The sequence below is a fragment of the Duganella sp. S19_KUP01_CR8 genome, assembly GCF_036688705.1.
In the GTDB taxonomy this organism is placed as follows: Bacteria; Pseudomonadota; Gammaproteobacteria; order Burkholderiales; family Burkholderiaceae_D; genus Rugamonas.
Window position 1 is genome coordinate 1 of sequence record NZ_JAQQPR010000020.1, and the last position, 56402, is coordinate 56402.

Consider the following 56402-nt stretch of genomic DNA (forward strand, 5'->3'; position numbering starts at 1 on the left):
AGCGGGATCGAACCGCTGACCTCTTGCATGCCATGCAAGCGCTCTCCCAGCTGAGCTATACCCCCCGGGCGCAGAAATAATAAAAGCCGCTTGCGCGACTTTTGTTTTCACTACTTGTATCTATCCAGCGTAAAGCCAAACATCAAACAAATCAGTACAAACAACGTCAACTACAACATCTACAACCTTGGCGTCCCCAGGGGGATTCGAACCCCCGTACTCACCGTGAAAGGGTGATGTCCTAGGCCTCTAGACGATGGGGACTGCGAACAACCAATTCTGCAACGTGGTGGAGGTAAGCGGGATCGAACCGCTGACCTCTTGCATGCCATGCAAGCGCTCTCCCAGCTGAGCTATACCCCCGTTTGCTGCAGAAACAAGAGTATAGCAAAGAAGCTGCGCTATGCAAATACCCTTTTGCAACTTTGCTCAGGATTCAAGTCAGAATCAGAGAAATTTCGCCAGGCGCGCCACAATCGCCTCGCGGCCGAAGATCTGCAGCACGGCGTCGATGGCCGGGGTTTGCAGCTGGCCGGTGACGATCAAACGCAGCGGCATGGCCATCTGCGGCATCTTCAGCGTGTTGGCGGCCAATACTTCCTTGATCATCGCGGCCAGCGCTTCCTTGGTCCACTCCACCGTCGCGCAACGCTCGGCAAACTGCGCCAGCGCCGGCTTGACGGCGTCGGTCAGGTGCTGAGCCATCAGCGCGGCGTCCGGCTGCGGCGCGCGGTAGAACAGCATGGCGGCGTCGGCCAGTTCGTTGACGGTGTTGACGCGCTCCTTCATCAGCGCCAGCACGGCCGGCAGCGCAGGCGCGCCGTCGAACACGGCGCCGGCGGCCAGCATGCGCGGCTGGGCCAGCGCGGCCAGGCGTTCGTTGTCGGCCTGCTTGATATAGTGGTTGTTGAGCCAGTTCAGTTTTTCGATGTTGAACTGCGCCGCCGAGTTGGACAGGTGGGTGCCGTCGAACCAGCCGCACACCTGCTCCATCGAGAACACTTCATCGTCGCCGTGGCTCCAGCCCAGGCGCGCCAGGTAGTTCAGGATCGCTTCCGGCAGATAGCCTTGCGCCGGGTAATCCATGACGTTGACGGCGTCCTTACGCTTGGACATCTTCTGGCCATCGGCGCCCAAGATCATCGGCAGGTGGCCGTACAGCGGCAGCGGCGCACCGATGGCGCGCAGGATGTTGATCTGGCGCGGCGTGTTGTTGACGTGGTCGTCGCCACGCAGCACGTGGCTGATTTCCATGTCCCAGTCGTCGACCGCCACGCAGAAGTTATAGGTCGGCGTGCCGTCCGGACGGGCGATGACCAGATCGTCCAGTTCCTTGTTGCCGATAGTGATGGTGCCTTTGACGAAATCGTCCCAGCTCACTTCGCCGTCCAGCGGGTTCTTGAAGCGCACCACCGGCTTGCGGTCGGCCGGGATGGCCGGTAGGGTCTTGCCCGGCTCCGGACGCCAGGTGCCATCGTAGCGCGGCTTCTCGCCGGCTTCGCGCATGCGCTCGCGCATCGCTTCGACTTCTTCCTGCGACGAGTAGCAGTGGTAAGCGGTGCCCGCTTCCAGCATCTGCGCCACGACTTCGCGGTAGCGGTCCATGCGCTGCATCTGGTAGAACGGGCCTTCGTCGTGGCTCAGGCCCAGCCACTCCATGCCTTCGATGATGGCTTGCACCGCTTCCGGGGTCGAACGCTCGAGGTCGGTATCTTCGATGCGCAGCACGAAGGTGCCGCCGAAGTGACGGGCGTAGGCCCAGGAATACAGCGCCGTGCGGGCGCCGCCCAGGTGGAGGTAGCCGGTCGGGCTCGGTGCGAAACGGGTGCGGACTGGCTTGGCTGGTGCAGTAGTCATCGATGTAGGAGTGCTTATATGTAAAAGAAGCTATTTTACCGCGTCGGCGAAGGTGCGGCGATAGCGCTCTTCCGCGTCGGCGCGGGTGTTGATCTCAAACAGCAGCCCGCCCGGCGCTACACAGAAGAAGCGCGAGCCGCGCTCGTGATAGAAGACCTCGGTTTTCATCGTCACGCCCTCCTCCTTGAATCTGGCATGCAAGGCGCGCACCTCGTCGGCGCTCGGCAGCTCGAAGCCCAGGTGGAAATTGTGCGGCCAGACGGTGCTGCGGTCGCCGCAGTCTTCGATGACGATGTCGAAGCCATCGCGCTTGAGGATGCTGACCGGGCCGGCCAGCTCGACCCGGCAGCCCAGCTGGCGTTCGAAGAAGGCGACGCTGGCGGCGACGTCGTTGGAAGGGAAACTCAGGTGATTCAGGCGCATGGAGGACTCCGTTTATGTGGTGGTTGAAAACCACAGATTACGGAGTCCTTCCGGCCCCGGCAATTCGCCATTCCACAAGCGGCCGATAGCGAAAAACCAGCGCAAAAACAATGATTTGCAGCTTAGATCAACTAAGCTGCGGCAACGCTATTCGCTTTCCGTCAGACCGACGTCAGCGACGTAAAGAGCATGACTTGGGTGATGATCACGGCCAGCATCATCAGATAAGCAACCACCAGCACCAGCCAGCGGGCCGTGGTGGCCCACGGAGCGCCACCATAGACATGGTGCATCGCCCGCGCCAAATACAGGGACAACAGCAGCATCAACCAGCGGGCAGTCCACAATGGCATCAGATCGATCAGCGCCATTATTAAAAAACCGAAAGCATTGACGTGCAGCGCAAACAGCAGATATTCGCCGTAGCGCCGGCCCGACGGCAGATACAGCAGCTTGAGGAACAGGGCAAACACCGGCACCATGAAGAAGATCACGTACGGCATGCGGGCGAAGAAGCCGTGGGTCAGGCGCTCGGCCTTTTGCTCGGGCGGCAAGGCGTAGTAGCGGTCGAGCGATTGCCGGAAGGTCGGAAACACGGTGCGCAAGGCGATCAGCGCCAAGGATGGATTATCGCTGCTGGGCAGCGTCAGGCCGAAGTTGACCCGATTGCCGTCCGGCGCGATGTCTACGCCGAAGTTGTAATAGCCGAGCATAATCTGGTAGCGGGAAATGTTGGCCGCGCCCGCCTCGCGCAGCTCCGTGCTCCCGATATCCGCCCTGACCGCAGGCTTCTTCGCGACCCGGCCTTCCTGAGCGCTTTCGCCCACCGAAAAGCCGCTGAACTGCAACAGCGCAAACAGGATCACGCTGAGCGTCAGGAACAGCCGCAGCGGCTGCATGTACTTGACGCGCTGGCCCGCCATATAAGCCTTGGTCAGCCCTCCCGGACGCAACAGCAACTGGCCCAGCGTGCGCCACAGCTTGCCCTCGATGGCGACATAATGGCCGATAAACTCGGCGACGAATTCGCCCATGCTGGGCGGATGCAGCACGGCTTCCTGGCCGCATTGCGGGCAGAAATTGGCGCCGAGGCGGGTCTTGCAACTGGGGCAGAATTCAGGGGCGGCGTGGTGCGCGGCGGATGCGGGGACCGCGTGCAGAGGGGGCGACGTCAAGGCTGGCTCTCGGGCAAAGAAAACCCGCATGCTAACCCATGGTGTTGCGTTTTTTAGTATCTTTTTTGGAAAAATTGCGTGCGGTGTGGGCCGCACGCAACCATTCAATCAAGCTAAACGCTTACTTGACGGTGATCTTGATGTCCTTGCTCATGCCAGGACCGTAGGACTGGTGCAGGCCGTTGGCGAACTGCATCGACAACACATAGGTGCCCGGCGCCAGCTTGACTTCGGTTTCGGTCTGACCCTTGCCGAAGTGGATGTGGGTTTCATCGGCCGGCACCACTTCGCCCGCCTTGACCGGCGCGGCGTTGATCAGCAGGTGGTGGTGGCCGGTATTGGCCGTCATGTCGCCGGCCGGCTTGACTTCCATGCCGCTGACGGCGAACTTGACCTTCACCGGGCTGGTGACGGTGGCGCCATCGGCCGGCTCGACGAACGAGACCGACTGCTGGGCAAAGGCGCTGGTGCTCAGGGCCAGGAAGGCTGCTGCGGCTGCGATACTTTTCATCATGAAGGGATCTCCGTGGTTAGTCGTTCTTGATTAGTCGTTTTTAATAACAATGCTAGGGAACTTGCTGGTCATGTCTTTGGCCTTTTCAGCGACCTGTACTGCAATCTTGCGGGCGATGTCCTTGTAGATGGCGGCCACCTGGCCGTCCGGCTCGGCCACCACGGTCGGCTTGCCGGAATCGGCTTGCTCGCGGATGGACAGGGTCAGCGGCAAGGCGCCGAGGAATTCGACGTTGAAATCCTTGCACATCTTGGCGCCGCCGCCGGCGCCGAAGATTTCCTCCGCATGGCCGCAGTTGGAGCAGATGTGGGTGCTCATGTTCTCGACGATGCCGAGGATGGGAATGCCGACCTTCTCGAACATCTTCAGGCCCTTGCGCGCGTCCAGCAGCGCGATGTCCTGCGGCGTGGTGACGATGACGGCGCCGGTGACCGGCACTTTCTGCGACAGGGTCAGCTGGATGTCGCCGGTGCCGGGCGGCATGTCGACGATCAGGTAGTCGAGGTCGCGCCAGTTGGTCTGTTCCAGCAGCTGCTGCAGTGCCTGGGTGACCATCGGACCGCGCCACACCATCGGCTCGTCCGGGTCGATCAGGAAGCCGATCGACGACACTTGCACGCCGTAGTTTTCCAGCGGCTCCATGGTCTTGCCGTCCTTGGTTTCCGGACGGCCGGACACGCCCAGCATCATCGGCTGCGACGGGCCGTAGATGTCGGCGTCCAGCAGGCCGACCGAGGCGCCCTCGGCGGCCAGCGCCAGCGCCAGGTTGACGGCGGTGGTCGATTTGCCGACGCCGCCCTTGCCGGAGGCCACGGCGATGATGTTCTTCACGTTGGGCATCAACTTGAGGCCGCGCTGCACGGTGTGCGAGATCACCTTGCTGTGCACGTTGACGCTGACCTTGCCTGCGCCAGGCAGCGCGCCCAGGGCGGCGGTGACGCTGGTGCGGATGGCGTCGAACTGGCTCTTGGCCGGGTAGCCCAGCTCGATATCGAGGGAGATATCGCCGCCCTCGACCTTCAAATTCTTCACGGCCTTGCCGGACACATAGTCTTTCGTTGTATTTGGGTCAACGATTTTGGACAGCGCGGCTTTGACGTCTTCTACTGTGATGCTCATGTAACTCTCTCCGTAAAATGTGCCCTCATTCTAGCGCATAGCGACAGAAAACCCCTCAGACGTGTGCAGTTGCGGCTTCCACTGTTAAAATGTTCTTTTTCCACCCACAAAGTGCATCAACCATGACCCGCAAGCTGTTCGTCACCACTGCCCTGCCCTACGCTAACGCCGCTTTCCATATTGGCCACATGATGGAGTACATCCAGGCCGACATCTGGGTCCGGTTCCAGCGAATGCAGCGCGACGGCGACGCGCAACGAGTGGTGCACTTTGTCGGCGCCGACGACACCCACGGCACGCCGATCATGATCGCCGCCGAAAAGGAAGGCATCACGCCGCAGGAATTCGTGGCCAAGATCGCCGCCGGCCGCGCCCAGTACCTGGACGGTTTCCATATCGCCTTTGACAACTGGTATTCGACCGATTCGCCGGAAAACGTCGAACTGTCGCAGGGCATCTACCGCAAGCTGCGCGACAACGGCCTGATCCAGACCAAGATCGTGCCGCGCTTCTACGACCCGGTCAAAGGCATGTTCCTGGCGGACCGCAACATCAAGGGCGAGTGCCCGACCTGCCACGCCAAGGACCAGTACGGCGACAACTGCGAAGTGTGCGGCGCGGCCTACCAGCCGACCGAGCTGATCAACCCGTTCTCGGTGTTCACCAACGCCACGCCCATCCTCAAGGATTCGGAGCAGTACTTCTTCAAGCTGTCCGACCCGCGCTGCTACCAGTTCCTCAAGGACTGGCTGAACACGCCCGGCCGCCTGCAGCCGGAAATGGTCAACAAGGTCAGCGAATGGCTGGGCGAAGCCGGCGAAAAGCTGGCCGACTGGGATATCTCGCGCGACGCGCCTTACTTCGGCATCCCGATTCCTGATGCGCCGGGCAAGTTCTTCTACGTCTGGCTGGACGCGCCGGTCGGCTACCTGGCCAGCCTGAAGAACTACTGCGAGAAAAAGGGCATCGATTTCAACGCGCTGCTGAACGATCCGGGCACCGAGCAGATCCACTTCATCGGCAAGGACATCGTGTCCTTCCACCTGCTGTTCTGGCCGGCCATGCTGAACTTCGCCGGCCACCCGGTGATCGACAAGCTCAAGGTCAACGTGCACGGCCACCTGACCGTCAACAACGAAAAAATGTCCAAGTCGCGCGGCACCGGCATCTCGCCGCTGCGCTACCTGAACCTGGGCATGAACCCGGAATGGCTGCGCTACTACATCGCCTTCAAGCTGAACTCCAAGGTGGAAGACCTGGACTTCACCGGCGACGATTTCGTGGCCCGCGTCAACAGCGACTTGATCGGCAAGTACGTCAACATCGCTTCGCGCTGCGCCGGCTTCATCGCCAAGAAATTCGACGGCAAGCTGGCCTCGTCGCTGTCCGACGGCGCGCAGGGCTGGATCAAGCGCGCGCTGATCACCGCTGACGGCGTCGAGCGCCAGGCCAGCATCGCCGCCAATTTCGAGGCGCGCGAGTTCGGCAAGGCGCTGCGCGAGATCATGGAGATCGCCGACATCACCAACCAGTACGTCGACGAGAACAAGCCGTGGATCCTGGCCAAGGACGAGGCCAAGCTGGCCGAGTTGCACGACGTCTGCACCACCGCGCTGATCCTGTTCCGCCAGCTGACCATCCTGCTGTCGCCGGTGCTGCCGGGTGTGGCCGCCAATGTCTCCAAGTTCCTCAACGACGAGCAGCTGCTGTGGGCCGATACCGACGTCGCCAGCGGCGTGGTGTCGAGCGCGATGCTGGGCCGCACCATCGGCGCCTACGCGCACCTGATGACGCGCGTCGATGCGAAGATGATCGAAGACCTGTTCGATGCGCCGGCGCAGCAAGCTGCCGCCGCCGCTGCACCGGTTGCCGCCGCCAAGCCGGCCAAGCAGGCCGCCGCCGTGCCGGCCGCGCCGGCGCTGCCGATGCCGGAAGGCGTGGAAGAACTGGCGCCGCAGATCGGCATCGATGACTTCGTCAAGATCGACCTGCGCGTGGCCAAGATCGTCAACTGCGAACACGTCGACGGTTCGGACAAGCTGCTGCGCCTGACCTTGGACGTCGGCGAAGGCCGCCTGCGCAACGTCTTCTCCGGCATCAAGTCCATGTACCAGCCGGAAGAGCTGGTCGGCAAGCTGACCGTGATGGTCGCCAACCTGGCGCCGCGCAAGATGAAGTTCGGCGTGTCCGAAGGCATGGTGCTGGCCGGTTCTGCCAAGGACGAGAAAGCCAATCCAGGCATCTACATCCTCAATCCGTGGCCGGGCGCAGAGCCAGGCATGCGCATCCGCTAAGGGCCGGCCGATGAACATCGTGGTTCGGGAAGCAAGGAATGACGATGCCAAGCTGATTGCCGACCTCACGCGCGCCGCGTGGGCCGGCAAGGTCAGCGTCACTTCCAGCGGCCACCGCGAAACCGCCGTCCTCGTCGCAGAACACCTGCGCGATGGCGGCGGTTTTGTTTTGCTGGTCGATGAACAGCCGGTGGGTTCGGTGCGCTGGCTGCCGCTCGATGCGGAGCCGGATGTATGGGAGATCTGCCGCATGGGCGTGCTGCCGCAGCATCGGGGTGGCAATCTGTCGCAGCATCTGCTGGAGGCGGTGATCCATCACGGCCTGGCGAGCGGCGTGGAGGAAGTGCGGCTGGCCGTGCGCAGCGACCAGCCCAAGCTGATCGACTTCTACACCGCCTTCGAATTCGAACTGGCTGAAGAGCTTGAATACTCGCACGCCAATCCGATGGAGCCGCCACCGCTGGTGATGCGGCGTACGCTCAAGTACTAAACCGCTACGTCGTGGCGTGGTTGATGTGCTTCAGCAAGGTCTTGATGTCGGTTTCCGCTTCCGGCGACACCTGGGTGAACATGCAGCCGACGTGGAGCTGTTCGCCCAGCAGGAATGAACGGACGGAGCGGGTGACCCGGATTTCCATTTCTGCGACGACGACGGATTCCGAGTCCGATTCCGTTTCCAGCTCCAGCCGCACCTCCACCACCTTGCGGCCCTTGAGCAAACCCTTGGTCGCGCTCTTGGTGCAGCGCAGGCCCATGCCGCCCAGCGCGAAATCGTAGATCGGCAGCTCGTACATCCTGCCGTTCACTTCGAACGAGGCCATGAACGTGACACCCAGCGGCGTTTCCACGCGCTCCGATGCGCGGCGGTTCAGCACCGCGCAGGTTTCCGGGAATTTCATCGGGATCAGATGCGGCTGGCCGGGAAGCGAGTTCCAGTCCGCATCGGTCAGGCGAAATTGAATCTTCGCATTGCTCAAGACGGTGACAAAGGTGACTTTGCCAGGCGGCAGGGTTGAGCCTTCGTTCAATTCCATCACGAAATGCGGATTCTCGGGATCGACTGAAAGTATGCGTCCAAGCACCGGCTCTCGGACACCGCTCACGTACATCGAGATCGCATCGCCGGTCGCGGCAAGGGAAGTCAATGCATCGCCGATATCGTCCTCGGTCGTCATGTCATACGAATTCGCGGCTGCCGGGATCTGGGCTATCGCGTCTTGTGGCCGTGGCGGTCCTCTGCGGATCGTGACGGCAGTGTGCTCAGTGAGTAGCATATCACCACCTATAATGTAGACGTTATCTGGGTCTCTTTATAACTTCATCATAGTTTGCGAATTGCTCCATTGCAACCTATTTTTTACATTTTGAAATATAGGAGTGGAAACAACCCACTCCTGCCAGCCATTTTTACTTATAAATACCACAACCGATCACGACGTCATCGACGCGCTCGACGTAGGTGCGCTTGCCGTCGACGGTGCCGGTGCTGGGATTGGGCCATTTGTAATCGACCCAGCCCTTGCCTTCCTTGCCCATGCCCAGCGCCAGGATGTCCTTGATCAGGAACTTGCCATCTGCATCCTTCATCTCCAGCACGTTCTTGCCGACCAGCTTGACGTTGGCGCCGTTGGCCAGTTCAACGCCATCGCCATTGGCGCCGAAGGCAAAGATGTACAGATCCTTCTGAATGAACTGGCCCTTGGGATTATTGAACTCGGCGAAGGCTTTTTCCTTGCCGTTCTTCTTCAGGAACTCGGCGGCTTTCTTGACCATCGCCACCGCTTCATCGGCCGTCCCCTTCTCCGCCGCGCTCGCATCCAGCGCCGCAAACATCATCAGCCCAGCAAACATAACCGTGAATAGTTTTTTCATGACCGCTCCTTAGAAAACGTGACGAATGCCGAGATTGAGGCCGCGATTGCCGGTACCGCCTTCTATCGCGCTACCGACTGTGTAACCCGCGCCGTTCTTGTTGCGGATGTAAGCATACACGCCGTACAAGTCCGTGCGCTTGGACAGGTAGTAGCGATAGCCCGCCGCCAGCTGCTGCGCGTCCTGGTTGAAGCTGGTCTTGTCGTTTTTGCGGATGTAGGAGGCCAGCCACGTGCCCATCCCCTGCGGCACCGTCACGCCCAGCAGCACCACGCTGCTGTCGATCGACGGCGTCGGCGCCACCGCGTAGCCGAACGGGTTGTTCAGGTTGCGCGGTAAAGCGCTGTTCAGGCCTTTGTCGACGCCGTAGGCAAAGTGCGCCTTCGCCACGCCGAAGTCGTACAGCGCCGTCAGCACGGTGTTCTTGGCGCTGCTGGTGTTCTTCAGCGTGGCCGTATCGTTGTTGCGGTTGTGATGCGCGAGGCGTACCACCAGCGGGCCGCTGGTGTAGGCGACCGCGCCGCCGAACTGGCGCTGCGCCGTGCTGTCGCCCGCCACTTCGCCGACGCCGTAGACCAGTTCCGCATTGAAGCCGTTGACCACCGGCGACGCGTACTTGACCGCGTTGTCCATGCGGCTGGCGCTATTGCCGGTGGAGGCCATCAGGTTCTTGGTGTCGCCCGCCGTGCCGGAGCCGAAGGGATCGACCGCAGCCACCGCCAGGTACTGTGGCGTGTACTGGCGGCCCAGGGTCAGCGTGCCGGCGGTCTTGCTCTGCAAGCCGACGTAGGCCTGGCGGCCGAACAGCAAACCGCCCTGCCCCATCGCGCCGGTATCGGCCTGGAAGCCGTTCTCCAGCAGGAAGATGGCGGACAGGCCGCTACCCAGGTCCTCGGTGCCTTTGAAGCCCAGGCGCGAGCCCGATTCAACGCCGCTGGTCAGCTTGGTGCTGGAAGCGGCCGCGCCGACGCCGCCGCTTTCGCGCACCACCGCCACGTCGACGATGCCATACACCGTCACGTTCGATTGTGCCGCCGCCGTCCCCGCCAATGCGCCCAGCGTGAGCGCAAACATCGTTTTTTTCATTTTTATCTCCTTTGGTTTGCTTACTTGGTACCGAAACCGCCGCCACCAGGCGTTTCGATGGCGAACACGTCGCCGGCCTGCATCTCGGCGGTGTGCGTGGCGCCGAATTCCTCTACCGTGCCGTCGCCGCGCTCGACCCAGTTGCGGCCCAGTGCTCCGGGCATCGCGCCTTCCAGCCCGAACGGCGCGATGCGGCGGTGGCCGGCCAGGATGTTGGCCGTCATCGCCTCAAGGAAGCGGATGCGGCGCAGTGCACCGTCGCCGCCCCGCTGCGCGCCTTCGCCACCGCTGCCGCGACGGATGGCGTGGGTTTCGACCAGCACCGGGAAGCGCCATTCCAGCACCTCCGGATCGGTCATGCGCGAGTTGGTCATGTGGGTCTGCACGGCGGCCGTGCCGTCGAAGCCCGGCCCCGCGCCGGAACCGCCGGCGATGGTCTCGTAGTACTGGTGCTCCGCGTTCCCGAAGGTGAAGTTGTTCATCGTGCCCTGCGAGGCAGACATCACGCCCAGCGCGCCGTACAGCGCGTCGGTGACGTACTGCGACACTTCGACGTTACCGGCCACCACCGCCGCCGGATAGCGCGGGTTGAGCATCGAGCCTTCCGGGATGATCAGCTTGAGCGGCTTGAGCACGCCCTCGTTCATCGGGATGTCGCTGTCGATCAGCGTGCGGAACACGTACAGCACGGCCGCCTTGCAGACCGACAGCGGCGCGTTGAAGTTGGTCGGCCGCTGCTCGCTGGTGCCGCTGAAGTCCACCGTGGCGCTGCGGCTGGCGTGGTCGATGGTCAGCTTCACTTTCAGCATCGCGCCGTCGTCCATCTCGTAGGCGAAGCTGGCGTCGCGCAGGCCGCCGATGGCCTTGCGCACCGCCGCTTCGGCGTTGTCCTGCACGTGCTGCATGTAGGCCAGCACCACGTCTTCGCCGTAGCAGGTGGTGGCCTTCAGCAGTTCGTTGGCGCCGGTCTCGCAGGCGCCCAGCTGGGCGATCAGGTCGGCGATGTTCTGGTCGATGTTACGGCTCGGCCAGGGGCCGGCGCCGAACAGCTCGCGCACCAGCGGTTCCAGGAACACGCCCTTGTCGACGATCTTGATGTTATCGAGCAGGACGCCCTCTTCCAGGATGCTGGTGCTGTTCGGCGGCATCGAGCCGGGCGTGATGCCGCCGACGTCGCCGTGGTGGCCGCGCGCGGCGACGTAGAACAGCGGCTCCGGCCGCACCGCGAACGGCGGCGCGCCGGCGTCGCCGTACACCGGGCAAACGATGGTGATGTCCGGCAGGTGGGTGCCGCCGTTGTAAGGCACGTTGAGCACATAGGCGTCGCCCGGCGCCATCGTCGCCGCGTGCTGGCGGATCACGCACAGCACGCTGTCGCTCATCGAACCCAGATGGACCGGGATGTGCGGCGCGTTGGCAATCAGGTTGCCCTCGCGGTCGAAGATGGCGCAGGAGAAGTCCAGCCGCTCCTTCATGTTGACCGAGTAGGCGGTGTTCTCCAGCGTGGTGCCCATCTGCTTGGCGATCGCCATGAACAGGTTGTTGAAGATCTCCAGGTGGATCGGGTGTACGGCGGTGGTCATCTTGTGCGCGCTGCCGGCGGCCACGCTGCGCTCCAGCAGCAACGAGTGGTCGGGCAGTACGCGCGCGCTCCAGCCGGCGTCCACCACGGTGGTGGCGATCTCCTCGCGGATCAGCGCCGGACCGGCGACGCGGCTGCCCACCGGCAGCTCGGCGCGCACGTGCAGCGCGATCGGCACGGTCTGGCCGTCGACGTAGCTGTAGACGCGGCCCGGCGAATCCGCACCACCGCCGGCCGGTACTTCGATGACGAAGTCGGCGCCATCGCCGGCGCCGATCGCTTCGGCCGATACCGATTCGATCACCAGCGGCTGGCCTTCCATGACGAAGCCGAAACGGCCACGATACAGCGCCGCAAAGGCCTCGCTCATCTCGGCCATGCTGGCCAGCGGGATGACGAAGGCGGAATCGCTATCCTGGTACTTCAACCGCGCGCACAGTTCGACGCGGATGTCTTCCTGCGCCACCTGCTGCTCCAGCAGTTCGGTGGCGGCGTCACGCGCCAGCGCCACCAGTTGCGGTCCCAGCTCGGCCAGCGTGGCGTCGCTGAGCGGCTGTTCCACCGCGCCTTCGCGCATGGCGCGGATGTCGGCCAGGCCCATGCCGAAGGCCGACAGCACGCCTGCGAACGGGTGGATCACGATCTTGGTCATGCCCAGCACGTCGGCCACGCGGCAGGCATGCTGGCCGCCGGCGCCGCCAAAGCAGCACATGGCGTAGCGGCTGACGTCATAGCCGCGCTCCACCGAGATCGACTTGATCGCCTGCGCCATGTTATCGACCGCCACCGCCAGGAAGCCGTCGGCCACGGCGGACGGCGACAGCCGGGTGCCGGTTTCGCGGGCGATCTTCTCGGACAGTTCGCCGAAGGCGCGCACCACCACGTCGCGGTCCAACGGCTGGTCGCCGTTCGGGCCGAACACGCGCGGGAAGTGCTCCGGCTGGATACGGCCCAGCATCACGTTGCAGTCGGTGACGGTCAGCGGGCCGCCCTTGCGGTAGCTGGCCGGGCCGGGATTGGCGCCGGCCGATTCCGGACCGACCTTGAAGCGGCCGTTCTCGAAGCTGCAGATCGAGCCGCCACCCGCCGCCACGGTATGGATGTGCATCATCGGCGCGCGCACCCGCACACCGGCCACCACGGTCTCGAACACGCGCTCGTAGGCGCCGTCGTAGTGGGCGACGTCGGTCGAGGTGCCGCCCATGTCGAAGCCGATCACCTGTTTCAAACCGATCGCCTCGCAGCTCTTGACCGCGCCGACGATGCCGCCGGCTGGCCCGGACAGGATCGCATCCTTGCCCTGGAAGCGGCCGGCGTCGGTCAGGCCGCCGTTGGACTGCATGAACATGATGCGCACGTCGCCCGTGTCGGCCGACACCCGCGACACATAATCGCGCAGCACCGGCGACAGGTAGGCGTCCACCACGGTCGTGTCGCCACGGCCGACGATCTTCATCAAGGGGCTGACCTGGTGGCTGACGGAGATCTGCGTGAAGCCCGCCTCCTCGGCCAGCGCCCGCAGCCGCAGCTCGTGCTGCGGATAGCGGTAGGCGTGCATCAACACGATGGCGATGGCATCGATGCCCTTGGCGCGCACCGCGATGAACTGGCCGCGCAACACCTCTTCATCCGGCGCCTGCAGCACCTCGCCGCGTGCGCCGATACGCTCGTCGATCTCGATCACTTCCTCGTAGATCAGGTCCGGCAGCTCGATGTGCATGGCGAAGATGTCCGGCCGGTCCTGGTAGCCGATGCGCAGCTGGTCGGCGAAGCCGCGCGTGATGGCCAGCGCGGTGCGCGCGCCCTTGCGCTCCAGCAGCGCGTTGGTGGCGACGGTGGTGCCCATCTTGATCACTTCGATCTGATCGGCCGGCAGCGGATCGCCCGTCTTCAGCCCAAGCATGTCGCGCATGCCTTGCGTGACGGCGTCGTCGTAGCGCTCCGGGTATTCGGACAGCAGCTTGTGCGTGACCAGCTTGCCGTCCGGGCGGCGCGCGACGATGTCGGTGAAGGTGCCGCCGCGATCGACCCAGAACTGCCAGCGAAGTTGTTGAGCGGGGATGTCGTTTTTCATGATGTTGCCTCTGCTGTTGCTGTTAGCTGTACTAAGTCAGGATTCAAGTTGTTTGCCGGCGGTTTCCGGCAGCGTCAACGCGGCCAGGATCATCACGCCGTAGGCGGTGCCGGCGAATACGCCGATCGCCTCGCCCAGCGCCATCGACTGGCTGCTCAGGCCTATCATCAGCGGGAACAGCGAGCCGATGGCGCGGCCCATGTTGTAGCTGAAGCCCTGGCCCGAGCCGCGGATCGAAGTCGGGAACAACTCGGTCAGGAAAGCGCCCATGCCGCTGAACACGCCGGATACGCAGAAGCCCAGCGGGAAGCCTAGGAACAGCATCACGCCGTCCGTCACCGGCAAGCGGGTATAGGCCAGGGCGATGCACAGCGAGCCGGTGGCGAACAGGATGAAGTTCTTCTTGCGGCCCAGGTAGTCGGTCAGGAAGGCGCTGACGATGTAGCCCACATACGAGCCGACGATCACCATCGCCAGGTAGCCGCCGGTGCCCAGCACCGTCAGGTGGCGCTCGGTCTTGAGGAAGGTCGGCAGCCAGGTGGTGATGGCGTAGTAGCCGCCCTGGGCGCCGGTGGTCAACAGCACGGCGCGCAGCGTGGTGCTCAGCATCTTGGGTGCGAAGATCTGGGCGAACGAGGCGCGGTCCTCCGGTGCCACCTTCTTCTGCTGTTCCACGAACACTTCCGGCTCGTCGACAAAGCGGCGGATGAAGATCACGAACAAGGCCGGCAGTATCCCCAGCAGGAACAGCGAGCGCCATGCCCACTCAGGTGGCAGCAGCGAGAACATCAACGCATACAGCAGCGCCGACACGCCCCAGCCGATCGCCCATCCCGCCTGCACCATGCCGACCGCCTTGCCACGGTCCTTGGCGCGTATCACCTCGCCGATCAGGATGGCGCCGGCGGTCCACTCGCCGCCCATGCCAAAGCCCATCAGGCCACGCGCCAACAGCAGCTGGTTGAAGTTCTGCGCCAGTCCGCACAGCACGGTGAAGAAGGCGAACCACAGGATGGTCAATTGCAGCGTCTTGACGCGGCCGATGCGGTCCGACAGGATGCCGGCGATCCAGCCGCCGGCGGCGGAGGTCAGCAGGGTAACGGTGCCGATCAAGCCGGCGTCGCCCTTGGACAGGCCCCAGGTGGCGATCAGCGTCGGGATCACGAAGCTGAGGAATTGCGTGTCCATCGCGTCGAGCGCGTAGCCGATCTTGCAGCTCCAGAAGGTGCGGCGCTCCTTGCCGGTCAAGGCGTGGAACCAGGAGAAGAATCCCTCCGGCTGTGTGGTTGATAGTGCTCTGGTGTTCATGGTGGTCCCCTTTTTGTCAGGCGTAGCACTCCCCTGCGGACGCGCTGTGCGGGTCCGTCGCGGGTGCTACTTTGGTTTTAAATCAGAACGCGGCTAACGATGCATTGAGTATGTCGGTCACCAGCATGTAGCCCGGCTGGTGGGTGATAGCCAGCGGCAGGCGCGCGTGGCGGATGGCTTCCTGCGGCGTGACGCCGCATGCCCAGAAGACCGGTATTTCGTCCGGCATGATCTCGACCGGATCGCCGTATTCGGGCCGCGCGATGTCGGCGATGCCGATCAGCGACGGGTCGCCCAGGTGCACCGGCGCGCCGTGCACCGCCGGATAGCGGCTGGTGATCTGGATCGCGCGGATGGCGTCGGCGGCCTTCATCGGCCGCATCGACACCACCATCTCGCCGCCGAACGGGCCGGCGCTCTGGTTGCGGATATTGGTGCGGTACATGGCGACGTTGCGGCGCTGCTCGATGTGGCGCAGCTTGATGCCGGCCTCGATCAGCATCTGCTCGAACGAGAACGAGCAACCGATCGCGAACACCACCAGGTCGTCGCGCCAGACGTCGTGCAGCGAGTACGTTTGCGACGCCAGTTGGCCGCCGCGATAGATGTTGTAGCCGGGGATGTCGCTGCGCAGGTCCATGTCGGCGCCCAGGCGCGTCACGTTCCACTGGCCAGGCTCGCCCACCGCCAGCAGCGGGCAGGCGCGCGGATTGCGCTGGCAGAACAGCAGGAACTCGTCGGCATGCGCCTGCGGCAGGATCACCAGGTTGGCCTGGGCGTATGGGCCGCAGTAGCCGGAGGTCGGCAGGCGGAATTCGCCGCTGCGTACTTTGTGACGTAATTCGAGTGGGGTCATGGCACTGGTCTCGTTTTTCAAATCATGAATAACTTGCATGAGTTAAGAATAAACTTGAATAACCCTACACGCTATCTAGTTATTTTTGCTGTTGTTGTATAGTTTTTCTTACCACTCTGCGCTATCTTGGTGCGTCGGGTTAAGGTATTCTTGTTTGCTATGAACACCCGCTTCCTGGAGACCTTCGTCACCCTCGCCCAATTGCGCAGCTTCCGCGCCACCGCCCGGGCGCTGCACGCCACGCCGGCCGCCATCTCGCTGCGCATCAAGACGCTGGAAGAGGAGCTGCAAACGGAATTGATCGACCGCGCCAGCAAGGACTTCCGCCTCACCGCCAACGCCGAATACCTGCTGGCCCACGCCAAGGCGGTGGTCGACGCCACGCGCCGGCTGATGGCGGCGGCGCAGAAGGACAGCGCGATCCGCGGCCGCCTGCGGGTGGGCGTGATTGAATCGGTGGTGCACAGCTGGCTGGCGCAGTACATCCGCGAGTTGAACACCATGTACCCGGAGCTGGAGGTCGACCTGACGGTCGACATGAGCAATGTGCTGGAGCGGCGCCTGCGCGCGCGCGAGCTCGATCTGGTGATCCAGGTCGAGGGCGTGGAAAGCAGCGACATCGTCTCCGAGGCGCTGGCCGTGTATCCGCTGCACTGGATCGCCCGCAAGGGCCTGATCGACACGCGCAAGGAAGGCCTGAACCAGCGCCTGCTGGCCCTGCCCATCCTGACCTTCGGGCGCGGCACGGCGCCGCAGCGCATGATCGAGGAAATCGTCAGCAAGATGGCCAACCTGGCGATGGTGCCGCTGGAGCAGACCCGCATCACCTGCTCGCCGTCGGTGGCGGCCATCGTCCAGCTAGTGAAGGACGGCTACGGCGTCGCCGCCATCCCCAGCCTGTTCGTGGTGGACTCGCTCAAGAACGGCGAGTTCATCGAACTGCCGGTACAGCCGGAGCCGCCGGCCATCATCGTCTCGATGTGCTTCCACTCCAACGCCGAGATGCTGGTGCACGCGGCCGCCAACGCCGCCCGCCAGGCTTGCGCCGGCTACTGCGCGCAGATCGATCCCCGCTACATCAAGTCGCTGGGCTGAGTCCCCGTTCCGCTGATTGCACAACAGTAAAACTACTGGGGTGCGCGTGCGCGCGCTGATTTGATCTACTATTTTCCTGCTGCCGGCGCACCCACCAACAACAACGGAGACATATCATGGCAATCAACATCAAGCGATTGGTGCCGCACGCGTTCGTCTGTGCCATCCTGCTGGCGGCGGCCTGCCTGGCGCAGGCGGTGACGGCCGGCCCCGGCACGTGGAGCGCGCAGCAGACGTGGGCCGCCGACAGCGTCAACGGCGGCAATCTCACCGGTTATTTCTACTGGCCCGCCTCGCAACCGACGCTGGGCGGCCAGCGCGCGCTGGTGCTGGTGCTGCACGGCTGCCTGCAAACGGCCGGCGGCGACGTGATCAACAGCGGCGGCGACGGGGGCTTTAACTGGAAGGCGGTGGCCGATCAATACGGCGCCGTGATCCTCGCACCCAACGCCACCGGCAATGTCTACAACAACCACTGCTGGGACTACGCCAACACCACCCACAACCGCAGCGCCGCCGGCCACGACACCATCCTGCTCGACCTGGTGAGCCGCTTCGTCAACGATCCGCAGTACGCCATCGATCCCAAGCAGGTGTATGTGACGGGCCTGTCGTCCGGCGGCGGCGAGACCATGGTGCTGGGTTGCCTGGCGCCGGACATCTTCGCCGGTGTCGGCATCAACGCCGGGCCGCCGCCGGGCACCACCACCTTGCAGATCGGCGCTGTGCCGCCCGGCTACAGCGCCACCACGGCCGGCAACCAGTGCAAGGCGATGGCGGGCACCAACGCCGGCGCCTTCGCCACGCAAATCGCCGGCGCCGTCTGGGGCACTTCAGATTTCACGGTGGCGCAGGGCTACGGGCCGATCGACACGGCCGGCATCCGCCTGGCCTACGGCGGCAGCTACAGCAAGGGCGCAGCGGTCGCGATGGCGGGCGGCGGCAGCAACGTGCCCTACACCGACAGCAACGGCAAGCTGCGCACGCACGAGATCACGGTGAGCAATATGGGCCACGCATGGCCGGCCGGCAGCGGCGGCCAGAACACCAACTATGTCGACAACACCAGGGTCAACTACCCGGTCTTCGTCATGGATTTCTGGTTCAAGAATAATCTGCGCGCTTCGGCGACGCCGGGGCCGGTGATGACGTCCTGCGGCACCACGGTGGTCAGCGGCAGCGGCGTCACCATCAGCGGCGCGGCCACGGCCAGCGGCAGCGTGGCCAGTTATGCCGTGCAGTTGAACGGCCCGACCGCGATCAACGATGCGGCGGCCGGCAGCGGCGCCAGCTTCAGCAAGAGCTACAACGTCGCCAGCGGCTACTACACCGGCAGCGTCAGCGCCACCGACACGCTGGGCCAGGTATCGACCGGCTGCCCGCTGGCGCAATTCCTGGTCGGCAGCGCGCCGGTGCTGCCGCCGCCGACCGGTTTGAGCGCGGGCGCGCCGACCGCCAACGCCGTGGCGCTGGCCTGGAACGCGGTCAATGGCGCCACCGGCTACAACGTGTATCGCAACGGCGCCAAGTTGACGGCGTCGCCGCTCAGCGCCACCAGCTACACCGCCGGCGGGCTGACCGCCAGCACCAGCTACAGCTTCGCGGTGTCGGCGGTCGGGGCTTCGGGCGAGAGTGCGCTGTCGCCGGCGATCAACGTCACCACCGCGTCGGCGTGGAGCTGCACGGCGGTCAGCGCCAGCAACTACGCCCATGTGCACGCGGGGCGCGCGCACGACAGCGGCGGCTATGCGCTGGCCAACGGCTCCAACCAGAACATGGGACTGGATAACCTGTTCTTCACCACCGTGCTGGCGCAAACGGCGGCCGGCTATTACGTGATCGGCGCCTGCCCCTGATGCATCACAGCGCCAGCACGACAGGCGCGCTGCCGGCGGCGGGGACGGCGGAACACATCAGCACCTGCCCCGCCGCGACCTCGGCGCCGCAGGTGCGCGTGTACTCGACCGTACCGGAGAGCAGGCCGGCCGCACATGAGCCGCACTGGCCCGAGCGGCAGCTCGATTCAACCGGCACACCTTTGGCTTCGGCCAGCTCCAGCAGGCTGCCCGCGCTGCCGTCCCATAACGCCGACATACCCGCCTGCGAAAACTGCACCGGCACCGGCGGGCCGGCGGGCTTGGCCGCGCTGGTGGCCGCCGCCACGTCGCGCCGCACGCTGGCCGGACCGAAGGCCTCAAAACGAATGCGCCCATCGGCGATGTTCAGGCGACGCAGGCTGTCGTACATCTGCTGCATGAACGCGGCTGGACCGCACAGGTAGAAATCGTAGTCATCGAACGGCAGCTGCGTCTTCAACCACTCCAGGTCGATGCGGCCGGCGCTGGCCTGCCAGTTGACGATGTCGCTGGCCTCGGCCTCGCCGCCGCTGTAGCGTACGTGGACGTTGATGTTGCGATGCCCCGCCGCCAGCGTTTGCAAATGACCGGCAAACGCGTGCTCGTCGCGGTTGCGGGCGCCGTGGAAGAAGTGGATGGGATGGCGGTGCCGCGTGCGGCTGCCGTTCACCAGCAAGCCGTTCAGCATGGCGATCATCGGCGTGATGCCGATACCGGCCGACAGCAGCACCGCCGGCCGCCGCGTGCCCTGCTCGAACGTGAAATCGCCGCCGGGCCCCAGCAGTTCGACGCGCGCGCCCGGCGCCAGATGGTCATGCAGCCAGCCGGATACGGCACCGTCCCGTTTGACGCTGATGCGGTAGCTGCGGCCATTCGGCGCGTCGGACAAGGTGTAGCTGCGGATGCGCTGCGCACCGTCCACCTGCGCGCGCAGTGAGATGAACTGGCCCGGCACATGCGCGGCCACGCCCATGCCATCGGCCGGCTCCAGATGGAACGATTGCACAGTGGCGCTCTCCCGCACCACGTCGGTGACGGTGTACGGCCGCCACGCGCTGGTCAGCGCGGCCGCTTGCAGCACGCGGTCCGCCTCGTCCCAGACGCCGGTGCGCGCCACCTGCGCGGCAGGCTTGGGCGCGCTCCAGCGGAACGGCAGCGCGCCCACATTGCGCACCACTTCGCGCACGTGGAAGCGCAGCAGCTGCTCGGCGCCGGCAAAGGCCCGCAGTTGCGCGCCTTCCCAGATGATCTCCGCCTCCACCGCCACATGCAGCATGTCGCCGCGCTCGAAGTCGATGAACAGCAAGCCCGCGCGCGGATGGCCGAGCAGATTGCCCATCGTGTTGAAGAAGAAGTTGCCGACGAATTCGGGCGACGTCAGCGTGCGCTCGTCATCCACCCGCACGAAGCCGGGCCGCCCGCCGCGATGCGAGACATCGACGCCCCGCCCCCGCCCCGCGTCAGTCTCCAGGTTGGCGCTGGCGATGAAGAAGGTGTCGGCACGCGCGATCAGCTCGCGGTCCTGCACGCTCAACGCGGCGGCCCGCAGCACCTGCGGCACCGGCACGGCCGCTACCGGCGTCTGCACCCGGTCCTGGATGTACTGCGGGCAGTTGCCGAAGCTCTGCGTCACCGCCACCCGCATGCCGCCGTCGTCGATCGCCGCGATCACGCCGTTGACGCGGTTGCGCCGCCGCGTGGTCGGCACCAGTCCCAGGCCGCCGATGTGGGCGCCCTCGCGCAGCTGGCCTTGCAGCGGATCGCCGGCCAGCATGCCGCCGGCGATGTGCAGCGTGCGCGCATCCGGCGTCGAGACGAAGCCCGCATCGTGGACCAGCATGGTGGCCCACGGCTGCCCTGCGCCATCCAGCGCGCCGATGAAGAACAGCGGCAGCTCGCCGAAGAACTGGCGATGCTGGTCAGGCATGTAGTCGCGCACACCGGCCGCGCCGGCGCCGGCCATCTGCTCGCGCACGCCCATCCGCTGCTGGATTGCCAGTTCGCCCGCATGGAATGGTGTGGCGCTCATGATGGTCTCCGTTCAGTAGGTTTCGGACGCGAGGCCGCAGGCCGTGGCGGTCATCGGCACAAAGCCGGGCAAGGCGCGGACGTTGGCCAGCCAGGCGCGGATGTTCGGATACGGCTTGAGCGACACGCCACCTTCCGGCGCATGCTCGATGTAGCTGAAGGCGGCGACGTCGGCGATGCTGGGCTGATCGCCCAGCGCAAAGCGGCGGCCGGCCAGTTCCACCTCCAGCGCGTCGAACAGGCGCGCCGCGATGCTCTTGGCGCGCTCATGATCGAACGGCATGCCGAACGCCACCACCAGCCGCGCCACGCACGGGCCGTAGGCGATCTTGCCGGAGGCGTTGGACAACCAGCGCTGCACCGTGGCCGCCGCCAGCGGCTCGCGCGGCAGCCAGCGGCCGCTGTCGTCGTATTTCGAGGCCAGGTAGACCAGGATCGCGGTCGAATCGGCCAAGGTCACGTCGCCGTCTTCCAGCACCGGTATTTCGCCGAAAGGGCTGCGCGCCAGATGTGCGGGCGAGCGGTTCTCGCCGGCCCGCATGTCGATCTGGACGAATTCGTACGGCAGGTTCAACAGGCTGAGGAACAGGCGCACGCGGTGGGTGTGGCCGGAAAGGGGTGAGCCGTACAGTTTCATGATGAATCTCCTGCGAAGGTGAATAGTCTGGCCAGTATATTCAGCTGCAATCGTGCTGATAAGCTGGACAAAACCGGACACTAAGTTCACCCTAGGTGGACAATCACTCTCCGCACACGCCATGGCCGATTTAAGCACCGTCAACCTGAACCGCCTGATCACCTTCGTCGCCGTGGTGGACGCCGGCTCGCTGACGGCCGCCGCCGAGCGCCTGGGGCTGGCCAAGTCCATGGTCAGCAAGCATATGCAGCTGCTGGAGGCCGAGGTCGGCGTCGGCCTGCTGCTGCGCTCGACCCGCAAGCTGTCGCTGACCGAGGCCGGCCGCGACTTCTACGACGCCAGCCGGCAGCTGTTGCAGCAGGCCGAGCTGGCCATCGAGCAGGCCCGCAGCGGCCGCGCCGTCCCGCAGGGCACGCTGCGGGTGGCCGCGCCTATCGACTACGGGGTGATGGTGGTGGCGCCGGTGCTGTCGCAGTTGCGGCGGCGCTATCCGGCGCTGAAGGTGGAACTGGTGTGCGGCGACAGCCTGATCGACCTGATCGCCGAAGGCATCGACGTCACGGTGCGGCTGGGTAAGCTGGCCGATTCGGGCTATATGGCGGCGCGCGTCGGCCGCATGGTGCGCCTGCTGGTGGCCAGCCCGGACTTCGTGGCGCGGCACGGCATGCCGGAGCATCCGCAGGCGCTGGCCCAACTGCCCTACATCTCGCTGACGGTGCTGCGGCAGCCCAACAGCTTCATACTGGAGGACGGCGCCGGCCAGCACAGCGAAGTCCGGATGCGCAACATCGTGTTCTCGACCAACACCGCCACCGCCTGCCGCGCCGCCGCGCTGGCCGGCGACGGCCTGCTGCGCGCGACCTGGTTTTCGGTGCGGGAGGACCTGGCGGCAGGCCGGCTGGTGCGGCTGCTGCCGGACTGGTCGCTGCCGGAGGGCGACATCCACGCCGTGTTCCCGGCCACGCCGCACCTGCCGCAAAAGGTGCGCGTGTTCATCGACGCGCTCAAGCTGGCGGCCGGCGACTAGTGCTGGGGCTTAGCGCCGCGCCGACACCACGATGCCGCCGACGATCAGCGCAAACGCCGCCACGTGGTAGCCGTGCGGGGCCTCGCCCAGGAAGGCGGCCGACAGCACGGCGGTGAACAAGGGCGTCAGGTTGACGAAGAAGGCGCCAACCGACGGCCCCGCCGCCTGCACGCCCTCGCCCCAGCAGCGGAACGCGATCACGCCCGGCCCGACCGCGACATAGGCCAGCGCGGCCGCCAGGGTCCAGCTCCATTGCACCGGCATCGCGCCCAGCGCCTGCTCGCCCAGCGCGAAGCCGCCCGACCACAGCACGCCGAACGCCACCTGCGCCAGCAGGAAGCCGGCCCAGTCGGCGCGCAGCGCGGCCGGCTCGCGGGCGCGCGTCAGCAGCCAGCTGTACAGCGACCAGGCGATGGTGGCCAGGATCATGAACAGGTCGCCCGCCACCAGCCGCAGCGCCAGCAGATGCGCCCACTCGCCGCGCGCCAGCACCAGCAGCACGCCGGCGATCGACAGCACGGCGCCGGCCACCTGGCGCCGGCCGACCGGCACGCCGAAGAACAGCCAGCCGGTCAGCATCATCCACACCGGCATGCCGGAGGCCACCAGGGTGACGTTGATCGGCGTCGAGGTTTGCAGCGCCATGTACTGCAAGGTGTTGTACAGGCCGATGCCCAGCAGGCCCAGCAGCGCGTACTGCTTCCAGTAGCGCCACATGCCCGCCGCGCGCCCGAACACCGGTCCGGCCAGCGGCAGCAGGATGGCGCCCGCCAGCGCCCAGCGCAGGAAATTGAGCAGCACCGGCGGCAATTGGTCGTGCACCAGCCGGCCGACGATGGAATTGCCGGCCCATAGCAGCGGCGGCAGGGTCAGCAGGAATACGGTGCGGGGCGTCAGGCGGGTGCTCATGGGGCGTGTTTTTCGTGGTAACTGTGCAATATTGCCGCTTGAGCTTAGCCGATTCCGCCGTTTCTCGCTGGCCGCTAGCGATAGAATTGGCGTCCGGCCGCTGCGGCGCGGTAAAATAGCCGTTGCTGATCCACCCACTTAGAAAATATGAAACTCTCCAAACAACATTCGATGTACGAATCCGAGCACACCCTGTTCATCAAGGCGCTGAAGGAAAAGAATCCGGGCATGGAAGCTGGCCAGCAACAGGGCCGCGCCTTGCTGTGGGATCGTCCGCCGGTGTCGCTGGATGAGCAGGAGCGCCAGCTGAAATCGGCCATCAAGCAACAAGCTTACGTTTATCAGAACAAAGTCTAAGCACCGGGGCGGCAAGGATGTTGCCAGACGATACGGCTGAAGCCCAGCCAACCGTGGCCGACGACGGCATCGCCGAGGCGACGGCACTGCCGTCGGCGCAGCTGTCGCCCGAAGCCTTGAACGAGGCGGTCGCCGTGACCACCGAAGTAGCCGCCCTCGCCCGCCTGTACGGCGAGCCGCTGCTGAAGATGCCCAACGACCTGTACATCCCGCCCGACGCGCTGGAAATCTTCCTCGACGCCTTCGAAGGCCCGCTGGACTTGCTGCTCTACCTGATCCGCAAGCAAAACTTCAACATCCTCGACATCCCGATGGCGCAGCTGACGCTGCAATACCTGAAATATGTCGACCAGATCCGCCTGTCCAACCTGGAACTGGCCGCCGAGTACCTGCTGATGGCGGCCATGCTGATCGAGATCAAGTCGCGCATGCTGCTGCCGCAGCGCCAGTCCGAGCTCGACATCGAGAGCGACGACCCGCGCGCCGAGCTGGTGCGCCGCCTGCTGGAATACGAGCAAATCAAGCTGGCCGCCTACGACCTGAACACGATCCCGCAGCTGGACCGCGATTTCGTCCGCACCCAGATCTTCATCGAGCAAAGCCTGGTGCCGGCCTGGCCGGAGGTCGAGGCGATCGACCTGCAGCAAGCCTGGCTGGACGTGATGAAGCGCGCCAAGCTGACCCAGCACCACAAGATCAGCCGCGAGGAACTGTCGGTGCGCGAGCACATGACCGGCATCCTGCGGCGCCTGCAATCGAGCCGCTTCGTCGAGTTCGCCGACCTGTTCGACATCGCCGGCGGCGTGCCGGTGGTGGTGGTGAACTTCGTCGCGCTGCTGGAGCTGGCCAAGGAAACGCTGATCGAAATTACCCAGGCCGAGCCGTTCGCGCCCATCTACGTGCGGCTGGCGTACTCGCCGGCCTGAGCCCCCACCCGCATCCACCCTATTCCCATTACGCCCAGAGCGACCACGTCATGAAAATCGTCACCTCCATAGAAGAACTGCGCGACCAACTCAGCGGCCAACTGCGCACCGCTTTCGTCCCGACCATGGGCAACCTGCACGAAGGCCACCTGTCGCTGATGCGCCTGGCGCGCAAGCACGGCGACCCGGTGGTGGCGTCGATCTTCGTCAACCGCCTGCAGTTCGGCCCGAACGAAGACTTCGACAAATACCCGCGCACCTTCCAGGCCGACGTCGAGAAGCTGGAGAAGGAAGGCGTGTACGTGCTGTTCGCGCCGACCGAGAAAGACCTGTATCCGGAGCCGCAGGAATTCCGCGTGCGTCCGCCCGATGACCTGGGCAACACGCTGGAGGGCGAGTTCCGCCCCGGCTTCTTCACCGGCGTCACCACCGTGGTGCTCAAGCTGTTCTCCTGCGTGCAGCCGCGCGTGGCGGTGTTCGGCAAGAAGGATTACCAGCAGCTGATGATCGTGCGTAACATGAGCCGCCAGTTCGCGCTGCCGACCGAGATCATCGCCGCCGAGACCTGGCGCGCCGACGACGGCCTGGCGCTGTCGTCGCGCAATATGTATCTGTCGCCGGCCGAGCGCGCCGAGGCGCCGGCCCTGTACCAGAGCCTGAACTCGGTCGCGGCCGAAGTGCGCGCCGGCCACCTGGACGTGTTCCAGCTGGAGCACAAGGCGATGGACGACCTGGCCCAGCGCGGCTGGCAGCCGGACTATATCTCGATCCGCCGCCGCATCGACCTGCAACCGCCTAGCGCCGGCGACCTGGCGCAAGGCACGCCGCTGGTGGTGCTGGCGGCCGCCAAGCTGGGTTCGACCCGCTTGATCGACAATCTGGAGATTTAAGGCTGGGGCTTGGGCGGCGCCACAGGCGCCGCCGGCACGACGCTGATGCCCTGCGGCGGCAACTGGATGATCAAGGCCGGCGGGGCGGCGGCCGGCGCCGCCACTGGCTGCGCCTTGGGAATGGCGTTGTTCAGCACGAAACTCATCACCGTGACGACGATGGTGATCCCGGCAGCCAGCACGCCCACCATCCATTTGACCATCTGCGAGGTAGCCCGCTCGAAGGCGCTTTCGATCCTGGCCTCCAGCGCAGCGCGCATCTCCACCATCATCGCGATGATGGCTTCAAGCTTGGCGTCGGTGGCGTCGAAGCGGGCGTTGACAGCGTCGAAGCGGGCATCGACAGCACCGAAACGGGCGTCGACAGCGCCGAACTTGGTGTCGACAGCGCCGAACTTGGTGTCCACCTTGCTATCGGCAGCAGCCAGCCTGGCGTCGTAACTTTCCACCTTGGCGTCGATATAATCTTTGTCGGAATTCGAGTTCATACGCCGATAATCCGCCCGCCATCCCGCCCTGTCAACGCCCGCACGGGCGCCGCTTGAGACTGGTCAGGCGGCGACGTTTTGCGCCCAGGCCAGCGCCGACAGGTGGGCTTTGTTGACGTCTTCCGGGCTCAGCTTGAGGGAGGCGGCCAGCGAGGCCACCAGGTCGGAATTGAGTTCGCAGGCCTCGGCCAGCGCCAGGTACGGCCCGTACTTGCCGCTGCGCGTCAGCAGCGCGGCCACCACGTCGTCGGACAGCTGGATGTTGGCCAGCACCTCTTCCATGGCGATGCCCAGCAGCCGGTCCAGCAGCGAGAACATGCCCGCCACGAAGACGTTTTCCGCCTCGCTCTTGCCCAGCGCCGCCAGCGCCAGCAGCTCGGCCAGGCGGCCGCGCACCACCGCCGTCTCCAGCAGCACCGGCGAATAGCCCGAGGTGCTGGCCGTGGCCAGCAGCAAGGTCAGCCAGCGGTACAGCGGCGTGTAGCCCAGCAGGGTCAGCGCCTGCTTGAGCGACTGGATCTCGCGCCCGGCGCCGAAGCCGGCCGAGTTGATGAAGCGCAGCAGCTTGTACGACAGCGTGGCGTCGCGCTTGAGCACCGCCTCCAGCTGCGGCAGGTCGGCGTTCTGCCGCACCATCTGCATCAGCTGCATGATGATGGTCTGGGCCGGGTTCATGCCCTTGCTGTCGCTGCTGGGGCGCGGCGTCAGGTGCAGCTTGCCGACGAAGGCGTTCAGGCCGAGCGCGGCGCAGGCGTCGAAGTCGGCCCAGTTGCTGACCGGGCGCGCCACCATCGCCACCGTCGACTGCTTCAGCGCCGCGTAGGCGCGCGCCTGGCTGCCGACGTCGGCGCCGGAAAAGCGCACTTCCACATACGAGGCGATGGTCGGCAGGCGGGCGCCGATGCGGGCCAGGTCGGCGTCGCGCAGCAGGATGCCGACGCCGCCGGCGCGCAAGGCTTGCACGGCGGTCAAGGTGTCGGGCCGGGCCAGTTCGGAGGTTTTGATCGAGAGGACGGTGCGTTCCGGCGGCAGCTGGTGCAGCGCGTCGGTCGACAGCATGGCCGGCACCGCTTCGAGGAACAGGGTCTTGTCGCGCAGCAGCCAGTTGTCGTCGCCGTCGACCATCTGGCCGGCGACGAAGGCCACCAGCGCTTCCAGCGCGGCCGGGGTGGACGGCGCCTCGCCCTGCCGCTGCCAGCAGAGTTCATACCCAACCACACGCTGCTTGGGATCGAGCAGCGGCTCACGGACGAGGAAATTGGTTTGATGCATGATGCTCGTATCGGAGTAGGCCCGCGGCGAACGGGCCGGTACAGATCAGAAGCCCAGACTATCCAGCAAGTCGTCCACCTGCTCCTGGTCAGCCACCACGTTCTCGCGGGTCGGATCGATTTGTGGTCCGTTCAGCAAGCCGTTGTCGATTTCCTTCTTCATCTGTTCGGGCGCAAAGTCGATCAGCATCTGCACCAGCTGCTTTTCGAGGTTTTGCGCGATCGACGTGACCTTCTTGATCACCTGTCCAGTCAGATCCTGGAAGTCCTGCGCCATCATGATGTCCATCAGATGCGCCTTGGTCTGCGAGGTCCCGGCCGATGCGCCGTCCAGCGCGGCGATGGTCTGCTGCGCCAGCGCGCGCCATTGTTCGTCCGAGGCGCCGGCCGCCAGCAGGCCGTTCCACGAGGCGCTCAATTGCTTGGCGTCGCCGCCGATCTGGTCCTGCAAGGGACTGGCGGCGTCGGTGGCGTTCAACACTTTCTGCGCCGCGTCTTCGCTGAGGCGAGCGACATAATCGAGCCGGTCGCGCGCGTCCGGGATGTCCGACGCCGCTTTCTCGATCAATTTATCCAGGCCCAGGCCGCGCAGGCTTTCATGCAAGGCGCGCGTCATGTGACCGATGCGCGACAAAAACTCTTCATTCGGCTCCACCGCAGCCGCGATGGCGCCGCTTTGTTGCTCAACCATCATCAAGCTCCGAGCTTCTCGAAGATCTTGTTCAGTTTTTCATCCAGCGTTGCAGCGGTGAACGGCTTGACCACGTAGCCGTTGGCGCCGGCCTGGGCCGCCGCGATGATGTTTTCCTTCTTGGCTTCGGCGGTCACCATCAGCACCGGCAGCTTGGCCAGCGCGGGATCGGCACGAATGTTCTGCAACATGGTCAGACCGTCCATATTCGGCATGTTCCAGTCGGACACGACGAAGTCGAACGATTCGGCACGCAGCTTGGCCAGCGCCATCACGCCGTCTTCCGCCTCGTCGACATTGGCATAACCCAGTTCTTTTAACAGATTCCGGACAATGCGGCGCATCGTCGAAAAATCGTCAACGACTAAAAATTTCATCTTTGGATCAGCCATGAATTACTCCGTTGTTTCTCTACGCGGTGGTTGTTAATAAGTTCTACGTGCCAGCAAGTTGTAGGATAGCATTTTCGTTGCTTTAAGGCGAACAAAGTAGCAGTAAAACGTCACACTTGACGATTTAAACCCGTAATGCGCGCATGCCGTGGGCCGCCAGGTAGCCCAGCACCATGCCGGGCAAGGCTTGCAAGGCCCCCACTTCGTGGGCGGCGCCGATCGCGATCGCCTCGCGCGGCATGCCGAACACCACGCAGCTGGCCTCGTCCTGGGCGAAATTATACGCCCCCGCCCCCTTCATCTCCAGCATGCCGGCCGCGCCGTCCTTGCCCATCCCGGTCAGGATCACGCCGACCGCGTTCTTGCCGGCGCACTGGGCGGCCGAACGGAACAGCACGTCGACCGAGGGCCGGTGGCGATTGACCGGCTCGGCCTGGTCGATCTTGGTCATGTAGTTGGCGCCGCTGCGGGTCAGGTACAGGTGCGAGTGGCCGGGCGCGATGTAGGCGTGGCCGGGCAGCACCCGCTCGTTGCCGGCCGCTTCCTGCACCGAGATCTTGCACAGCGAGTCGAGCCGCTTGGCGAACGAGCGGGTAAACCCTTCCGGCATGTGCTGGGTGATCAGGATGCCGGGACAGTCGGACGGCATCTGCATCAGGAATTCGCGGATCGCCTCGGTGCCGCCGGTGGAGGCGCCGATGATGATCAGTTTTTCCGACGATGTCAGCGGATTGCGCAGCTGCGGCAGCTGGGTTTGGCCCTGCTGGCCTTCGGCGCCCGGCTGCGGCAGGGTGCGGGCCCGCACCCGCGCCTTGGAGGCGGCGCGGATCTTGTCGGTGATCAGCTCGGTGTACTCGCGCATGCCGGCCTGGATCGAGATCTTCGGCTTGGTGACGAAGTCGACCGCGCCCAGTTCCAGCGCGCGCATGGTGATCTCCGAGCCGCGCTCGGTCAGCGAGGACACCATCACCACCGGCATCGGCCGCAGCCGCATCAGCTTTTCCAGGAAATCGAGGCCGTCCATCTTCGGCATCTCGACGTCCAGGGTCAGCACGTCGGGGTTGGTTTGTTTGATCAGCTCGCGCGCGACCAGCGGATCGGGGGCCACGCCCACCACTTCCATGTCGGGCTGGCTGTTGATGATCTCGCTCATCACGCTGCGGATCAGCGCGGAGTCGTCGACGATCAGGACTTTGATCTTCATAAAACGCTACTTTCCGGGCAAAAGGCCCTGACTACACTTGCAATAATAGGTCAAAACAGGTCGATCTCGCCGCCCACCGGCGCCTTCTTCAGGCGGCTGGCGTACTCGATCTCGCGCTTGGCCAAGGTGTCGTTGTGGGTCTGCATCAGCTTCTTGACCAGCACCTTGCCGCTGCGCGGGAAGAAATACACCTTGCGCGGGTGGATGTCGTTCAAGTCTTCGGCCACCACGCGGATTTTCTCGACCTTGAGGAAGTTCAGCACGAAGGCGGCGTTGCGTTCGCCGACGTTGATGGCGGTGAAACCTTTCAGCACCGCGCCGCCGCCGAACACCTTGGCCTCCATGTTCTCGCGCTTGGCGCCGGCCTTGAGCAAATCGTTGATCAGGATTTCCATCGCATAGGTGCCGTAGCGGGCCGAGGCCGACACCGGGCTGTTGGTGTCGCTGCCGCCGTCGGGCAGCATGAAGTGGTTCATGCCGCCCAGGCCGGTGACCCTGTCGCGGATGCAGGCCGACACGCAGGAGCCGAGCACGGTGACGATCAACATGTCCTTGTTGGTGAAGTAATACTCGCCCGGCAGGATCTTGGCGGCTTCACAGTCGAACGTTCTATCGAAATATACGTTCGTGGCAAATTGTTCGAGGTCCATGTTTTACTCTCATGTGCGTTGCGTTGCTTTGAGGGCAGCGCCACGGTGTTGTTCGTCCAGCTCATACACCGTCTTGCCGCGTAGTTTGAGCGACTCCGACACGTAGAGGAAATTCTCCGAATGGCCCGCGAACAGCAAGGCGTCCGGTTTCATCAATGGGACAAAGCGGGACAGGATTTTACGCTGGGTGGCCTTGTCGAAGTAAATCATGACGTTGCGGCAAAAGATCACGTCGAACTGCCCGCTCAGCGGCCAGCCGTCGGCCAGCAGGTTGAGCGGCTTGAAGGTGATCATATTGCGCAGCTCGGGCCGCACGCGGGCCATGCCCTCGCGGTCGCCCTTGCCTTTCAGGAAAAAGCGGCGCGAGCGCTCGGGCGACATCTTGTCCAGCCGGTCCATCGTGTAGACGCCGTTGGCTGCCGTGGCCAGCACATTGGTGTCGATGTCGGTGGCGATGATGTGGCAGTTGGGCGTGAGCGTGTTGAACGCTTCGCACACGGTCATGGCGATCGAGTACGGCTCTTCGCCGGTCGAGCTGGCCGAGCACCAGATGGTGATCGGCTCGCGCTTGTGCTTGATGTGCTCGGCCAGCAGCGGAAAGTGGTGCGCCTCGCGGAAGAACGAGGTCAGGTTGGTGGTCAGCGCGTTGGTGAACGACTCCCATTCCTCGCCCAGGCGGCCGGCCTCGAGGTCGTCCAGGTACTTGCCGAACGAGTCGATGCCGGTGGCGCGCAAACGCCGCGCCAGGCGGCTGTACACCATCTCTTGCTTGCTGTCGGCCAGCGAGATGCCGGCCCGTTTGTAGATCAGGCCGCGGACGCGTTCGAAGTCCTTGGCGTTGAAATCAAACTCTTTGACGGTGTCTTTGGTTTGCGGCATATGTTAAACCTCTTATCTGTAACTACTAACAATGCCCGCAGCGCCGTCATTCCCGCGCAGGCGGGAATCCATGCTGAGTATGGGTTCCCGCCTGCGCGGGAACGACGTTGCAACGCTTAGAACTCTTCCCACTCCTCGCCGGCGGACGGCGCGGCGCTGGCCAGCTTCTTGGGCGCGGCCGGCTTGGCGGCGGCCACCGCCGGACGCGCGGGCGCGGTCGGACGGGCACTGACCTTGGCCGCCGGACGGGCCGCCGGGGCGGCCGCGCGGGCGGCCGGACGGCGGGCGTCGTCCTGGTTCAGCTTGAAGATGCTGACCGCCTGCGCCAGCATCTCGGCCTGTTCCTGCATGCTCTCGGCGGCCGCGGCCGCCTCTTCCACCAGCGCGGCGTTCTGCTGGGTCATCTCGTCCATCTGGGTGATGGCCTGGTTGACTTCCTCGATGCCGTTGCTCTGTTCCTGGGTGGCGGCGGTGATCTCGCCCATGATGTCGGCCACCTGGCGGATCGACGTGACGATCAGGTCCATGGTCTGGCCGGCCTCGTCGACCAGCTTGCTGCCGGCGTCGACCTTGTTGACCGAGTCGCCGATCAGTTCCTTGATTTCCTTGGCGGCGCCGGCCGAGCGCTGCGCCAGGTTGCGCACCTCGGAGGCGACCACCGCGAAACCGCGGCCCTGCTCGCCCGCACGCGCCGCCTCGACGGCGGCGTTCAGCGCCAGGATGTTGGTCTGGAACGCGATGCCGTCGATCACGCCGATGATGTCGACGATCTTGCTGGAGCTGGCCTTGATCGAGCCCATGGTCTCGACCACCTGCGACACCACGGTGCCGCCTTTTTCCGCCACCGACGAGGCGGTCACGGCCAGCTGGTTGGCCTGGCGGGCGTTGTCGGCGTTCTGCTTGACGGTGGAGGTCAGTTCCTCCATCGACGAGGCGGTCTCTTCCAGCGAGCTGGCTTGCGACTCGGTGCGCGCCGACAGGTCGGCGTTGCCGGAGGCGATTTCCTGCGAGGCGGTCGAGATCAGCTCGGTGCCGGTGCGGACGTCGCCGACGGTCTTGGCCAGGCTGTCGTTCATATCCTTGAGCGCCTGCAGCAGTTCGCTGGTCTCGTCCTTGCCTTCGACGAACACCTGCGAGGTCAGCTCGCCGGCCGCCACTTTCTGCGCCACCTCGACCGCGCCCGACAGCGGCACGGTGATCGAGCGGGTGATGACGGCGGCGCAGACGATGCCGATCGCCACCGCGACCGCGCCCAGCACGAACAGCACCATCATCAGGCTGCGGTCGGCGGTGACCGAGCCGGCCATCACGTCCTTGGCGTTGGCCTGCTGCATGTCGACCAGCTTGTTGATCAGGGTCAGGGTCTGCTGGTTGAGCGGGTCGATGCGGCCGGAAATCACCTTGGCCGCGCCTTCGCTGTTAAACGCCAGCACCTGGCCGATGGCTTCCTTGAAGGCCTTGTCGACGTCGGCGTCCAGCGCGGCGATGTCGGCCAGCGACTTCTTCTCGGCGTCGTTCAAGCCGAGCGCCTTGAGGTCGGCCAGCGCCTTGTCGTAGCGGGCGCGCTGGTCCTTGACCTTCTGCTCTTCCTTCTGCATCAGGCTGACGTCCGACTGCAGGCCGATGTTGCGCATGGCGATGCCGGTCTCGAGCATCGAGCTCTTCATGGCGCCGGCCTGCAGGTTCTTGGCGGTCGATAATTCGAGCCCCTGGGTCAGCTTGCTCTTGTTGCTGTAGTTCAGGTAGTTGGTCATCAGGACCATCGCCACCAGGATCGCCAGAATGCTGCCGAAGCCGATGCGCAGCCGCGCGCCAATTTTGAAATCACGTAAGTTCATGTTGTTTTCTCCCCTATGCTGTCTGTTCTATTGTCCGCCGGGTACGGCCTGCGGACCCCGTTATCGTGTAGGTAGTGGCGCGCACTCTGTTGGGCGCTGCCGTGCTGCGCTGCCGCGGCGTGGTTCAGGCCGCGATCTGTTCCATCAAGCCCATCTCGGCGCTCGACATCAGCTTGTCGATGTTCACCAGGATCAGCATACGCTCATCAATGGTGCCCAGTCCAATCATGTAGTCGGAGCTGAAGGCGGTGCCCATCTCCGGCGCCGGCTTGACCTGCTCGGGCGTGAGCGTGGTCACGTCCGACACCGAGTCGACCACCATGCCGACGATGCGGCCGCCGATGTTGAGGATGATGACCACGGTGAACTGGTCGTACACCGGCTCGCCAAGATTGAACTTGATGCGCATGTCGACCACCGGAATGATGATGCCGCGCAGGTTGATCACGCCCTTGATGAAGGCGGGGGCGTTGGCGATCCGGGTCACCGTTTCGTAACCGCGGATTTCCTGCACCTTGAGGATGTCGATGCCGTATTCCTCCGAACCGAGCGTGAACGCCAGGTATTCGTGGCCGGCGATCTCGTTGGCCCCGGTGGTTAGTACGTCTGCCATGATGGTTTCCTTGGTGGGATTAGCTAAAAATCTGTTCGTCAGCAAGCTGACGGGATGAGCGTATCAGGGCGGCGACATCGAGGATCAGCGACACGCCGCCATCGCCCAGGATGGTGGCGCCGGAGATGCCGGCCACCTTGCGGTAATTCGATTCCAGGTTCTTGACCACCACCTGCTGCTGGCCGACCAGGTCGTCGATGAACAGGCCGGCCTTGCGGCCGTCGGTCTCGATGATGACCACGATGCCCTGGCAGGGGTCGGTGAAGCGCGGGGCGATGCCGAACATCTGGTACAGCGGCACCAGCGGCAGGTATTCGCCGCGCACCTTGATCACCCGGCCCTTGCCGGAGATTTCCTTGACGTCTTCCGGCGCCGGCTGCAGCGATTCGATGACAAAGCCCAGCGGCAGGATGTAGACCTCCTCGCCGACCCGGATCGACATGCCGTCCAGGATCGCCAGCGTCAGCGGCAGCGAGATCGAGATGGTGGTGCCGAAGCCCTTGGCCGAGCGGATGTCGACCACCCCGCCCATCGCGGTGATATTCCGCTTGACCACGTCCATGCCGACCCCGCGGCCGGAGACGTCGGTCACCTGCTCGGCGGTCGAGAAGCCGGGCGCGAAGATCAGTTGCCAGACTTCGGCGTCGCTCATGTTCTCGTGCAGCGGCAGGCCGCTCTGCTCGGCCTTGGCCAGGATGCGCTCCCGGTTCAGGCCGCCGCCGTCGTCCGACACTTCGATGATGATGTTGCCGCCCTGGTGGGAGGCCGACAGGAACAGGCGGCCGGCGTCGCTCTTGCCGCCGGCGCGGCGCACCTCGGGCATCTCGATGCCGTGGTCGATCGAGTTGCGCACCAGGTGGGTCAGCGGATCGACGATGCGCTCGATCAGGCCCTTGTCCAGTTCGGTCGCGGCGCCGTTGGTGATGAAGTCGACCTTCTTGCCCAGCTTGGCCGCGAGGTCGCGCACCATGCGCGGGAAGCGCGAGAACACGAAGTCCATCGGCATCATGCGGATCGACATCACCGCTTCCTGCAGGTCGCGGGTGTTGCGGGTCAGCTGGCTCACGCTATTCAACAGGCGCTCGTGCACCATCGGGTCCAGCGTGTCGACGCGCTGCTCGATCATCGCTTGCGTGATGACCAGCTCGCCCACCAGGTTGATCAGCTGGTCGACCTTCTCGATCGACACGCGGATCGACGACGATTCGGCGCCGGGGCCAGCCCCGCCTCCGCCCTTCTCTTCCTTCTTGGCCGCTTTCTTTTCCTCGTCGGCGGCCTGCTGCTGCGCGGCCGGCGCCTCGATGACGATGCCGGCGGCGGCGCGGATCTGCTCGACCGGCTGGAAGAAGCCATAGCCCTGCGCGTCCTCGCTGCCGGCCTGGGCGGCCGCGCGGATCTCGTCGAGCGGCTGGAAGAAGCCGTAGCCGTCCGTCCCGCCGGCGGCGGCCGGGTGCAGCTCGGCCTCGTCGAAGAAGCCATAGCCCAGGTCCTTCTCGACCTTGGAGCGCTCGGCGTTTTCCAGCTTGGCCTGCTTGGCGTCGAGCGCCGGCAGCTCGGTCACCACCATGTCGTCCGGGTTCAGCACGAAGGAGCAGATGGCGATGATGTCGTCCAGGCTCTCGTGGGTGGTGACGAGCATGGCGTTGCGGTCCTTGTCGAGCGGCGTGATCGACACATGGCCCATCAGGCCCAGCTCGGCGCCCAGCGCGGTCACTTCGCGGTGCACCATGACCGGCAGTTCCAGCCGGTAGCGGCGCCCGCCGCTGTGGTCGACCGCCCTGGTCTCGGCCGCGTGGAACGACGGCGCCACGGCGGCCATGGCCGCCAGCGGCACGTCCTGCGCCAGCGACTGCAGCATCATGCGCACGTCGCCGACCGCGTCCTGGTCGACCGTGCTGCCGTGGCGGTGGCCGTCGAGCTGCATCTTGAGGATGTCCTTGGCCGCCAGGAAGGCGTCCACATGCTCCGAGGTCAGCGCCATCTCGCCCTTGCGGACGCGGTCCAGCAGGGTCTCGAGGATGTGGGTCACCTCGGTCATGTCGGTCACGCCGAACGTGGAGGCGCCGCCCTTGACGGAATGGGCGGTGCGGAAGATCGCGTTCAGGTCTTCGGCGTCCGGCTGCGCGACGTCGACCGCCAGCAGCAGGCGCTCCATTTCAGCCAGCAGCTCCTCGGCCTCATCGAAAAAGACCTGGAAGAACTGGCTTATATCGATGGTCATGGGGATACTCCGTAAGTTTCGCTCAGCTTCATTGCATGCGCCTTATCAGCCGATGACCTTCTTCACTACCTCGATGAGCCGCTGGGGATCGAAAGGCTTGACCAGCCAGCCGTTGGCGCCGGCGGCGCGGCCCTTGGCTTTCATCTCGTCGGACGATTCGGTGGTCAGCATCAGGATGGGGGTCTTCTGGTAGGTCGGCAGCTCGCGCAGCAGCTTGATCAGCTGCAAGCCGTCCATGCGCGGCATGTTCTGGTCGGTCAGCACCAGGTCGACGCTTTGCAGCTTGGCTTTTTCCAGGCCGTCCTGGCCGTCCACCGCTTCCACCACCAGGTAGCCGGCGGCCTTCAGGCTGAAGGCCACCATCTGGCGCAGGGAACTGGAATCATCAACTGCAAGTATTGTCTTGGCCATCTTTGCTCTCACTCATTAAATGCGGGACACGGGCCCCGTTTGTATCAATCGGCAGGTTGCGGCGTTCAGAATAATTCGATGTCGCCGCTCTCCAGGTGTTGTTGGCTGACGGCCTTGCGCAGCACGCTGCGCAGCTCCAGGCTCTGGATCGCCAGCGCCATGCTGACCTTGCCCAGCAGCGCGACGATTTCCTCGTTGTCGCTCTCGGGCAGCATCTCGGCGCCGTGCGCGCCCAGCGTGCCGAGGAATTCGCGCAGGCCGGTGACCCGCTTCAGGGTGCGGTCGAGCAGCTGGCTGGTCATGTCCTGGAACTGCAGGCTGGTGATGGCGGCGTTGACATAGCCGCCCACCTGGCCCTGCAGGGATTCCAGCTGGCTGCGCTGCTCGGGCGTGGCGGTGCCGCCGTCCAGCAGCAGCTGGATGGTGGCTTGCTCGGCCTCGACCGCCTGATGGATGGCCATGAAGTTGAAGGACAGCTTTTCGATCGCTTCCTCCAGCAGCAGGCCGGTCTGGATCAGATCGGTCTCGACTTCGGTCAAATGCTTGCGTCCGTGGTCAGACACGCCCGACAGCAGGCGTTTTACATGTGAGCCCAGGATTTTTTTTCTCGTCATAACAGTCTCGTTGTTCTGCGCTTGTCTTCCACTACTTCGTTACACCTGCTTACTTGCGCACCGGCGGTCCGGCCGGCGGCGCCTGCGCCGCGGCGGCGGCCGCCGCCGCCGCTTCCTCCGCGCCCACCTCCAGCTGGCGGGCGCCGTCGCGCATCACGTTTTCCTCGGTGCGCTTGTTCATCACGATGATGCTGATGCGGCGGTTGATCGGGTTGAACGGGTCGGCCTTGTCCAGGTGCGCGGCCGAGGCCAGCCCCACCACCCGCAGCACCTTGTTGTCGGCCATGCCGCCGGCGATCAGCTCGCGCCGCGAGGCGTTGGCGCGGTCGGCCGACAGTTCCCAGTTGCTGTAGCCGGCGTCGCTCAGGTAGGGCGTCGAGTCGGTATGGCCGGACAGGCCGATTCGATTCGGCACCTCGTTCAGCACGAAACCGATCTCGTGCAGGATCTCGCGCGTGTACGGTTGCAGCTCGGCCTTGGCCAGCGCGAACATCGGGCGGTTCTGCTCGTCGACGATCTGGATCCGCAAGCCTTCGCTGGTGATGTCGAGCAGCAGCTGCTCCTTGTATTTCTTCAGCAGCGGATTGGCCTCGATCTTGGCTTCGATCTTTTCCTTGAGCGCCTTCAGGCGCTGGTTTTCCTCGGCTTCCAGCGCGGCCTTGGCGGCGGTCAGGTTAAAGGTTTTCTTGATCTGCGGATCGTCGCTGGCCTTGACCTGGCCGTCGCGCCGCGTCAAGTCCTTGCCGCCGCCGGGGATCACCGAGGAGCTGTCGCCGCTGCCCGAGCCGCCCTGCAGCGCCACCTTGAGCGGGGTCTTGAAGTATTCGGAGATCCCGTTGAGGTCGCCCTTGGTGGTCGAGCCGAGCAGCCACATCAACAAGAAGAAGGCCATCATCGCCGTCACGAAGTCGGCGTACGCGATCTTCCAGGCGCCGCCATGGTGGCCGCCGCCGCCCTTCTTGATGCGCTTGACGATAATCGGCCGCAAGCCTTCTTCAGCCATGGCGATTCCTTATGGTTGCTGCGGCGCCGCCTGTCATGCGCGCGCTCACTTGGCCTTCGATTTCTTGATGTGGTCTTCCAGCTCGGCAAAGCTGGGGCGCTCGGTCGAGTACAAGACCTTGCGGCCGAACTCCACCGCCAGCGCCGGCGCATAGCCGTTCAGGCTGGCCAGCAGGGTGACCTTGACGCACTGGTACATCTTGGTCGATTCGTCCAGCTTTTGTTCCAGCAGGCTGGCCAGCGGGCCGACGAAGCCGTAGGCCAGCAGGATGCCGAGGAAGGTGCCGACCAGCGCGTGCGCGATCAGGATGCCCAGCTCGGCCGGCGGCAAGCCCACCGATTCCATCGTATGCACCACGCCCATCACCGCCGCCACGATGCCGAAGGCCGGCATGCCGTCGCCCAGCTTGGCCAGCGCGTGCGCCGGCACCGCGTGCTCGTGGTGGTGGGTCTCGATCTCGTTGTCCATCAGGTTCTCGATCTGGAACGCATCCATATTGCCAGACACCATCAGGCGCAGGTAGTCGGTCATGAACTCGACGATGTGATGGTCTTCCAGCACGCTGGGATACTTGCTGAACAGCGGGCTCTGCTCCGGGCTGTCGATATCGCCTTCGATCGACATCAAGCCTTCCTTGCGCACCTTGGAGAGCACGTCGAACAGCAGCGACATCAGCTCCATGTACAAGTCCTTGGTGTAGCGCGAGCCCTTGAACAGGGTCGGGATCGCGGCCAGCGTGGCCTTGATCGCCTTGGCGTTGTTGCCGACCAGGAAGGCGCCCAGCGCGCCGCCGCCGATCATCACCAGCTCCAGCGGCTGCAGCAGCGCGGCCAGATGCCCGCCATTCATGGCGAAGCCGCCGAACACGCCGACGCAGACCACTACATATCCGATTATGACTAACAAGTGCCCTGACTCCCCGGTATGAAATCGGCCGGCATCAACCCTAACAATCGCCCGATTTCAATAAATTTACATGTAGAACTACAATAGCGTGACTAGGGGGGAGCGGGCAAGTGATTAACGCGAAATGATGCTTAAAAGTACCATATGTAGAGCGCATCCTCAGCCTCTGTGGCGCGGATGGTCCGGTCGGGCGCACGGGCGTCGATAGCGAATTCGTAGCTGGCCAGCATGGCGCCGGGGCGCATCTCGGCCGCGGCCTTGCGCCACAGGCCGGCCATCGCGGCCGGCGACAGATAGGCGAACACCAGGTCGTAGCGGCCGAAGTCGAGGCGCTCGTAGTCGCCCAGGGTAAAGCGGGCGCGGCTGCCGCCGGCGGCGGCGCGCAGCCGGCTGAGCAGCCAGGGCAGCGGCGCCAGCTCGATGCCGCTGCATTCGGCGTCCGGCCGCTGGCGCGCCAGGTACAACACCAGGCCGCCCAGGCCGCTGCCGATGTCGATCACGCGCAGCGGCCGGCCGTCGGCCGCCGGCGGCGGCAGGACTTGACGTACCGCATCCCAGACCGCCGGGGTGGACGGGTAATACGGCACTTGCGTACGAAAAGTCGACCAATACCAGCCCAGCAACAGCAGGAACACCGCCAGGAACAGCCACGGCGGCAGCCGCAGCGCCTGCGCGGCCAGCAGCGCGGCCGGGAACAGCAGCTGGATCGCGCGCCACCACACGGCCAAGCCCAGCTTCCAGGTCAGGCCGGCCGCCAGCAAGCCCTGCACCACGGCCACGCTCCAATAGTCGACCGGCAAACGAAAACTGGCCATCATATAAATGATGGCCAGCGTCAGCGGCGCGGCGCCGCATTGGATCAGCAGCGCCCGCACGGCGGGCGCGCGGGCGATGCGCTTCAGGTAGGAGTCGGCAGCGGGTCGGCTCACGCGGCCAGGGCGTCGGCGTCGCGCGCCTTCTTGGTCTTGCCGGCGCGCGAAGGCATGTGACACAGGCCGCAGACATAGCTGCCGTTCAAGTCCATGCAGTTGACCACGAACTTGCCCTGGCATTTGCCGCACGGGGCCAGTTCCAGCATCTTGCCGCTGAAGAAGCGCACCAGGGTCCAGGCGCGCGTCAGCGACAGCAGCGGCTCCTCGCCCGCTTCCGGCGGCATTTGCTCCAGGTACAGCTTGTAGGCTTTCATGACCGCCTCGATGCCGGTGGCGCCGGCGTGCTCGGTCAGGAAACGATGGATATTGATGAACAGCGAGGAATGGATGTTCGGCTGCCAGGTCAGGAACCAGTCGGTGGAAAACGGCAGCATGCCCTTGGGCGGCGACACGCCCTTCAACTCCTTGTACAGCTTGAGCAGGCGTTCGCGCGACAGCGACACTTCCGATTCCAGCAGCTGCAGGCGCGCGCCCAGCTGGATCAGTTCGATGGCCAGCTGGATTTCCTGGGCTTCCGTCACTACGCTTTTCTTGGACATGATCGGCTCCGGCTGGGTGATCAGGCGATTTCTTCGACGGCCTGGCCGGCCATCAGGATGGCGGCGTGCGACTGGGCCAGCACGCGGTCTTTATTGTAGTTGGTCAGCATCGACAGGATGGCGCTGTCGTCGAAGCGGAAGCGGGCCAGCATCATGTTGCCGCCTGCCAGTTTCAGGATTTGCGCGTTGCTCATGCCTTCGATCAGCTCGGCGATGTCGGCGGCGATGCCAAGGCGGAAGATCGCGGTGACTTTGTCGGCGCGGATCATCTGCTGGGCCAACATCAGGTAGCTCAGGTTGGCGTCGCGAATTTCAGCCATCATATCGTTAGCGGTCATTTCCATCTCCTAGTCCGTTATCTGCACTGCGGAACACATTTGCGTTTCCAGTGAGATACATTCTGCGGGAGCAACAAAAATACGAGTAGAGGAGGTTCTCCGTATTTTCCGTCCGGAAATAGCGAACACGACCCGTCGGTGTTTGTCTGACAAACACTCGCAGATCGCTCATCCACGCCCTTGCGGCGTGGGCTTTTTAAGGTCCAAGATCTTCAAAAAAGTCCTGTCATGAAACGAAAAATAGTGCAGTTCAGCGACTCTTTTTTGCTACATCTAACCCGGTTACGGCAGCAATTCCAGGAACTTTAGGGTTCCGGTGAAAATAATTTGAATTATTTTCGACTCCTTCCTGCTGCCTGATGGCGCTTTTCCGCTCATCATGAAACTGGTAACGGCAGCGTTTTCGGGAACTTTAGGGTTTTTTTGAAAAAAATCGAAAATAATTTAAAAAAAGTCGCAAAGCCAGCAAACATGCGGGTTTGCAGGCACCCCGCCAGCCTGGGGTCTGACCCCGGACGGGGTCAGACCCCGGTTTTTCGGGTTACACTGGCAACTTATTGAAGCCTAAAGCATTCCACCACCTTGCAAGAAAGTTACATAATGACAACTCGCAACGACTGCCTGGGCCGCGACGCGCAAGATCCGCTCGCCGCCCTGCGCGACCAGTTCGACCTGCCCTCCAATGTGATTTATCTGGATGGCAACTCTTTAGGCGCCCGCCCCAAGGCCGCGCTGGCCCGCGCCCAGCAGGTGATCGCCCAGGAATGGGGCCATGATTTGATCCGCAGCTGGAACAGCGCCGGCTGGTTCGACCTGCCCAAGCGCTTGGGCAACCGCCTGGCCCCGCTGATCGGCGGCGCCGACGACGAAGTGGTGGTCACCGACACCACCTCGGTCAACCTGTTCAAGGCCTTGGCCGCCGCGCTGCACATGCAGGCCAGCGACCCGGCCCCGGCCACGGCCGGACGCCGCGTGATCGTCACCGAACGCTCCAACTTCCCCACCGACATCTATATGGCCCAGGGCCTGAGCGGCTGGCTGGAACGCGGCTACTCCGTCAAGCTGGTCGACAGCGTCGAAGAACTGCCGGCCGCCATCGGCGCCGACACCGCCGTCGTCATGCTCACCCACGTCAACTACCGCACCGGCTACCAGCACGACATGCGCGCCACCAGCGCGCTGGCCCACGCCGCCGGCGCCTTGATCGTCTGGGATCTGGCGCACTCGGCCGGCGCGGTGCCGGTCGACCTCAACGCCGACGGCGCCGACCTGGCCGTGGGCTGCACTTATAAATACCTGAACGGCGGCCCCGGCTCGCCGGCCTTCATCTGGGTGCCGCGCAAGCACCAGGCGCGCTTCCGCCAGCCGCTGTCGGGCTGGTGGGGCCACGCCGCGCCGTTCGCCATGGCGCCCGACTTCGCCCCCACCGACGGCATCGGCCGCGCGCTGTGCGGCACCCAGCCGGTGGTGTCGCTGGCGATGGTCGAGTGCGGCCTGGACGTGTTCGGCCAGACCAGCATGGCCGCCATCCGCGCCAAGTCGCTGGCGCTGACCGACCTGTTCATCGAACTGGTCGAGCAGCGCTGCGCTGATCATCCGCTGGGCCTGGTCACGCCGCGCGCGCACGCGCGCCGCGGCAGCCAGGTCAGCTTCACCCATCCGCACGGTTATGCGGTGATGTCGGCGCTGATCGCGCGCGGCGTCATCGGCGACTACCGCGAGCCGGCCATCATGCGCTTCGGCTTCACGCCGCTCTACACCAGCTACGCCGATGTCTGGGACGCGGTGGAAATCCTGCGCGACATCCTGGACCGCAAGGACTACAACGTCGACGCCAAGCGCGACGCCGTGACCTGAACGCGTCACCTGAAAACGAGATAAATAATATGAGCAATTCCAAAGACACCGCCAGCGGCTGCCCGATGCACGCCGCCGCGCCCGCCGCCGGCACCGGCTCAGATACGCAATGGCACGGCGCGCAAATGGACTTCAGCAACAAGATGAGCTACGGCGACTATCTGGGCCTGGACCAGATCCTCACCGCCCAGCATCCGCTGTCGCCCAACCACAACGAGATGCTGTTCATCGTCCAGCACCAGACCAGCGAACTGTGGATGAAGCTGATGCTGCACGAAATGCACGCGGTGCGCGCCCACCTGCAATCGGACGACCTGGCGCCGGCCTTCAAGATGCTGGCCCGCGTGGCCCGCATCATGGACCAGCTGGTGCACGCATGGGATGTGCTGGCCACGATGACGCCGCCTGAATACACGGCCATCCGCCCTTACCTGGGCGCGTCATCAGGCTTCCAGTCCTACCAGTACCGCGAGATCGAATTCATCCTCGGCAACAAGAACGCCGCCCTGCTCAACGTCCACACCACCGCACCGGACGCCTTTGCCGTGCTGGACAAGGCGCTGCGCGAGCCGTCGGTGTACGACGAGGCGATCAAGCTGCTGGCCCGCAACGGCCTGCCGGTATCCGCCGAGCGCCTCAACGCCGACTGGACCCTGCCGACCGCCTCGGACGAGTCCGTCAAGAACGCATGGCTGGAGGTCTACCGCGATCCATCCCGCCACTGGGCGCTGTACGAACTGGCCGAGAAGCTGGTCGACCTGGAGACCGCGTTCCGCTTCTGGCGCTTCCGCCACGTCACCACGGTCGAGCGCATCATCGGCTTCAAGACCGGCACCGGCGGCACGGCCGGCGTCAGCTACCTGCGCAAGATGCTGGACGTGGTGCTGTTCCCCGAACTGTTCGCCCTGCGCACCGCGCTCTGATTTGTACCAGCTTGCGCAAACTATCGCTGCCGGCAAAATCTTGTCGCTCTGCTGAAGTAAGATAAAGCCATCTTACTCAGCAAGGATCAAGCATGGACTACGAAGTACTGACCCTGGCCGGTCTGTGGAACTCCGGCCCCGCCCACTGGCAAACGCAATGGGAAGGCAATCACCCGGGCTGGGTCCGCGTGCCGCACCGCGACTGGGAAACGCCCGACCGCGACGACTGGGTGGCCGACCTCGAAGCCGCCATCGCCCGGTGCAAGCGCCCGCCGGTGCTGGCCGCGCACAGCCTGAGCTGCTCACTGGTGGGCCGCTGGGCCGCCTCCGGCTCGCCGCTGAAAATCGCCGGCGCCTTCCTGGTCGCCCCCAGCGACACCGACGCCCCCAGCTATCCCGACTGCACCACCGGCTTCCAGCCCATGCTGCTGGACCGCCTGCCCTTCCCCAGCCTGGTGATCGCCAGCAGCGACGACCAGTACGTCAGCCCGCAGCGCGCCCGCCAGTTCGCCCAAGCCTGGGGCAGCGACTACGTCGAGATCGGCAGCGCCGGCCACATCAACGGCGACGCCGGCTACGGCCCTTGGCCCGAAGGCGAACAAATGCTGCTGAATTTCTGCGCCAGATTGCAGCGTTGACGGAACTACTGCGCAGGCGCGCCCTCTAACCTTGCATCACGCACCAAGGAGGGAATAAAAATGAACCAGCGCATCCGCAATTTCGCGGCGGCCACCGGCCTGCTGCTCACGGTCATGACGGCCAGCGCCGCCAGCTACACGACCATCCTCACCGGCCCAAAAGAATCGCCGCCCAATAGTTCGACCGGCACCGGCGCGGCGGTCGTCACCTTCGACGCCACCAGCCACTTCCTGGAAGTGGCCGTTGCCTTCGGCGGCCTGCTCGGCCCGACCACCGCCGCGCACATCCACTGCTGCACCGCCACGCCGGGTTCCGGCACCGCAGGCATCGCCACGGAAACGCCGACCTTCGGTAGCTTTCCGCTGGGTGTGACCAGCGGCGCCTATTTCAACACTTACGACACCTCGCTGGTGGCCAGCTGGAACCCCGCCTTCATCAGCAGCCACGGCGGCACCACGGCCGGCGCCGAATCGGCCTTCGCCGCCGCCTTGGCCAGCGGTACAGCCTATCTCAACATCCACAGCAGCCTCTACCCCGGCGGAGAAATACGCGGCTTCCTGACGGGCTCAACACCACCGGTGCCGGAACCGGCCATGTTCGGCATGCTGGGCCTGGGCGTGCCGGCCGTGCTGCTGATGGCGCGGCGGCGCCGCAGGAGCTGACTAGCGCGCCGCGCCAACCAGCGGCAGCTCGATATAGCTGTCGTGGTAGACGCGCTGGGTCGCCTTCTTGTAGTCGGACGGCTGGGCGTAGAAAATATTCGGCACAAAGGTTTGCGGGTTGCGGTCATACAGCGGGAACCAGCTGGACTGCACCTGCACCATGATGCGGTGGCCCGGCAGGAACACGTGGTTGGCGGTCGGCATGGCGAAGGTGTACGGCAGCGCCGTGTTGGCCGCGATCGGCTTGGCCGTCTCCAGGCTCTCGCGGTAGCGTCCGCGGAAAATATCGGCCGACACCATCAGCTGATAGCCGCCCATCTCCGGCTGCGCCGCCACCTGGTCCGGATAGACGTCGATCAGCTTGACCACCCAGTCCGCATCGCTGCCGCTGGTCGAGGCCAGCAGGTGCGCCACCGGTTCGCCGCTGATCTTCACCGGCGCCGTCAGCACGTCGGTCGTGTAGCTCAGCACATCGGTGCGGCCGGACGCCTCGCGTTGGTCGTCGACCAACCAGCGCGGCCAGGTCTGGCCCTTGGCCTCGTCATAGCCATACGGCGCAATCGGCCGCGCGCGGAACGGCACCGGCTTGCCCGGATCGGACACATACTCATCGAACGCGCTCCGCTGCGCCGGCGCCGTAGCGGGCCGCGACGCCTCGTTGGTCAGGCTCAGCCGGGCATTGGCCGCCAGCTTCAGCGTGGCCGGCGCGATCGTGCAGCCGCTGACGCAGCCGCTAGGCCAGCTATTCAATGAACGCCATTTGTTGGTGCCGGTCTCGAACGCCGACACCGGCGCAATCTGCACCGCCGGCGCATCGTCCTTCAGATAGCGGTCCAGGAACGGCCGCAAGATCTCCTGCCGGAAGTGCAGCGCCGTATCGCTGTTGAAGCGCAGCGCGCCCAGCCGGCTACCGTCGCCGATGCCGCCGCCATGATTCCACGGCCCCAGCACCAGGAACACCTTGTTGTCCTTGTCCTGCGGCTTGATCGCCTTGTACACCGCGATGGCGCCATAGATATCCTCGGCATCCCACAGGCTGTGCACCAGCAAGGTCGGCACCGTCACCGGCTGGCGGGCCAGGATCTTGTCCATCGCCTGCGCGCTCCAGAACGCGTCATACGCCGGATGCGCGACGATCTTGCGCCAGAAACCGCTCTGCTCCACCCCGCGCTGGCGCGCCAGCTCGCCCACCGAACCGGCGCGCAGGAAAGTATCGTAATCGTCGAAATGACTGCTATACCACTTGGCCTCGTTGCGCCGCGTCACCACCTGCTCCAGCACGTACGACAGGTTGATCTGCCGGAACGCACCATTGTGGAACCAGTCATCGCCGCGCCAACCATCCACCATCGGATTCATCGGCACCGACACCTTCAGCGCCGGATGCGGATTGACCAGCGCCATCAACGGCAGGAAGCCGTCGTAGGAAATGCCGATGATGCCGACCTTGCCGTTCGTCTCGGGAATATTCTTGACCAGCCACTCGATGGTGTCCCAGGTATCGGTGGAATGGTCGACCGGCGTCGGATTGAGCGCGCTGCCGCTCAGCGGCCGGTTCATCACATAGTCGCCTTCGGAGCCGTACTTGCCGCGCACATCCTGCACCACGCGGATATAGCCGCCCTCGGCGATAACGTCGGCCGCGTTGTCATAGCCCTGCAGGATGGACTCCATCTGCGAGCTCTCGTTGTGGCTGGTCAGCTCAGCCGCGCTGTAGGGCGTGCGCGTCAGCAGGATGGGCGCGTTGCGCGCCTTGCGCGGCACGATGACCACGGTATTGAGCTTGACGCCATCGCGCATCGGCACCATCACGCTGCGCTTGACGTAGTCGAGCCCGTCGATCGGCGCCTTGAACTCATCAGGCGTCTCACTCGGCAATGCGGGATAAAGGGGTGTGGCCGCGACGCCCGGCGTCGATGCCGGCAGCGTATTCTGGGCCAGGACGCCCTGTGCGGATAAAACAAAGGCGCCAGTCAGCGCCAATACGATCTTGTTCATGTATATCCCGGAAGTTATGCCAGTGAAACCTAAAAATAGCACAACTTCCGGGACGGGTCCTACCTGATAGTGTTACTTGCGTGCTTACTTGCTTGCGCCGCTCAACAGCATTTCATTCAGGCGCTTGACGAAGGTGGCCGGATCGCTCAGCGAACCGCCTTCGGCCAGCAAAGCCTGGTCGAACAGGATGTTGGCCCAGTCGCTGAAGGCGCTGCCCGCCTCTTCGTACTTCAGGCGCGTCACCAGCGGGTGGTTCGGGTTGATTTCCAGGATAGGCTTGGACTCCGGCGCGCTCTGGCCGGCGGCCTTCAGCATGCGCAGCAGGTTGCCCGACAGCTCATGCTCGTCCGCCACCAGGCAGGCCGGCGAATCGGTCAGGCGGAACGTCACGCGCACGTCCTTGGCCTTGTCCGTCAGGGCTTCCTTCATCTTGCCGACCAAATCCTTGTACGAGGTCTCGGTCTCTTCGTGTTCCTTCTTCTCGGCTTCGTCTTCCAGCGCGCCCAGATCCAGGCCGCCCTTGGCCACCGACACCAGCTCCTTGCCTTCGAACTCGGTCAGGAAGGACAGCATCCACTCGTCCACGCGGTCGGTCAGCAGCAGCACTTCCACGCCCTTTTTGCGGAAGATCTCCAGGTGCGGCGAGTTCTTGGCGGCGACGTAGTTATCGGCCGTGACGTAGTAGATCTTGTCCTGGCCTTCCTTCTGGCGCGCCAGGTACTGCTCCAGCGAGACGCTCTGTTCGTCGTTGTCGTTGGCGGTCGAGGCGAAGCGCAGCAGCTTGGCCAGACGGTCCTTGTTGGTCGCGTCCTCGCCGATGCCCTCTTTCAGCACCTGGCCGAATTCCTTCCAGAAGGTGACGTACTTGTCCTTCTTCTCCTGCTCATCGGCGTTCGCCAGTTCTTCCAGCATGCCGATCACGCGCTTGGTCGAGCCGTCGCGGATCACCTTCACATCGCGCGACTCCTGCAGGATCTCGCGCGACACGTTCAGCGGCAGGTCGGCCGAATCGATCACGCCCTTGACCATGCGCAGGTAGGCCGGCATCAGCTGCTCGGCATCGTCCATGATGAACACGCGCTTGACGTACAGCTTGATGCCGCCGCGCTTGTTGCGGTCCCACAGGTCGAACGGCGCCTTGGCCGGAATGTACAGCAGCTGCGTGTACTCGCTGCGGCCTTCGACGCGGTTGTGCGTATGCGTCAGCGGCGCCTGGAAGTCGTGCGACACGTGCTTGTAGAATTCCTCGTACTGCTCCGGCGTGATGTCCGACTTGTTGCGGGCCCACAGCGCGCTGGCCTGGTTGATGGTTTCCAGCTCGTCCTTGACGACGGTTTCCTTCTTCTCCTCGTCCCACTCTTCCTTCGCCATCACGATGGGCAGCGAGATATGGTCGGAGTACTTGCGGATGATGGACTTGATCTTCCACGACGACAGCAGCTCGTCCTCGCCTTCGCGCAGGTGCAGGATGATGTCGGTGCCGCGGCCGGTCTTCTCGATCTGCTCGATCGAGTAGTCGCCCTCGCCGGCCGATTCCCAGCGCACGCCATCGGCGGCGTCCGCGCCGGCGCGGCGGGTTTCAACGGTGATCTTGTCGGCGACGATGAAGCCCGAGTAGAAGCCCACGCCGAACTGGCCGATCAGGGCCGCGTCCTGCTGCTGGTCGCCCGACAGCTTGCCGAAGAATTCCTTGGTGCCCGATTTGGCGATGGTGCCCAGGTGCGAGATCGCCTCGTCCCGGCTCATGCCGATGCCGTTGTCGGAAATGGTGATGGTGCGCGCGGCCTTGTCGAACGAGACCTTGATCTTCAGTTCATGGTCGTTGCCGTAAAGGGCGTCGTTGTTGATCGCTTCGAAGCGCAGCTTGTCGGACGCGTCGGACGCGTTCGAAATCAGCTCGCGCAGGAAAATCTCTTTGTTCGAGTACAGCGAGTGGATCATCAGCTGCAACAGCTGTTTCACTTCGGCCTGGAAGCCCAGGGTTTGCTTGTCGTTGTCTGCCATTTTAAAAGCCTCTAATAGTCTTGTGGTTGATGCAAGGGTTTGACGAAAGTGGGGATTATAAGAGGGTTTTCAAGAGCGGCCCAATTCTCTTTCGAGGAAACGCCACACCGCCGGCTCCTGCATCGCCGCCACGTTCAGCCGCATGCGGGTCGACGGCAGCTGCTTGGGCGAGAACAGGCTGCCCGGCGCCAGCAGCATGTTGTGGGCCATCGCCTTTTCGGTCAGCACATTGGTGTCGCAGCCGGCATCGGCCCACACGAACATCCCGGCCGGCGAGGCCACGTCCACCTTCAGCCCCACCCGCTCCATCTGGCGGATGGTCTTGGCGCGGATCGTGTCCAGCCGCGCGCGCACCCGGTCCGTATGCTTGCGGAACAGGCCCTCCGACAGCACCTTGTACACCACCCGCTCGCCGATATCGCTGGTGGTCAGCATGGTCAGCATCTTGCGGTCGGCCAGGCGCTCGGCCCGTTCCGGCGACGCCGCGATATAGCCCACCCGCAGATTGGCCGCCATGGTCTTCGAAAAGCCGCCCAGGTAGACCACCCTTTGCAGCTGGTCCAGCGCCGCCAGCCGCGTGGCCGGCTGCACCGCGCTGCCCGGATGCAGGTCGCAATAGATGTCGTCCTCGACGAGGATGAAATCGTGCTCCTCCGCCAGCCGCAGCACCTGGAAGGCCTTGGCCGCCGACAGCGAGGTCGAACTGGGGTTGTGCAGCACCGAATTGATGATGTACAGCTTGGGCTTGTGCAGCGCCGCCAGCTCCGCCAGTTGCGCGATGTCCGGGCCGTCGGCCAGGCGCGGAATGCCCACCACCTTGGCGCCCAGCGCCGCGAAGGAGCCGAACATCAGGAACCAGGCCGGATCGTCGACGAAGATGGTGTCGCCCGGCCGAGTGAACTCGCGCGCCACCAGGTCCAGCCCCTGCGTCACGCCGGCCGTGGTGACGATCTGCTCCGGCGCGGCGGCGATCTCCAGCTCGGCGAACTTCAGCTGCAACTGCTGGCGCAGCGGCAGGAAGCCCTGCGGCACGCCGTAGCTGACCAGCAGATTGGGATGCTGCCGGCTGACCGAACGCAGCGCATTGGCGATGGCCGCGCCGTCCAGCCAGTCGGGCGGCAGCACGCCGGTGCCGGGCATCTGCCCGTACGGCATCTGGCGGAACATATTCCGCACCAGCCAGACCACGTCGATCGGCTTGGCGCCGGGGTGTTCGCGCTCGCCCTCGGCCGAGCGGCGCCGCGCGCCCGGACGCCGCTCCGCCAGATTCAGCTCCATCGCCGCCGGTTCGCGCACGAAGAAGCCCGCGCCCCGGCGCGACTCCAGGTAGCCCGAGGCCACCAGCTTGTCGTACGACGCCACCACGGTGAACGCCGACACCGAGTGCGCCGCCGCGAACGCGCGGATCGACGGCATGCGCGCGCCGCCGCGCAGCAGGCGGTCGTCGATGCGCGCCGTCACCGAGCGCACGATCTGGTCGATCAGCGTCTCGCCCGACTCGCGCGACAGCAGTCCCACCATCGCCCCCGTCTTCGCAGCCTTCGATGGCGCGACGGCCACCGACGTCACGGCCGGTCCCGGCGCCGCAGCCGCCTTGGCTGCCGAACGCGCCTCGGCCGCCGCCAGCGCATCGGCCACCGCCTCCGCCGCAGCCGACGCGGCGGCGCCCAAAAGTGAAGTGCGCGAGCGTGTATTGGTCATTTTACCGTCACAGTATGAGAAATTATGTGCATAAGTGTACTGGCACTGTACTGGTTTTGTCACGTAGCATACATCCATACCGCTTATAACCATATTGATAACGCCACGGAGACCCGATGCGCCAAGCCAAGCAAAGCCAGACCACCGGCCCAGATGCGTCATTCCCGCGCAGGCGGGAATCCATAGAACGCCCGCTCAGCATGGATACCCGCCTGCGCGGGCATGACGGCGGGCATCGGCTGAGCGACGAAACCACCGGCATGCTGCTCGGCCTGGTCGCGGTCGCCATCTTCAGCCTGACCTTGCCGTTCACCCGGCTGGCGGTCGGCGGCGCGCTGGCCAGCCACGGCGCCGGCCTGTCCCCCACCTTCGTCGCCCTCGGCCGCGCGCTGGTGGCCGCCGTACTGGCCGGCGGCTGGCTGGCCTGGAAGCGCGCGCCGCTGCCGCCGCGCTCCGCCCTGCTGCCGCTGGCGACGGTGGCCGTCGGCTGCATCATCGGCTTCCCCTGGCTGACCTCGATCGCCATGCGCAGCCTGCCGGCCGCCCACGGCGCCGTGCTGGTCGGCATCCTGCCGCTGGCCACCGCCGTCTTCGGCGCCCTGCTGGCCGGCGAAAAGCCGTCGGCCGGCTTCTGGATCATGGCCAGTGTGGGCTCGGCGCTGGTGGTCGGCTTTGCGCTGGGCCAGAGCGGCGGCAGCCTGCACCTGGCCGACCTGGCGATCTTCCTGGCCGTGCTGCTGGCCGCCATGGGCTACGCCGCCGGCGGCCGCCTGTCGCAAACCCTGGGCGGCCAGCACACCATCTGCTGGGCGCTGGTGCTGTCGGCGCCGCTGCTGCTGCCGCTGGTGGGCTGGCTGTGCTGGCAGGAAAGCCCGCAGCTGGCCGCCGCCGGCGCCGCCGCCTGGACCGGCTTCGCCTACGTCTCGGTGTTCTCGATGTTCATCGGATTCTTCTTCTGGTACCGCGGCATGGCGCTGGGCGGCGTGGCCCGGGTCGGCCAGGTGCAGCTGGTCCAGCCCTTCCTGTCGCTGCTCGGCGCAGCCGTGGTTTTGGGCGAGGCGCTGGAGTGGCCCACTGTAGTTTTTGCAATCGCCGTCATCGCCGTGGTGGGTGCCGGCCGCAAAATGCAGGTAAAACGAGGCTAAAACCGTAGACTATCTTGATTTTGCCGCGTTTGTGGGCACGCCCTGCCGCTGACGTACAATATCGGTCTTAGCTCAACGCATTCCCTTAATTACTCTTTGGATAACCACATGTCTGTCTACGAAAAACTGAAAGCGCTCGATATCACCCTGGCAGCACCCGCCACCCCGGCCGCCGCCTACGTCATGTACGCCCAAACCGGCAACCTGGTGTTCCTGTCGGGTCATATCGCCAAGCGCGCCGACGGCAGCGTGTGGGTCGGCCAGTTGGGCAAGAATATCGATACCGCCGAAGGCAAGGCCGCCGCGCGCGCCATCGCCGTCGACCTGATGGGCACGCTGCAGGCGGCCGTCGGCGGCGACCTGACCCGCGTCAAGCGCATCGTCAAGGTCATGAGCCTGGTGAACTCCACGGCCGACTACACCGAACAGCACCTGGTCACCAACGGCGCCTCCGAGCTGCTGGGCGAAGTCTTCGGCGAAGCCGGCAAGCACGCCCGCTCGGCCTTTGGTGTCGCACAAATCCCGCTTGGCGCCTGCGTCGAAATCGAACTGATCGCGGAAGTCGCGTAAGCGGGCGGCTCCTTATCCGGAGTCGTTCCTTTTATAGAAGCACGCCACAAGCGAGCTTGTTGAATAGCCGGCAGCGCCGGCATCCTCTAGTGAGACATGTATGAAAATCGAAAACCCTAATCCGATCCAGTGGCGCTTCTCCGAACGCGCCGACCAGCTGCAATCGTCCTTCATCCGCGAGATCCTGAAGATCACCCAGCAGCCGGAGATCATCTCCTTCGCCGGCGGCCTGCCATCGCCGCTGACCTTCCCGATCGACGAAATGAAGGCAGCCTTCGACAAGGTGCTGAGCGAAAACGGCAAGGTCGCCCTGCAATACGGCCCGACCGACGGCTACCTGCCGCTGCGCCAGTGGATCGCCGATTCGCTGTCGACCAACGGCGCCAAGATCGTGCCGGAACAGGTGCTGATGACCTCCGGCTCCCAGCAAGCGCTGGACCTGCTGGGCAAAGTGCTGATCGACGAAGGCAGCCGCGTGCTGGTCGAGACGCCGTCCTACCTGGGCGCGCTGCAGGCGTTCTCGGTCTACCGTCCTGAATTCAAATCGGTCGCAACCGACGAACACGGCCTGGTGCCGTCGTCGCTGGACGCCGTCGCCCAGGGCGCGCGCCTGCTGTACGCGCTGCCGAACTTCCAGAACCCGACCGGCCGCACCCTGTCCGTCGAGCGCCGCCTGGAGCTGGTGGAAACCTGCGCCCGCCTCGGCCTGCCGCTGATCGAGGATGACCCGTACGGCGCCCTGAGCTACAAAGGCGACCCGCTGCCGAAGATGGTGGCGATGAACCCGGACGGCGTGATCTACATGGGCTCCTTCTCCAAGGTGCTGACCCCCGGCATCCGCCTGGGCTACGTGGTCGCCCCGCTGCCGCTGGTGCGCCGCCTGGAGCTGGCCAAGCAGGCCGCCGACCTGCACACCTCGCAGCTGACCCAGATGGTCGTGCACGAAGTGATCAAGGACGGCTTCCTGGGCCGCCACATCCCGAAAATCCGCACGCTGTACGGCGACCAGTGCCAGGTCATGCTGGACGCCATGGCCCAGCACTTCCCGGCCGGCGTCGAGTGGACCAAGCCGGAAGGCGGCATGTTCATCTGGGTCACGCTGCCTAAGCACATCGACGCCATGAAACTGCTGGACGAAGCCATCGCCCAGAAGGTCGCCTTCGTGCCGGGTTCGCCGTTCTACGCCAACGAACCGGAAACCAACACGCTGCGCCTGTCCTTCGTCACCGTGGCGCCGGACCGCATCCGCACCGGCATCGAGATCCTGGGCAAGCTGATCGCCGCCAAGATCTAAGTCGTCGTACCTTCCGTGGGCGGCGCTCGCCGCCCACAGCTTTATCACCAAAAGTAACGAAAACCCGCCAAAGCAGTAACATCCCATCAACAATAAGTAAGCCAATGCCATGCTGGTGTCGCATCGCCGTCACTTCCGAAGAAATCCTCAAAAAAGCACGGATTTTTTTTCACCCGGCGCCGGGCCGACGCGTTATGATTTGAACGGATAGTCACTTTCAAATCAGGCCTCCCCTTGTTCAACCCAGTTCCCCATCCCATCCTTGCCACGCGGCGCGATGCCGCGATACTCATAGTGGACGACGCGCCGGAGAACCTGAGCGCACTGCGCAAGCTGATGGTCCAGCAGGGCTACCAGACCTTCGTCGCCACCTCCGGCGAGCGGGCGTTGAAGATCGCCCGCCGGGTCCATCCCGACCTGATCCTGCTCGACGTCATGATGCCCGGCATGGACGGTTTCGAGACCTGCCGCCAACTGAAAAGCCACGCCGCCACCCAGCGCATCCCGGTCATCTTCATGAGCGCCCGCACCGAGACCGAGGACGTGGTGGCCGGCTTCGACATCGGCGCGGTCGACTACATCAGCAAGCCGCTGCGCATGGCCGAAGTGTGCGCCCGCGTGCGCACCCAGCTGCACATCCGCAGCAAGAGCGAGACCCAGGAAGAACAGGCCGAGCGCCTGCGCACCATCGTCAACAACATGGCCGAGGGCCTGCTGATCATCGAAGCGGACGGCCGCATCCAGTTCACCAACCCGGCCTGCGACAAATACCTGGGCTACCAGGAAAACGAATTGGCCGGCCGCGCCATCGCCGACCTGCTCAATCCCCTGGTGGCGCAGGAATACCTGGACTACTTCGACCGCTACGCCGCCGCGCCCGAGACGGCGCACAGCCACGGCACGCGCGAAGTGATCATCCGCCACCGCAACGGCAGCTCGGTGTGCATGGACCTGACCCTGACGCCGATGTATTTGCGCCAGCCGCTGTTCATCGGCCTGCTGCACGATATCACCCACCACAAGCAGTCGGAAGACGCGCTGCAACGGGCCGCCATGGTCGACCCGCTGACCAAGATCGCCAACCGCCGCCACTTCGACAGCTTCCTCGAGAAGGAATGGCAACGCGCCATGCGCAGCGCCCAGCCCTTGTCGCTGGTGGTGCTGGACGTCGACCACTTCAAGCTGTACAACGACACCCTGGGCCACCCGGCCGGCGACGCCTGCCTGCAGCAGGTGGCGCAGGCGATCGCCTCGCACGCGCTGCGCCCGACCGACCTGGCGGCGCGCTACGGCGGCGAGGAATTCGTGCTGCTGTTCGCCGAAACCGACGGCGACTCGGCCTACCTGCTGGCCGAATCGATCCGCGCCCACGTCGAATCGCTGCAAATCCCGCATCCGCGCTCGACCACCTCGGCCTGGCTGACGGTGAGCATCGGCGTGGCCACCATCACCCCGCACCAGCTGGACAACACCGAATCGCTGTTCGTCGCCGCCGACCGCGCCATGTACGTGGCCAAGGAAGGCGGCCGCAACCAGGTGCAGGCCACCACCACCGGCAGCGCCGCGATGGAGGCGGTCAAGGCGCTGGTGATGCGCTGATCCGGCCCTGCCTGGCATCGTCAGGGAAGATGGTGGGATCGTTTAAATGGAAACGCAGGCCGTTATACGCCCAGTTGCTGGTCTTCGAAATCGCCTCGACTGTTGGATACCCGCGCTGGTGAAGCTTGAACACAATGAGTCCACTAACTGCGCTCACTACGAGCTCGGCAACAACCGCCCCTTCAATGTCCTGGCTGGCGGCGCGCTCAGTCAAAATTTGCAGCAGTTTCTTTCTCGAAGGTGCGGATACCTCGGCAATCACCGAGTCGTTTTGCTGGACGTACGCAAAGTATTTGAATGCCTTCTTTTCCATGAAGAATTGGTGACACCGTTTCTCGGCCACATCGAGCAAGTCTCGCTGAACACTACCGAGATCATCTCTCGTTCCTTCAAAAGGATAAGGAGAAATTTTCACGCCCGCGTAACGTTTTACTTCCCCGAAAGCGCGCCGCTCGGCCTCCACTGCATATTTCGGCGGGAACTGGCGTCCCGTCCAGATCATCCCCTCGCATTCCTGCAAGGTATGAGCGCCGATCTTCCCCTCGCCCGCGCAGTAGGCCTCGAACGCCATTTCAATGAGCTCGCGGATAATTCGCATCAGGCCGTCGTCTTTAACCTTGCGCTCCGCGAAATAGAGCCCTGACCGCAATGTATCGAACCCAGCCAGCAGCGCATCCCTTTGGTTGGCGACGCGCACGAACTTGCTCTGCTGCGTGTCATATTCCCGGAAGTTGTCCGGCGCTGACAGCAACAGCGAGGCCCAGAAATCGTGCCATTGCCCGAGCGTCTCGAAACGCGAAGAGTTTTTGCTAGTCATAAGGTCGCGGAATCTGTGATTTCACAATGTATCAGTTGGCATTGTCGGCCCGCAGCCGCGCTATGAAGACCTGGGCAGAACTGCGCAGCGCCGGCATGGCGTCATCTTGTGCGCGCGCCATGGAACTGATCACCATCGCGACGCGTCCGTTCACGTTGAGTAGTTCGGTGTAGGTCTCGTTGCCGGCGGCTCCGCGCAGCAATGCGCACACCCTGTCCGGCTCGTCGCAGGTCAGCTTGGCGGCGCCCAGTTCGGAGGCGAAGCGCCGCTTGACCGCGCCAAAATCCTTCGGCCGGATGGGACTCGGTCCATAGCGCA

52 protein-coding genes and 2 tRNA genes (1 of these 54 running past the window's edge) are annotated in these 56402 nt (G+C 64.6%); 16 read left to right on the plus strand and 38 right to left on the minus strand.

Features of this window, described 5'->3' with window-relative positions:
• Positions 1-188: 188 nt before the first annotated feature.
• The 7 genes from V6M89_RS19850 to apbC form a co-directional block, all read right to left on the minus strand.
• Positions 189-264 (minus strand) — tRNA-Glu (locus V6M89_RS19850).
• Between the two features lie 23 nt (positions 265-287).
• Positions 288-363, minus strand: a tRNA-Ala gene (locus tag V6M89_RS19855).
• Between the two features lie 84 nt (positions 364-447).
• A complete protein-coding gene (gltX, locus tag V6M89_RS19860) occupies positions 448-1857 on the minus strand; it encodes a glutamate--tRNA ligase (RefSeq protein ID WP_332854789.1) in 1410 nt (469 codons plus the stop codon).
• Positions 1858-1887: 30 nt separating this feature from the next.
• On the minus strand, positions 1888-2280 hold the full coding sequence (locus V6M89_RS19865) for a VOC family protein (RefSeq protein WP_332854790.1): 393 nt from the start codon (positions 2278-2280) through the stop codon (positions 1888-1890).
• A 161-nt stretch (positions 2281-2441) separates the two neighbouring features.
• On the minus strand, positions 2442-3455 hold the full coding sequence (locus V6M89_RS19870; RefSeq protein ID WP_332854791.1) for a DUF3667 domain-containing protein: 1014 nt from the start codon (positions 3453-3455) through the stop codon (positions 2442-2444).
• 121 nt (positions 3456-3576) lie between these two features.
• A complete protein-coding gene (locus V6M89_RS19875) occupies positions 3577-3969 on the minus strand; it encodes a DUF4399 domain-containing protein (protein WP_332854792.1) in 393 nt (130 codons plus the stop codon).
• A gap of 30 nt (positions 3970-3999) precedes the next feature.
• A complete protein-coding gene (gene apbC, locus V6M89_RS19880; RefSeq protein WP_332854793.1) occupies positions 4000-5088 on the minus strand; it encodes an iron-sulfur cluster carrier protein ApbC in 1089 nt (362 codons plus the stop codon).
• Positions 5089-5210: 122 nt separating this feature from the next.
• Between apbC and metG the strand changes: the two genes are divergently transcribed.
• Together metG and V6M89_RS19890 are read left to right on the plus strand one after the other, a co-directional pair.
• The gene (metG, locus tag V6M89_RS19885; RefSeq protein ID WP_442881987.1) at positions 5211-7382 is read left to right on the plus strand and encodes a methionine--tRNA ligase; all 2172 of its coding nucleotides are present in this window, start codon (positions 5211-5213) and stop codon (positions 7380-7382) included.
• Between the two features lie 10 nt (positions 7383-7392).
• Complete coding sequence (locus V6M89_RS19890; RefSeq protein WP_332854795.1) at positions 7393-7872, plus strand: GNAT family N-acetyltransferase; 480 nt, start codon at positions 7393-7395, stop codon at positions 7870-7872.
• A 4-nt stretch (positions 7873-7876) separates the two neighbouring features.
• Here V6M89_RS19890 and V6M89_RS19895 read toward each other — a convergent pair whose 3' ends face one another.
• The 6 genes from V6M89_RS19895 to V6M89_RS19920 all read right to left on the minus strand — a co-directional run bounded on the left by V6M89_RS19895 (position 7877) and on the right by V6M89_RS19920 (position 16199).
• Positions 7877-8557 (minus strand): flagellar brake protein, encoded by a 681-nt coding sequence (locus tag V6M89_RS19895; protein WP_332854796.1) that lies wholly within the window; start codon positions 8555-8557, stop codon positions 7877-7879.
• A 232-nt stretch (positions 8558-8789) separates the two neighbouring features.
• Complete coding sequence (locus V6M89_RS19900; RefSeq protein WP_332854797.1) at positions 8790-9254, minus strand: cache domain-containing protein; 465 nt, start codon at positions 9252-9254, stop codon at positions 8790-8792.
• Between the two features lie 9 nt (positions 9255-9263).
• On the minus strand, positions 9264-10340 hold the full coding sequence (locus tag V6M89_RS19905) for a porin (RefSeq protein ID WP_332854798.1): 1077 nt from the start codon (positions 10338-10340) through the stop codon (positions 9264-9266).
• A gap of 20 nt (positions 10341-10360) precedes the next feature.
• Positions 10361-13996 carry a hydantoinase B/oxoprolinase family protein gene (locus tag V6M89_RS19910; protein ID WP_332854799.1) on the minus strand — a complete coding sequence of 1212 codons (3636 nt, stop codon included), beginning with the start codon at positions 13994-13996 and terminating at the stop codon, positions 10361-10363.
• Between the two features lie 36 nt (positions 13997-14032).
• Positions 14033-15304, minus strand: a complete 1272-nt coding sequence (locus V6M89_RS19915) for an MFS transporter (RefSeq protein ID WP_332854800.1) — start codon at positions 15302-15304, stop codon at positions 14033-14035.
• An 82-nt stretch (positions 15305-15386) separates the two neighbouring features.
• Positions 15387-16199 (minus strand): putative hydro-lyase, encoded by an 813-nt coding sequence (locus tag V6M89_RS19920; RefSeq protein ID WP_332854801.1) that lies wholly within the window; start codon positions 16197-16199, stop codon positions 15387-15389.
• Positions 16200-16319: 120 nt separating this feature from the next.
• Here V6M89_RS19920 and V6M89_RS19925 point away from each other — a divergent pair, with 120 nt between their 5' ends.
• Positions 16320-17255 (plus strand): LysR family transcriptional regulator, encoded by a 936-nt coding sequence (locus V6M89_RS19925; protein ID WP_332854802.1) that lies wholly within the window; start codon positions 16320-16322, stop codon positions 17253-17255.
• Between the two features lie 116 nt (positions 17256-17371).
• Positions 17372-19111, plus strand: coding sequence for an extracellular catalytic domain type 1 short-chain-length polyhydroxyalkanoate depolymerase (locus V6M89_RS19930; protein ID WP_332854803.1), 1740 nt, complete (start codon positions 17372-17374; stop codon positions 19109-19111).
• A 4-nt stretch (positions 19112-19115) separates the two neighbouring features.
• Here the strand turns inward: V6M89_RS19930 and V6M89_RS19935 are convergent, their stop codons facing one another.
• Positions 19116-21140 carry an FAD-binding oxidoreductase gene (locus V6M89_RS19935; protein WP_332854804.1) on the minus strand — a complete coding sequence of 675 codons (2025 nt, stop codon included), beginning with the start codon at positions 21138-21140 and terminating at the stop codon, positions 19116-19118.
• 12 nt (positions 21141-21152) lie between these two features.
• On the minus strand, positions 21153-21776 hold the full coding sequence (locus V6M89_RS19940) for a glutathione S-transferase family protein (RefSeq protein ID WP_332854805.1): 624 nt from the start codon (positions 21774-21776) through the stop codon (positions 21153-21155).
• Between the two features lie 121 nt (positions 21777-21897).
• Between V6M89_RS19940 and V6M89_RS19945 the strand changes: the two genes are divergently transcribed.
• A complete protein-coding gene (locus V6M89_RS19945; protein WP_332854806.1) occupies positions 21898-22803 on the plus strand; it encodes a LysR family transcriptional regulator in 906 nt (301 codons plus the stop codon).
• Between the two features lie 9 nt (positions 22804-22812).
• On the opposite strand, the gene V6M89_RS19950 is transcribed toward V6M89_RS19945, so the two are convergent.
• Entirely contained in the window at positions 22813-23712 is a 900-nt protein-coding gene (locus tag V6M89_RS19950; RefSeq protein ID WP_332854807.1) for a DMT family transporter, read from the minus strand.
• 147 nt (positions 23713-23859) lie between these two features.
• On the opposite strand from V6M89_RS19950, the gene V6M89_RS19955 reads away from it, so the two are divergent.
• From V6M89_RS19955 to panC, 3 genes are read left to right on the plus strand one after another with little or no spacing between them, the layout of a single operon-like run.
• Entirely contained in the window at positions 23860-24069 is a 210-nt protein-coding gene (locus V6M89_RS19955) for a DUF3460 family protein (RefSeq protein ID WP_008450053.1), read from the plus strand.
• A gap of 17 nt (positions 24070-24086) precedes the next feature.
• Positions 24087-24995, plus strand: coding sequence for a segregation and condensation protein A (locus tag V6M89_RS19960; protein ID WP_332854808.1), 909 nt, complete (start codon positions 24087-24089; stop codon positions 24993-24995).
• A gap of 50 nt (positions 24996-25045) precedes the next feature.
• Positions 25046-25885 carry a pantoate--beta-alanine ligase gene (gene panC, locus V6M89_RS19965; RefSeq protein ID WP_332854809.1) on the plus strand — a complete coding sequence of 280 codons (840 nt, stop codon included), beginning with the start codon at positions 25046-25048 and terminating at the stop codon, positions 25883-25885.
• Here panC and V6M89_RS19970 read toward each other — a convergent pair.
• The 17 genes from V6M89_RS19970 to flhD all read right to left on the minus strand — a co-directional run bounded on the left by V6M89_RS19970 (position 25882) and on the right by flhD (position 40875).
• A complete protein-coding gene (locus V6M89_RS19970) occupies positions 25882-26373 on the minus strand; it encodes a hypothetical protein (protein WP_332854810.1) in 492 nt (163 codons plus the stop codon). The genes panC and V6M89_RS19970 overlap by 4 nt on opposite strands.
• A 63-nt stretch (positions 26374-26436) precedes the next feature.
• The gene (locus V6M89_RS19975; RefSeq protein ID WP_332854811.1) at positions 26437-27645 is read right to left on the minus strand and encodes an EAL and HDOD domain-containing protein; all 1209 of its coding nucleotides are present in this window, start codon (positions 27643-27645) and stop codon (positions 26437-26439) included.
• Between the two features lie 45 nt (positions 27646-27690).
• A complete protein-coding gene (gene cheZ, locus V6M89_RS19980; RefSeq protein ID WP_332854812.1) occupies positions 27691-28338 on the minus strand; it encodes a protein phosphatase CheZ in 648 nt (215 codons plus the stop codon).
• A complete protein-coding gene (gene cheY / locus V6M89_RS19985) occupies positions 28338-28727 on the minus strand; it encodes a chemotaxis response regulator CheY (protein WP_008450066.1) in 390 nt (129 codons plus the stop codon). Before cheY ends, cheZ begins: the two co-directional genes overlap by 1 nt.
• Before the next feature lie 124 nt (positions 28728-28851).
• Positions 28852-29931 carry a protein-glutamate methylesterase/protein-glutamine glutaminase gene (locus V6M89_RS19990; protein WP_332854813.1) on the minus strand — a complete coding sequence of 360 codons (1080 nt, stop codon included), beginning with the start codon at positions 29929-29931 and terminating at the stop codon, positions 28852-28854.
• 50 nt (positions 29932-29981) lie between these two features.
• Positions 29982-30581: a chemoreceptor glutamine deamidase CheD gene (gene cheD / locus V6M89_RS19995; RefSeq protein ID WP_020702289.1), complete on the minus strand. Its 600-nt coding sequence runs from the start codon at positions 30579-30581 to the stop codon at positions 29982-29984.
• Positions 30582-30590: 9 nt separating this feature from the next.
• The gene (locus V6M89_RS20000) at positions 30591-31460 is read right to left on the minus strand and encodes a CheR family methyltransferase (protein WP_332854814.1); all 870 of its coding nucleotides are present in this window, start codon (positions 31458-31460) and stop codon (positions 30591-30593) included.
• A 116-nt stretch (positions 31461-31576) separates the two neighbouring features.
• On the minus strand, positions 31577-33298 hold the full coding sequence (locus V6M89_RS20005) for a methyl-accepting chemotaxis protein (RefSeq protein ID WP_332854815.1): 1722 nt from the start codon (positions 33296-33298) through the stop codon (positions 31577-31579).
• 124 nt (positions 33299-33422) lie between these two features.
• Positions 33423-33911 carry a chemotaxis protein CheW gene (locus tag V6M89_RS20010; protein ID WP_020702286.1) on the minus strand — a complete coding sequence of 163 codons (489 nt, stop codon included), beginning with the start codon at positions 33909-33911 and terminating at the stop codon, positions 33423-33425.
• 19 nt (positions 33912-33930) lie between these two features.
• Entirely contained in the window at positions 33931-36132 is a 2202-nt protein-coding gene (gene cheA / locus V6M89_RS20015) for a chemotaxis protein CheA (protein WP_332854816.1), read from the minus strand.
• Positions 36133-36177: 45 nt separating this feature from the next.
• The gene (locus V6M89_RS20020) at positions 36178-36543 is read right to left on the minus strand and encodes a response regulator (protein ID WP_026334355.1); all 366 of its coding nucleotides are present in this window, start codon (positions 36541-36543) and stop codon (positions 36178-36180) included.
• Between the two features lie 65 nt (positions 36544-36608).
• Entirely contained in the window at positions 36609-37157 is a 549-nt protein-coding gene (locus V6M89_RS20025; protein WP_332854817.1) for a chemotaxis protein, read from the minus strand.
• Between the two features lie 49 nt (positions 37158-37206).
• A complete protein-coding gene (motB, locus tag V6M89_RS20030) occupies positions 37207-38160 on the minus strand; it encodes a flagellar motor protein MotB (protein ID WP_332854818.1) in 954 nt (317 codons plus the stop codon).
• 45 nt (positions 38161-38205) lie between these two features.
• Positions 38206-39066: a flagellar motor stator protein MotA gene (motA, locus tag V6M89_RS20035; RefSeq protein ID WP_332854819.1), complete on the minus strand. Its 861-nt coding sequence runs from the start codon at positions 39064-39066 to the stop codon at positions 38206-38208.
• Positions 39067-39197: 131 nt separating this feature from the next.
• Positions 39198-39932 carry a class I SAM-dependent methyltransferase gene (locus V6M89_RS20040; protein ID WP_332854894.1) on the minus strand — a complete coding sequence of 245 codons (735 nt, stop codon included), beginning with the start codon at positions 39930-39932 and terminating at the stop codon, positions 39198-39200.
• 59 nt (positions 39933-39991) lie between these two features.
• The gene (gene flhC, locus V6M89_RS20045; protein WP_332854820.1) at positions 39992-40537 is read right to left on the minus strand and encodes a flagellar transcriptional regulator FlhC; all 546 of its coding nucleotides are present in this window, start codon (positions 40535-40537) and stop codon (positions 39992-39994) included.
• 20 nt (positions 40538-40557) lie between these two features.
• Positions 40558-40875 (minus strand): flagellar transcriptional regulator FlhD, encoded by a 318-nt coding sequence (gene flhD, locus V6M89_RS20050; RefSeq protein WP_020702278.1) that lies wholly within the window; start codon positions 40873-40875, stop codon positions 40558-40560.
• Positions 40876-41475: 600 nt separating this feature from the next.
• On the opposite strand from flhD, the gene kynU reads away from it, so the two are divergent.
• The 4 genes from kynU to V6M89_RS20070 all read left to right on the plus strand — a co-directional run bounded on the left by kynU (position 41476) and on the right by V6M89_RS20070 (position 44956).
• The gene (gene kynU, locus V6M89_RS20055) at positions 41476-42732 is read left to right on the plus strand and encodes a kynureninase (RefSeq protein WP_332854821.1); all 1257 of its coding nucleotides are present in this window, start codon (positions 41476-41478) and stop codon (positions 42730-42732) included.
• Between the two features lie 29 nt (positions 42733-42761).
• Complete coding sequence (gene kynA, locus V6M89_RS20060; RefSeq protein ID WP_332854822.1) at positions 42762-43655, plus strand: tryptophan 2,3-dioxygenase; 894 nt, start codon at positions 42762-42764, stop codon at positions 43653-43655.
• Positions 43656-43747: 92 nt separating this feature from the next.
• Complete coding sequence (locus V6M89_RS20065) at positions 43748-44293, plus strand: RBBP9/YdeN family alpha/beta hydrolase (protein WP_332854823.1); 546 nt, start codon at positions 43748-43750, stop codon at positions 44291-44293.
• A gap of 60 nt (positions 44294-44353) precedes the next feature.
• The gene (locus V6M89_RS20070) at positions 44354-44956 is read left to right on the plus strand and encodes a CHRD domain-containing protein (protein ID WP_332854824.1); all 603 of its coding nucleotides are present in this window, start codon (positions 44354-44356) and stop codon (positions 44954-44956) included.
• Here the strand turns inward: V6M89_RS20070 and V6M89_RS20075 are convergent, their stop codons facing one another.
• The 3 genes from V6M89_RS20075 to V6M89_RS20085 all read right to left on the minus strand — a co-directional run bounded on the left by V6M89_RS20075 (position 44957) and on the right by V6M89_RS20085 (position 50659).
• On the minus strand, positions 44957-46954 hold the full coding sequence (locus tag V6M89_RS20075; protein ID WP_332854825.1) for a CocE/NonD family hydrolase: 1998 nt from the start codon (positions 46952-46954) through the stop codon (positions 44957-44959).
• An 84-nt stretch (positions 46955-47038) separates the two neighbouring features.
• Positions 47039-48958 carry a molecular chaperone HtpG gene (gene htpG, locus V6M89_RS20080; protein WP_332854826.1) on the minus strand — a complete coding sequence of 640 codons (1920 nt, stop codon included), beginning with the start codon at positions 48956-48958 and terminating at the stop codon, positions 47039-47041.
• 69 nt (positions 48959-49027) lie between these two features.
• The gene (locus V6M89_RS20085) at positions 49028-50659 is read right to left on the minus strand and encodes an aminotransferase-like domain-containing protein (RefSeq protein ID WP_332854827.1); all 1632 of its coding nucleotides are present in this window, start codon (positions 50657-50659) and stop codon (positions 49028-49030) included.
• A gap of 200 nt (positions 50660-50859) precedes the next feature.
• Between V6M89_RS20085 and V6M89_RS20090 the strand changes: the two genes are divergently transcribed.
• The 4 genes from V6M89_RS20090 to V6M89_RS20105 all read left to right on the plus strand — a co-directional run bounded on the left by V6M89_RS20090 (position 50860) and on the right by V6M89_RS20105 (position 55267).
• Positions 50860-51804, plus strand: a complete 945-nt coding sequence (locus V6M89_RS20090) for a DMT family transporter (RefSeq protein WP_332854828.1) — start codon at positions 50860-50862, stop codon at positions 51802-51804.
• Between the two features lie 108 nt (positions 51805-51912).
• Positions 51913-52374, plus strand: a complete 462-nt coding sequence (locus V6M89_RS20095; protein ID WP_116988153.1) for a RidA family protein — start codon at positions 51913-51915, stop codon at positions 52372-52374.
• Positions 52375-52474: 100 nt separating this feature from the next.
• Positions 52475-53668, plus strand: coding sequence for an aminotransferase-like domain-containing protein (locus V6M89_RS20100; protein WP_020702267.1), 1194 nt, complete (start codon positions 52475-52477; stop codon positions 53666-53668).
• A gap of 234 nt (positions 53669-53902) precedes the next feature.
• Positions 53903-55267: a diguanylate cyclase domain-containing protein gene (locus tag V6M89_RS20105; RefSeq protein ID WP_332854829.1), complete on the plus strand. Its 1365-nt coding sequence runs from the start codon at positions 53903-53905 to the stop codon at positions 55265-55267.
• On the opposite strand, the gene V6M89_RS20110 is transcribed toward V6M89_RS20105, so the two are convergent.
• Together V6M89_RS20110 and V6M89_RS20115 are read right to left on the minus strand one after the other, a co-directional pair.
• Entirely contained in the window at positions 55245-56084 is an 840-nt protein-coding gene (locus tag V6M89_RS20110) for a hypothetical protein (RefSeq protein WP_332854830.1), read from the minus strand. The genes V6M89_RS20105 and V6M89_RS20110 overlap by 23 nt on opposite strands.
• A gap of 31 nt (positions 56085-56115) precedes the next feature.
• Positions 56116-56402: the final stretch of a hypothetical protein gene (locus V6M89_RS20115; protein WP_332854831.1), read on the minus strand. 673 nt of this gene lie beyond the right edge of the window; the window shows 287 of its 960 coding nt (coding positions 674-960); its start codon lies off the right edge, out of view; it ends in the stop codon at positions 56116-56118.

What these genes read in the sequence shown, in the direction of transcription:
- gltX (WP_332854789.1), bottom strand. Translation starts at nt 1,857, where the DNA reads ATGACTACTGCACCAGCCAAGCCAGTCCGCACCCGTTTCGCACCGAGC.
- V6M89_RS19865 (WP_332854790.1), bottom strand. Translation starts at nt 2,280, where the DNA reads ATGCGCCTGAATCACCTGAGTTTCCCTTCCAACGACGTCGCCGCCAGC.
- V6M89_RS19875 (WP_332854792.1), bottom strand. Translation starts at nt 3,969, where the DNA reads ATGATGAAAAGTATCGCAGCCGCAGCAGCCTTCCTGGCCCTGAGCACC.
- apbC (WP_332854793.1), bottom strand. Translation starts at nt 5,088, where the DNA reads ATGAGCATCACAGTAGAAGACGTCAAAGCCGCGCTGTCCAAAATCGTT.
- metG (WP_442881987.1), top strand. Translation starts at nt 5,211, where the DNA reads ATGACCCGCAAGCTGTTCGTCACCACTGCCCTGCCCTACGCTAACGCC.
- V6M89_RS19890 (WP_332854795.1), top strand. Translation starts at nt 7,393, where the DNA reads ATGAACATCGTGGTTCGGGAAGCAAGGAATGACGATGCCAAGCTGATT.
- V6M89_RS19895 (WP_332854796.1), bottom strand. Translation starts at nt 8,557, where the DNA reads ATGACGACCGAGGACGATATCGGCGATGCATTGACTTCCCTTGCCGCG.
- V6M89_RS19900 (WP_332854797.1), bottom strand. Translation starts at nt 9,254, where the DNA reads ATGAAAAAACTATTCACGGTTATGTTTGCTGGGCTGATGATGTTTGCG.
- V6M89_RS19905 (WP_332854798.1), bottom strand. Translation starts at nt 10,340, where the DNA reads ATGAAAAAAACGATGTTTGCGCTCACGCTGGGCGCATTGGCGGGGACG.
- V6M89_RS19910 (WP_332854799.1), bottom strand. Translation starts at nt 13,996, where the DNA reads ATGAAAAACGACATCCCCGCTCAACAACTTCGCTGGCAGTTCTGGGTC.
- V6M89_RS19915 (WP_332854800.1), bottom strand. Translation starts at nt 15,304, where the DNA reads ATGAACACCAGAGCACTATCAACCACACAGCCGGAGGGATTCTTCTCC.
- V6M89_RS19920 (WP_332854801.1), bottom strand. Translation starts at nt 16,199, where the DNA reads ATGCAAGTTATTCATGATTTGAAAAACGAGACCAGTGCCATGACCCCA.
- V6M89_RS19925 (WP_332854802.1), top strand. Translation starts at nt 16,320, where the DNA reads ATGAACACCCGCTTCCTGGAGACCTTCGTCACCCTCGCCCAATTGCGC.
- V6M89_RS19930 (WP_332854803.1), top strand. Translation starts at nt 17,372, where the DNA reads ATGGCAATCAACATCAAGCGATTGGTGCCGCACGCGTTCGTCTGTGCC.
- V6M89_RS19935 (WP_332854804.1), bottom strand. Translation starts at nt 21,140, where the DNA reads ATGAGCGCCACACCATTCCATGCGGGCGAACTGGCAATCCAGCAGCGG.
- V6M89_RS19940 (WP_332854805.1), bottom strand. Translation starts at nt 21,776, where the DNA reads ATGAAACTGTACGGCTCACCCCTTTCCGGCCACACCCACCGCGTGCGC.
- V6M89_RS19945 (WP_332854806.1), top strand. Translation starts at nt 21,898, where the DNA reads ATGGCCGATTTAAGCACCGTCAACCTGAACCGCCTGATCACCTTCGTC.
- V6M89_RS19950 (WP_332854807.1), bottom strand. Translation starts at nt 23,712, where the DNA reads ATGAGCACCCGCCTGACGCCCCGCACCGTATTCCTGCTGACCCTGCCG.
- V6M89_RS19955 (WP_008450053.1), top strand. Translation starts at nt 23,860, where the DNA reads ATGAAACTCTCCAAACAACATTCGATGTACGAATCCGAGCACACCCTG.
- V6M89_RS19960 (WP_332854808.1), top strand. Translation starts at nt 24,087, where the DNA reads ATGTTGCCAGACGATACGGCTGAAGCCCAGCCAACCGTGGCCGACGAC.
- panC (WP_332854809.1), top strand. Translation starts at nt 25,046, where the DNA reads ATGAAAATCGTCACCTCCATAGAAGAACTGCGCGACCAACTCAGCGGC.
- V6M89_RS19970 (WP_332854810.1), bottom strand. Translation starts at nt 26,373, where the DNA reads ATGAACTCGAATTCCGACAAAGATTATATCGACGCCAAGGTGGAAAGT.
- V6M89_RS19975 (WP_332854811.1), bottom strand. Translation starts at nt 27,645, where the DNA reads ATGCATCAAACCAATTTCCTCGTCCGTGAGCCGCTGCTCGATCCCAAG.
- cheZ (WP_332854812.1), bottom strand. Translation starts at nt 28,338, where the DNA reads ATGATGGTTGAGCAACAAAGCGGCGCCATCGCGGCTGCGGTGGAGCCG.
- cheY (WP_008450066.1), bottom strand. Translation starts at nt 28,727, where the DNA reads ATGGCTGATCCAAAGATGAAATTTTTAGTCGTTGACGATTTTTCGACG.
- V6M89_RS19990 (WP_332854813.1), bottom strand. Translation starts at nt 29,931, where the DNA reads ATGAAGATCAAAGTCCTGATCGTCGACGACTCCGCGCTGATCCGCAGC.
- cheD (WP_020702289.1), bottom strand. Translation starts at nt 30,581, where the DNA reads ATGGACCTCGAACAATTTGCCACGAACGTATATTTCGATAGAACGTTC.
- V6M89_RS20000 (WP_332854814.1), bottom strand. Translation starts at nt 31,460, where the DNA reads ATGCCGCAAACCAAAGACACCGTCAAAGAGTTTGATTTCAACGCCAAG.
- V6M89_RS20005 (WP_332854815.1), bottom strand. Translation starts at nt 33,298, where the DNA reads ATGAACTTACGTGATTTCAAAATTGGCGCGCGGCTGCGCATCGGCTTC.
- V6M89_RS20010 (WP_020702286.1), bottom strand. Translation starts at nt 33,911, where the DNA reads ATGGCAGACGTACTAACCACCGGGGCCAACGAGATCGCCGGCCACGAA.
- cheA (WP_332854816.1), bottom strand. Translation starts at nt 36,132, where the DNA reads ATGACCATCGATATAAGCCAGTTCTTCCAGGTCTTTTTCGATGAGGCC.
- V6M89_RS20020 (WP_026334355.1), bottom strand. Translation starts at nt 36,543, where the DNA reads ATGGCCAAGACAATACTTGCAGTTGATGATTCCAGTTCCCTGCGCCAG.
- V6M89_RS20025 (WP_332854817.1), bottom strand. Translation starts at nt 37,157, where the DNA reads ATGACGAGAAAAAAAATCCTGGGCTCACATGTAAAACGCCTGCTGTCG.
- motB (WP_332854818.1), bottom strand. Translation starts at nt 38,160, where the DNA reads ATGGCTGAAGAAGGCTTGCGGCCGATTATCGTCAAGCGCATCAAGAAG.
- flhC (WP_332854820.1), bottom strand. Translation starts at nt 40,537, where the DNA reads ATGTCCAAGAAAAGCGTAGTGACGGAAGCCCAGGAAATCCAGCTGGCC.
- flhD (WP_020702278.1), bottom strand. Translation starts at nt 40,875, where the DNA reads ATGACCGCTAACGATATGATGGCTGAAATTCGCGACGCCAACCTGAGC.
- kynU (WP_332854821.1), top strand. Translation starts at nt 41,476, where the DNA reads ATGACAACTCGCAACGACTGCCTGGGCCGCGACGCGCAAGATCCGCTC.
- kynA (WP_332854822.1), top strand. Translation starts at nt 42,762, where the DNA reads ATGAGCAATTCCAAAGACACCGCCAGCGGCTGCCCGATGCACGCCGCC.
- V6M89_RS20065 (WP_332854823.1), top strand. Translation starts at nt 43,748, where the DNA reads ATGGACTACGAAGTACTGACCCTGGCCGGTCTGTGGAACTCCGGCCCC.
- V6M89_RS20070 (WP_332854824.1), top strand. Translation starts at nt 44,354, where the DNA reads ATGAACCAGCGCATCCGCAATTTCGCGGCGGCCACCGGCCTGCTGCTC.
- V6M89_RS20075 (WP_332854825.1), bottom strand. Translation starts at nt 46,954, where the DNA reads ATGAACAAGATCGTATTGGCGCTGACTGGCGCCTTTGTTTTATCCGCA.
- htpG (WP_332854826.1), bottom strand. Translation starts at nt 48,958, where the DNA reads ATGGCAGACAACGACAAGCAAACCCTGGGCTTCCAGGCCGAAGTGAAA.
- V6M89_RS20085 (WP_332854827.1), bottom strand. Translation starts at nt 50,659, where the DNA reads ATGACCAATACACGCTCGCGCACTTCACTTTTGGGCGCCGCCGCGTCG.
- V6M89_RS20090 (WP_332854828.1), top strand. Translation starts at nt 50,860, where the DNA reads ATGGATACCCGCCTGCGCGGGCATGACGGCGGGCATCGGCTGAGCGAC.
- V6M89_RS20095 (WP_116988153.1), top strand. Translation starts at nt 51,913, where the DNA reads ATGTCTGTCTACGAAAAACTGAAAGCGCTCGATATCACCCTGGCAGCA.
- V6M89_RS20100 (WP_020702267.1), top strand. Translation starts at nt 52,475, where the DNA reads ATGAAAATCGAAAACCCTAATCCGATCCAGTGGCGCTTCTCCGAACGC.
- V6M89_RS20110 (WP_332854830.1), bottom strand. Translation starts at nt 56,084, where the DNA reads ATGACTAGCAAAAACTCTTCGCGTTTCGAGACGCTCGGGCAATGGCAC.